The organism is Streptosporangium sp. NPDC000509, assembly GCF_042898365.1.
Taxonomy (GTDB): Bacteria; Actinomycetota; Actinomycetes; order Streptosporangiales; family Streptosporangiaceae; genus Streptosporangium.
Window position 1 is genome coordinate 1 of record NZ_JBIAYX010000034.1, and the last position, 45,294, is coordinate 45,294.

Annotated in this window: 49 protein-coding genes; 42 read left to right on the top strand and 7 right to left on the bottom strand. The window is 69.0% G+C overall.

Annotated elements, in window-relative coordinates; translation table 11 throughout:
- Positions 1-797: 797 nt before the first annotated feature.
- The gene (locus ACFY3D_RS38455) at positions 798-2,948 is read left to right on the top strand and encodes a recombinase family protein (protein ID WP_389989313.1); all 2,151 of its coding nucleotides are present in this window, start codon (positions 798-800) and stop codon (positions 2,946-2,948) included.
- 497 nt (positions 2,949-3,445) lie between these two features.
- On the opposite strand, the gene ACFY3D_RS38460 is transcribed toward ACFY3D_RS38455, so the two are convergent.
- Positions 3,446-3,805: a hypothetical protein gene (locus ACFY3D_RS38460; protein WP_389989315.1), complete on the bottom strand. Its 360-nt coding sequence runs from the start codon at positions 3,803-3,805 to the stop codon at positions 3,446-3,448.
- A gap of 654 nt (positions 3,806-4,459) precedes the next feature.
- Here ACFY3D_RS38460 and ACFY3D_RS38465 point away from each other — a divergent pair.
- The 4 genes from ACFY3D_RS38465 to ACFY3D_RS38480 all read left to right on the top strand — a co-directional run bounded on the left by ACFY3D_RS38465 (position 4,460) and on the right by ACFY3D_RS38480 (position 8,019).
- Positions 4,460-4,726 (top strand): hypothetical protein, encoded by a 267-nt coding sequence (locus ACFY3D_RS38465; protein WP_389989317.1) that lies wholly within the window; start codon positions 4,460-4,462, stop codon positions 4,724-4,726.
- An 816-nt stretch (positions 4,727-5,542) separates the two neighbouring features.
- Positions 5,543-6,037, top strand: coding sequence for a hypothetical protein (locus ACFY3D_RS38470; RefSeq protein WP_389989319.1), 495 nt, complete (start codon positions 5,543-5,545; stop codon positions 6,035-6,037).
- A 266-nt stretch (positions 6,038-6,303) separates the two neighbouring features.
- Positions 6,304-7,464, top strand: a complete 1,161-nt coding sequence (locus ACFY3D_RS38475; protein ID WP_389989321.1) for a pentapeptide repeat-containing protein — start codon at positions 6,304-6,306, stop codon at positions 7,462-7,464.
- A 228-nt stretch (positions 7,465-7,692) separates the two neighbouring features.
- Positions 7,693-8,019 (top strand): hypothetical protein, encoded by a 327-nt coding sequence (locus ACFY3D_RS38480; protein ID WP_389989323.1) that lies wholly within the window; start codon positions 7,693-7,695, stop codon positions 8,017-8,019.
- Positions 8,020-8,181: 162 nt separating this feature from the next.
- On the opposite strand, the gene ACFY3D_RS38485 is transcribed toward ACFY3D_RS38480, so the two are convergent.
- Entirely contained in the window at positions 8,182-8,736 is a 555-nt protein-coding gene (locus tag ACFY3D_RS38485) for a hypothetical protein (RefSeq protein WP_389989325.1), read from the bottom strand.
- A gap of 266 nt (positions 8,737-9,002) precedes the next feature.
- On the opposite strand from ACFY3D_RS38485, the gene ACFY3D_RS38490 reads away from it, so the two are divergent.
- The 3 genes from ACFY3D_RS38490 (at position 9,003) to ACFY3D_RS38500 (ending at position 10,547) form a co-directional block, all read left to right on the top strand.
- Positions 9,003-9,374 (top strand): hypothetical protein, encoded by a 372-nt coding sequence (locus tag ACFY3D_RS38490; RefSeq protein ID WP_389989327.1) that lies wholly within the window; start codon positions 9,003-9,005, stop codon positions 9,372-9,374.
- A 296-nt stretch (positions 9,375-9,670) separates the two neighbouring features.
- Positions 9,671-9,979 carry a hypothetical protein gene (locus tag ACFY3D_RS38495; RefSeq protein ID WP_389989329.1) on the top strand — a complete coding sequence of 103 codons (309 nt, stop codon included), beginning with the start codon at positions 9,671-9,673 and terminating at the stop codon, positions 9,977-9,979.
- A 412-nt stretch (positions 9,980-10,391) separates the two neighbouring features.
- Positions 10,392-10,547, top strand: coding sequence for a hypothetical protein (locus ACFY3D_RS38500; RefSeq protein WP_389989331.1), 156 nt, complete (start codon positions 10,392-10,394; stop codon positions 10,545-10,547).
- Positions 10,548-10,622: 75 nt separating this feature from the next.
- Here ACFY3D_RS38500 and ACFY3D_RS38505 read toward each other — a convergent pair whose 3' ends face one another.
- Entirely contained in the window at positions 10,623-10,829 is a 207-nt protein-coding gene (locus ACFY3D_RS38505) for a hypothetical protein (RefSeq protein WP_389989333.1), read from the bottom strand.
- Positions 10,830-11,615: 786 nt separating this feature from the next.
- Here ACFY3D_RS38505 and ACFY3D_RS38510 point away from each other — a divergent pair.
- Positions 11,616-12,557 carry a ParA family protein gene (locus ACFY3D_RS38510; protein ID WP_389989335.1) on the top strand — a complete coding sequence of 314 codons (942 nt, stop codon included), beginning with the start codon at positions 11,616-11,618 and terminating at the stop codon, positions 12,555-12,557.
- On the top strand, positions 12,554-13,180 hold the full coding sequence (locus ACFY3D_RS38515) for a hypothetical protein (protein ID WP_389989337.1): 627 nt from the start codon (positions 12,554-12,556) through the stop codon (positions 13,178-13,180). Before ACFY3D_RS38510 ends, ACFY3D_RS38515 begins: the two co-directional genes overlap by 4 nt.
- 442 nt (positions 13,181-13,622) lie before the next feature.
- On the opposite strand, the gene ACFY3D_RS38520 is transcribed toward ACFY3D_RS38515, so the two are convergent.
- The gene (locus ACFY3D_RS38520; RefSeq protein WP_389989339.1) at positions 13,623-14,447 is read right to left on the bottom strand and encodes a GntR family transcriptional regulator; all 825 of its coding nucleotides are present in this window, start codon (positions 14,445-14,447) and stop codon (positions 13,623-13,625) included.
- A gap of 206 nt (positions 14,448-14,653) precedes the next feature.
- Here ACFY3D_RS38520 and ACFY3D_RS38525 point away from each other — a divergent pair, with 206 nt between their 5' ends.
- The 21 genes from ACFY3D_RS38525 to ACFY3D_RS38625 all read left to right on the top strand — a co-directional run bounded on the left by ACFY3D_RS38525 (position 14,654) and on the right by ACFY3D_RS38625 (position 30,167).
- Positions 14,654-14,899: a helix-turn-helix domain-containing protein gene (locus tag ACFY3D_RS38525; RefSeq protein ID WP_389989341.1), complete on the top strand. Its 246-nt coding sequence runs from the start codon at positions 14,654-14,656 to the stop codon at positions 14,897-14,899.
- Complete coding sequence (locus tag ACFY3D_RS38530) at positions 14,899-15,459, top strand: hypothetical protein (protein WP_389989343.1); 561 nt, start codon at positions 14,899-14,901, stop codon at positions 15,457-15,459. The genes ACFY3D_RS38525 and ACFY3D_RS38530 overlap by 1 nt, the downstream gene beginning before the upstream one ends.
- A complete protein-coding gene (locus ACFY3D_RS38535) occupies positions 15,459-15,695 on the top strand; it encodes a hypothetical protein (RefSeq protein ID WP_389989345.1) in 237 nt (78 codons plus the stop codon). Before ACFY3D_RS38530 ends, ACFY3D_RS38535 begins: the two co-directional genes overlap by 1 nt.
- Positions 15,695-17,401, top strand: a complete 1,707-nt coding sequence (locus tag ACFY3D_RS38540; RefSeq protein ID WP_389989347.1) for a DUF2637 domain-containing protein — start codon at positions 15,695-15,697, stop codon at positions 17,399-17,401. Before ACFY3D_RS38535 ends, ACFY3D_RS38540 begins: the two co-directional genes overlap by 1 nt.
- Positions 17,398-17,808: an SsgA family sporulation/cell division regulator gene (locus tag ACFY3D_RS38545; protein ID WP_389989349.1), complete on the top strand. Its 411-nt coding sequence runs from the start codon at positions 17,398-17,400 to the stop codon at positions 17,806-17,808. The genes ACFY3D_RS38540 and ACFY3D_RS38545 overlap by 4 nt, the downstream gene beginning before the upstream one ends.
- Complete coding sequence (locus ACFY3D_RS38550) at positions 17,805-18,071, top strand: hypothetical protein (protein WP_389989351.1); 267 nt, start codon at positions 17,805-17,807, stop codon at positions 18,069-18,071. The genes ACFY3D_RS38545 and ACFY3D_RS38550 overlap by 4 nt, the downstream gene beginning before the upstream one ends.
- The gene (locus tag ACFY3D_RS38555; protein WP_389989353.1) at positions 18,071-18,637 is read left to right on the top strand and encodes an ATP-binding protein; all 567 of its coding nucleotides are present in this window, start codon (positions 18,071-18,073) and stop codon (positions 18,635-18,637) included. Before ACFY3D_RS38550 ends, ACFY3D_RS38555 begins: the two co-directional genes overlap by 1 nt.
- Positions 18,634-18,930 carry a hypothetical protein gene (locus tag ACFY3D_RS38560; RefSeq protein WP_389989355.1) on the top strand — a complete coding sequence of 99 codons (297 nt, stop codon included), beginning with the start codon at positions 18,634-18,636 and terminating at the stop codon, positions 18,928-18,930. Before ACFY3D_RS38555 ends, ACFY3D_RS38560 begins: the two co-directional genes overlap by 4 nt.
- On the top strand, positions 18,927-19,298 hold the full coding sequence (locus ACFY3D_RS38565; protein ID WP_389989357.1) for a hypothetical protein: 372 nt from the start codon (positions 18,927-18,929) through the stop codon (positions 19,296-19,298). Before ACFY3D_RS38560 ends, ACFY3D_RS38565 begins: the two co-directional genes overlap by 4 nt.
- 47 nt (positions 19,299-19,345) lie before the next feature.
- Entirely contained in the window at positions 19,346-19,753 is a 408-nt protein-coding gene (locus ACFY3D_RS38570; RefSeq protein WP_389989359.1) for a hypothetical protein, read from the top strand.
- Positions 19,753-21,939 carry a hypothetical protein gene (locus ACFY3D_RS38575; RefSeq protein WP_389989408.1) on the top strand — a complete coding sequence of 729 codons (2,187 nt, stop codon included), beginning with the start codon at positions 19,753-19,755 and terminating at the stop codon, positions 21,937-21,939. Before ACFY3D_RS38570 ends, ACFY3D_RS38575 begins: the two co-directional genes overlap by 1 nt.
- Positions 21,940-22,003: 64 nt before the next feature.
- The gene (locus ACFY3D_RS38580; protein WP_389989361.1) at positions 22,004-22,465 is read left to right on the top strand and encodes a hypothetical protein; all 462 of its coding nucleotides are present in this window, start codon (positions 22,004-22,006) and stop codon (positions 22,463-22,465) included.
- Between the two features lie 361 nt (positions 22,466-22,826).
- Positions 22,827-25,247, top strand: a complete 2,421-nt coding sequence (locus ACFY3D_RS38585; protein ID WP_389989363.1) for a DNA translocase FtsK — start codon at positions 22,827-22,829, stop codon at positions 25,245-25,247.
- Between the two features lie 43 nt (positions 25,248-25,290).
- On the top strand, positions 25,291-26,412 hold the full coding sequence (locus tag ACFY3D_RS38590; protein WP_389989365.1) for a hypothetical protein: 1,122 nt from the start codon (positions 25,291-25,293) through the stop codon (positions 26,410-26,412).
- 50 nt (positions 26,413-26,462) lie between these two features.
- Positions 26,463-26,735, top strand: coding sequence for a hypothetical protein (locus tag ACFY3D_RS38595; RefSeq protein ID WP_389989367.1), 273 nt, complete (start codon positions 26,463-26,465; stop codon positions 26,733-26,735).
- Between the two features lie 101 nt (positions 26,736-26,836).
- Entirely contained in the window at positions 26,837-27,592 is a 756-nt protein-coding gene (locus ACFY3D_RS38600) for a M48 family metalloprotease (RefSeq protein ID WP_389989369.1), read from the top strand.
- The gene (locus tag ACFY3D_RS38605; protein WP_389989371.1) at positions 27,589-27,750 is read left to right on the top strand and encodes a hypothetical protein; all 162 of its coding nucleotides are present in this window, start codon (positions 27,589-27,591) and stop codon (positions 27,748-27,750) included. The genes ACFY3D_RS38600 and ACFY3D_RS38605 overlap by 4 nt, the downstream gene beginning before the upstream one ends.
- Positions 27,751-27,757: 7 nt before the next feature.
- A complete protein-coding gene (locus tag ACFY3D_RS38610) occupies positions 27,758-27,928 on the top strand; it encodes a hypothetical protein (RefSeq protein ID WP_389989373.1) in 171 nt (56 codons plus the stop codon).
- 157 nt (positions 27,929-28,085) lie between these two features.
- Complete coding sequence (locus tag ACFY3D_RS38615; protein WP_389989375.1) at positions 28,086-29,252, top strand: Pycsar system effector family protein; 1,167 nt, start codon at positions 28,086-28,088, stop codon at positions 29,250-29,252.
- A gap of 76 nt (positions 29,253-29,328) precedes the next feature.
- Entirely contained in the window at positions 29,329-29,778 is a 450-nt protein-coding gene (locus tag ACFY3D_RS38620) for a hypothetical protein (RefSeq protein ID WP_389989377.1), read from the top strand.
- The gene (locus ACFY3D_RS38625) at positions 29,778-30,167 is read left to right on the top strand and encodes an RRQRL motif-containing zinc-binding protein (RefSeq protein WP_389989379.1); all 390 of its coding nucleotides are present in this window, start codon (positions 29,778-29,780) and stop codon (positions 30,165-30,167) included. The genes ACFY3D_RS38620 and ACFY3D_RS38625 overlap by 1 nt, the downstream gene beginning before the upstream one ends.
- Here the strand turns inward: ACFY3D_RS38625 and ACFY3D_RS38630 are convergent.
- Complete coding sequence (locus tag ACFY3D_RS38630) at positions 30,157-30,294, bottom strand: hypothetical protein (RefSeq protein WP_389989381.1); 138 nt, start codon at positions 30,292-30,294, stop codon at positions 30,157-30,159. The genes ACFY3D_RS38625 and ACFY3D_RS38630 overlap by 11 nt on opposite strands.
- 15 nt (positions 30,295-30,309) lie before the next feature.
- Here ACFY3D_RS38630 and ACFY3D_RS38635 point away from each other — a divergent pair, with 15 nt between their 5' ends.
- The 9 genes from ACFY3D_RS38635 to ACFY3D_RS38675 all read left to right on the top strand — a co-directional run bounded on the left by ACFY3D_RS38635 (position 30,310) and on the right by ACFY3D_RS38675 (position 40,073).
- Entirely contained in the window at positions 30,310-30,879 is a 570-nt protein-coding gene (locus tag ACFY3D_RS38635) for a hypothetical protein (RefSeq protein WP_389989383.1), read from the top strand.
- A 731-nt stretch (positions 30,880-31,610) separates the two neighbouring features.
- On the top strand, positions 31,611-32,996 hold the full coding sequence (locus ACFY3D_RS38640; protein WP_389989385.1) for a hypothetical protein: 1,386 nt from the start codon (positions 31,611-31,613) through the stop codon (positions 32,994-32,996).
- Positions 32,997-33,153: 157 nt separating this feature from the next.
- Positions 33,154-33,939, top strand: coding sequence for a hypothetical protein (locus ACFY3D_RS38645; RefSeq protein WP_389989387.1), 786 nt, complete (start codon positions 33,154-33,156; stop codon positions 33,937-33,939).
- A 76-nt stretch (positions 33,940-34,015) separates the two neighbouring features.
- The gene (locus tag ACFY3D_RS38650) at positions 34,016-34,945 is read left to right on the top strand and encodes a hypothetical protein (protein WP_389989389.1); all 930 of its coding nucleotides are present in this window, start codon (positions 34,016-34,018) and stop codon (positions 34,943-34,945) included.
- A gap of 357 nt (positions 34,946-35,302) precedes the next feature.
- Entirely contained in the window at positions 35,303-35,542 is a 240-nt protein-coding gene (locus ACFY3D_RS38655) for a hypothetical protein (RefSeq protein WP_389989391.1), read from the top strand.
- 574 nt (positions 35,543-36,116) lie between these two features.
- Positions 36,117-36,626: a DUF4145 domain-containing protein gene (locus ACFY3D_RS38660; protein WP_389989392.1), complete on the top strand. Its 510-nt coding sequence runs from the start codon at positions 36,117-36,119 to the stop codon at positions 36,624-36,626.
- 344 nt (positions 36,627-36,970) lie between these two features.
- The gene (locus ACFY3D_RS38665) at positions 36,971-37,501 is read left to right on the top strand and encodes a plasmid mobilization protein (protein ID WP_389989394.1); all 531 of its coding nucleotides are present in this window, start codon (positions 36,971-36,973) and stop codon (positions 37,499-37,501) included.
- Entirely contained in the window at positions 37,498-39,318 is a 1,821-nt protein-coding gene (locus ACFY3D_RS38670; protein ID WP_389989396.1) for a relaxase/mobilization nuclease domain-containing protein, read from the top strand. The genes ACFY3D_RS38665 and ACFY3D_RS38670 overlap by 4 nt, the downstream gene beginning before the upstream one ends.
- Before the next feature lie 224 nt (positions 39,319-39,542).
- The gene (locus ACFY3D_RS38675) at positions 39,543-40,073 is read left to right on the top strand and encodes a hypothetical protein (protein ID WP_389989398.1); all 531 of its coding nucleotides are present in this window, start codon (positions 39,543-39,545) and stop codon (positions 40,071-40,073) included.
- A gap of 199 nt (positions 40,074-40,272) precedes the next feature.
- On the opposite strand, the gene ACFY3D_RS38680 is transcribed toward ACFY3D_RS38675, so the two are convergent.
- The gene (locus ACFY3D_RS38680; RefSeq protein WP_389989400.1) at positions 40,273-41,598 is read right to left on the bottom strand and encodes a hypothetical protein; all 1,326 of its coding nucleotides are present in this window, start codon (positions 41,596-41,598) and stop codon (positions 40,273-40,275) included.
- A gap of 265 nt (positions 41,599-41,863) precedes the next feature.
- Positions 41,864-42,787, bottom strand: coding sequence for a hypothetical protein (locus ACFY3D_RS38685; RefSeq protein WP_389989402.1), 924 nt, complete (start codon positions 42,785-42,787; stop codon positions 41,864-41,866).
- 963 nt (positions 42,788-43,750) lie between these two features.
- On the opposite strand from ACFY3D_RS38685, the gene ACFY3D_RS38690 reads away from it, so the two are divergent.
- Positions 43,751-43,996 carry a hypothetical protein gene (locus ACFY3D_RS38690; protein WP_389989404.1) on the top strand — a complete coding sequence of 82 codons (246 nt, stop codon included), beginning with the start codon at positions 43,751-43,753 and terminating at the stop codon, positions 43,994-43,996.
- Positions 43,987-44,817 carry a hypothetical protein gene (locus tag ACFY3D_RS38695; protein ID WP_389989406.1) on the top strand — a complete coding sequence of 277 codons (831 nt, stop codon included), beginning with the start codon at positions 43,987-43,989 and terminating at the stop codon, positions 44,815-44,817. Before ACFY3D_RS38690 ends, ACFY3D_RS38695 begins: the two co-directional genes overlap by 10 nt.
- The last annotated feature ends 477 nt before the right edge of the window (positions 44,818-45,294 follow it).

Sequence of the window (45,294 nt, forward strand, 5' to 3'; positions counted from 1 at the left end):
GTGGCTCTGGCCGCTACGGCCGCACATGGCCTGGTTCTCACCGACCCTGGGTGCAGCCCTCCGCAATCCTGACGATAACGACGGCGGTCCCCGTACGGGGACCGCCGTCGTTTGCACTACTGGAGCCTTACGCCGTTGTCACAAGCGCGGAGCCCAGGGGAGAGCGCTCATATCCACCCCGTACGCGACAGCTACCACGATCACGATCGTGACGACGATCGTCCGCACGTGACGACCCCACTCACCAGGGATCCGTACGGACCACTCGAAGCACTCACCGACAGCCACATGGCCTCCTACAACCTCGAAACGACAGAACAGATTGCCGCCAGGCCCAGAGGAAAATTGCGGTAGCTCTCACCGCTGGCTACGCTGAAGGTTGCTTTAAACCCGGTCAGCGTCCAGCCCAAACTCTGGGCCTGGCGCGATCTCGAAAAATCAGGCTCGGTCCGTTCGCGCGGACCGGGCCTTTCGAGTTCTCAGGAAGCATACCGACGTCTCCCCACAGTCAGAGAGCGTCGAAGCCCACTTCTGGGCTCCCTGACGCTCCCTGACGCGCCCTGACTCACTGTGACTCACGAAAACTCACGGAAACTCGCTGAAACTCCTCAGGATGCCCCCCAGGATTTCCCACAAAAAAATTCCGGCCACCCCACCCTCCGGTCGAGACCAGACGCAAGCCCCACCCTCCGTAGCCGTGTCCGGCGTGTTCATCTAACAGTCGTTCCTCTGAGCCCACTACCGGCCTCCGCGAGATCCCGGCATGCCCGAGGTAGTCCCGAAACTGTCCCGTATCGGTGATCGACGCCAATACCGTGGCGCCCGTCGTCGTCACGAAAGGCCGGTTCGCTGTGGGCACCATTCACCAGATCAAGGTCACCTTGCGGGAGGTCTCTCCGCCGGTGTGGCGGCGCGTTCACGTGCCGTCGACGGCGACCTTGGTCGAGCTGCATGAGGTGATCCAGGTCGCGATGGGCTGGGAGCAACACCACCTGCACGTGTTCTCCGATGGAGATCGGCAGTACGGCGACAACGCCCGCGATGAGACGGCGGTGACGCTGGCCGCTCTCATCCCGAAGGCGGGTGACTGGCTCGGTTACCGCTACGACTTCGGCGACTGCTGGGATCACGACGTCGAGGTGGAGAAGGTCCACCGGGCCGGGGCGAAGACGACCTACCCGCGCTGCAGCGCCGGCGGCCGTGCTTGTCCCCCCGAAGACAGCGGCGGACCCGAGGGCTACGCCGAGCACCTGCGGGCGCTACGGCATCGCAAGGGCTGGAAGTACAAGATGGCCAAGCACCTCTTCGGCACCACCCGGTGGGACCCGGCCCGCTGGGATCGCGCCGAGGTCAACACCGCTCTGTCCGGTCTGGCCAAGCTGTGGGCCAAGCAAGCCGCCGCCAAGGCCAAGCAGGAGGCGAAGAAGCAGGCGGAGGCGTCGGCGGCCGCCGTGGTGATCGAGGCCTCCCCCACTCCCCCTTCCCCGCTAAATGACCGTCCCGGAAACGATCGTTTCCGGGACGGCGACACGAGCATGGTCGCCGAGACGCATTCGCCCAGGAACGAGCGTCCCGAAACTCGTCCCGAAACAGTAAGTCCAGGGATTGAGTTACGGGACGGTTTTCGGGACGATGGGAGGGTGAACGCCCCCACCGAAGCGGCCGCCGTGCCGTCGAACGCGATCCGCATCGGCTACGCCCGCGTCTCCACCCGCGCCCAAGACCACCTGTCCCAGATGGAGGCGCTGAGCGCCGCGCACTGCCGCGAGGTCGTCGAGGAGACCGCCAGCACCCGCACCGAGCGGCCCAAGCTGACCGCGACCGTGGCGCGGATGCACGCCGGCGACACCCTGGTCATCTACAAGCCCGACCGGGTCGCCCGCAGCGTGAAGGAGCTGCTGGTCTTCTTGGAAGACGAGCTCGCCCCGCGCGGCATCAACCTAGAGATCCTGTCGGGCATCTGCGCGGGCCTGCACCGGCCGAGCGGCCAATCCATGGCGGACAAGTTGTTGTTCATGGTCGCGGCGATGGCCGCGGAGATGGAACGCGAGATGATCCGAGAGCGCACCCTGGACGGCCTAGCCGCGGCCACCGCCCAGGGGCGCAAGGGTGGCCGGCCCCCCGCCCTGGACGACGACACCCTGGCCATCGCCCGCGCCCGCCGCCAGCGCGGCGAATCCATCACCGCGATCGCCAAGCACCTCGGGGTGGGCCGCTCCACGCTGTACCGGGCCCTGGAAGGCGACGAGCGCACCACAGCCGGTCCAGCACCGGCCGAACCCCCTGTCGCCACCGAACCCATACCGGCCACCGAGCAGGAGGCACCAGCAAAGTCGCGCCGTCCGCGATCGGCCCGACCGGCAACCAAGCCCGTCACCGAGGCCGTCAAGTCCACCGAGGTCACTGAGCCGACGCCGTGGAAGCACTACGGGGATCCGGCCGCACGCCGCCGCTGGTACACCGACGACGAGCTCGCCGCCGTCCAGCTCCTGGCCACCGGCGACGTCGACGGCTCGCAGTGGGTCATCGTCGCCGGCGACATCCTCGGCACCGTCCGGCCGAATCTGTCGGCTCGTGGCACCCGGTCGGGATGGCAGGCCCGCCACCGCGGCGGCACTCCCGCCTACCACCTGAGCGGCAAAGGCCGCGGCAGCCACCCGGCTACCCGCGACAAGGCGGTCGCCGAGTTGGTGGCCGACGTTCGGCACCGATGGACCGAACAGCAACGGCGGGGACGCGACGAACGAGAAGACACGCATGCGGAGAACACCGACGACGACCAGCCCTACATCGACGCGATGCTCGTGGCCCTGTGGACCGGCCTGAACCGCAACATCCCGGTCCGAGACGCGATGCTGAAGGAGATGGACCCGACCACCCGCGAAGACATCTGGCACGAGGTCGCCGAGGCCCGCGAGCGCATCGCCCAGCGCGCCCGCAAGGGGTAGGCCCCGGGGCTGTTGCTACCGCCCCGAGGGCCGCGACTCCAGTACTCCGTCTGACCGGAAGCTGATCAAGTAGACCTCCACGGCAGGCCCTTGCCCTGACAAAAGGGCAGGGGCCTTCACGGCCTTTGGGAATTGGTGCAGAACGTGCGGGGCGAGTCGGGCCGATGAGCGCGGAGGGCGCGCCGGGTCTGTACGAGGCGCTGCCACGATCGCTGCCGCAGCGCGATCGACTTACGCTGACGGCTCCAACCTTCGGGTGCGCTCCTCGGGCATCGTGCACGCCGTCGTGATGAACTGCTGGCTGGGCGCAGCGGAGTGACAAGCGCCTCAAGGCCGAGGTGTGAAGCGTCGCCACGAAGCTTCAACCGTTAGGCGTAGGGAGATCTAAGCACCCCCCTGATCATCCAGAGGGGGTCAGCCTGGGCCTGGCTTCCGGATCCTCAGGGGAGTGCTCAATCTGCATCCGCGCCTGGAGGGAGACGCGGATATACCGTCGGCTACGACTCGCAGGGCAGCCGGGTGGTGCGGTTAATCCACCACAGGCATCCGCCTGCGGTCAACAGAATGGCCATCAAGCCAACGGTGGCGATGAGCCACCCGGGAGCGGAGGCCAGCCACAGGAGGCCGCCCATCGTGCTGCCCGTCATGAGTGCCGTTGCGGTGACGATCATGAACGTCAGCGCCATCCCTGGCGCCGTGTGGGTCCTCGTTTCCGTGTCGATCTTGAAGCGGATGAGTTTGACCAGCTCGATCTCAACGTTGATCTTTTGGTGGTCGAGTAGGACGTCCGCCCTGGCAGAGGGCGCGCCTTCCTCCTCGGTGAGATCGGTGTCGCTGGCGACGTCGGACTTCCGCACTTGTCGGTGCCATTCTGCTAAGCCCCCGAAGGGGCGGGGCGAGCGGTCACACGAGAACCGGAACCCGCGGCTTGGGGCCCCTGGTTCCCGTTGGCCCATCGCTGAGCCATTCGGTGAGCGTAGCAGGACGATCACGGCCTTGCCAGACGAAGGTCATCTGATTGCCGTACATCGTCAAGCGAACGTATGCGTTTACGCAGCTTAGTGCATACAATGAGCAGCTCAACAGTTGACGTTAGTCATTCAAAAGCTTACTGTTGACTGCATGCGTTCGGTAGTCTGCGCTGACGCCTCAAGAAAATGATCATTCGTTGAACACACCCCAAGGAGGGTCGACCGTGATTCGAACACATGTCTTGAGTTCGCTCTGACCGCCAGTGGATCAATGCGTGCTGGCCGCCGTGAGAGAAGAACGCCAGATGCTTCTCTTCTCTCTGCCGGGCTCTAACCCCTCCTCATAGACCTTGCTAGCCCGGTCCTGCGCCGCCGCGCCCACACCCCGATCTTCGACATCTTCACTCGAAGAGCGGGTCAGTCTGCTTCCCGGATCCACCTGTGCTGGATGTTTGCTGCCACAAGCACCCAGCAACTTAGCCATGCGTGTCGGATCTCCCCTCCGAACCTGGCCGCTGACCACGAGGGATTGAATTACGAATGTCCAAGAATGTCGGACCTGCTATCGAGAAGGATCAGAAAGCCACTCCAAGCCGCAGCACACTGGAGCGGGTGACCGTAAACCTCACTCCCAGGTCATCCCGCGCCTTGGAAGAAGCTGTCGAGATCACCGGGGACACCAAGACCGACACCATCAACCGGGCGCTCCAGGTTTACAGCTACCTTGAGCGTGTCCTGCAGAACGGCGGAAACATCTACGTCCAAGAGGCCGGGCAAACCGACCAAGAACGACTGAGGTTCTTTTAGGACCGCGATGCCGTCACCCCAAGATGACAAACATGCCGTGAGGTCCTACTCGCCCGAAGCCGGGGCGTCAGCAGCTAGCTGCTGACGCCCCGGCTTCGGTTTTGGCCCTGCTCTTTGCCCGCTTGAGCACGGAGGAACCATTCGCCGCTGGCCCACTTCCTGTACTTAAGGAGCGGCCCTGAAGAACACCGATGATTGGGCACTCTCGCGGCCATGTGAGGACGGCTTGAGCCGCAACACGACCATGCGTGACGGAGTGGTGGCGGAGATGACCCGGCCGCCCCCGAGGACGTCTGGCACCAGGGCGCCGAAGCTCGCGGACGCATCACCAAGCGAAGCTGGTCTGGCGGCCACTCAAGGGCTCGGTTTCGAGCATGATGACCAGCCGGAACGCCCTACGATCGCCATGCGGTGGCTGGCGTCGGAACACGGCTGGGGGCGATCGGCGCCGCAGGACCTCCTTCGTCGGCCCCACGGCATCGAGCACGACCTCCCGGAGCCCGAGACACGGAGCCGGGCCACGCCGACGAACCATAGGACCCCACCCGGTGCGGGAATCAGCCCCCAGACGACGAATCCGGCTGCCTGGATTTTTCGTGGCCGTCTACCAGGATCTCAGTGACCGCCGACCGGGGTTTTCTGATGACCGCTAACACCGGGACAAGACGGTCGCCGAGCTGGCAGCCGACATTCGGCATCAATGAGCCGAACAGCGCCGGCGATGACGCGACGGCTGAATCGCACCGGCGGACGATGACCACCCAAGATGTGCATTCATACCTCCGCACACCGTGAGCCAGACGCACGATGGGCAGCATGACCATCGACGACAACCGAAACGCAGCCCTGGAATTAGCTGGGCAAGCACATGAGGTGGGACGTATTTCCGGCCGCGAACCTTGGCGCGAGGTGTTGCAGTGGATCAGCGGCAGGCGGCTTGGTCGGCGCCGCGGCTGGCCAGTCGTACCCCGGTTGGACACCCCGTGGCAGGACACCGTTTCACCCGAGAGGGACGGCTGGCGGATGCGCGCGGCCAACTTGAACGGCAACTCTGTCTTCGCCGTCGATTACCGGATCTGCTCCCGGTGCCACCTGGGCTGGGTTGAGCACCCCTACACCGAACCGCCGTATGAGCGATGCGGGCTGGCCAGTGCCGGCCTGGCCGCGTTGCGCGCTGAACATCCCGATCTGGCCTGGCACACCCTGGGCGGGCACTTCCGCGAATCACGGCCGTTTTGGGCCGCCGTCGGCGCCGACGTGCCCGGCGGCTACCAACAGCGTGCGTTATGTCCCCACGTGACAGCTGGGTGAGCTGGTGAGACGGCCAAGAGCCTGATCCGCAGCTCTAGGAATTCTCGAAGTGCCGTAGATCGCCATCCCGATTCTGGGGCACCGTTCGCGCTACGCCGCCGATGGGTGCCTGTCGCTGCGTCTTGCGGGAATCGTGGAGTAAAAAGTCCCGTCACGGTCCTCAGGCATGGGTGAGCGGCAGGTAATGCCACTGCGGACGATCACGATTGGCCATCGCTGACGGCCATCACCCTGTGAAGGCCACGCGGACCGATCAACCTGAAGACATGAGGAAGTGGCCAGGTTTTTCCCGGTTCGTGCTCGGGCTGCTGGGCGTGCTCCTGGTCGCAGGGTTGGCGTGGGTGCTGGGTCCGGGCGCGGCGTGGGTGCTGGAGCACTTCGACGGGGTGCGCGGCCTGGCCGGCAAGGACCTGGCCGCCGCGCTGGACGCGGTGCGCGGGCGGGCGCTGACGATCGCAACTGGGCTGATCGCGCTGGTGGCGGTGTACTACACCGCGCGCAACGCTGCCACCGCCCGCCGTACCTTTGAGCTGAGCGCACAAGGTCACCGTCTGAGCGAGCAGGGCCACGTTACCGAGCGCTACACCAAGGCCATCGAGCAGTTGGGTTCCGACAAGCTCGATATCCGCCTAGGCGGTATCTACGCCTTGGAGCGCGTCGCCCGGGACTCGGCGCGAGACCACCCCACGGTCATGGAGGTCTTGGCGGCCTACATCCGTGAACATTCCCGAGACGACGACATCGATCAGACCGAGAACGACAAGACAACTTGGCCGGAAAAAAGATTACGCACGGATCTTCAGGCCGTTATCACCGTGATCGGCCGACGTACCGTTGCCTATGACCTGGAGGAGGCACGATTCGAACTCGCCTACGTGAACCTCGCTCGCGCGCACCTCATCAATGCGAACCTCGCTGGTGCGTTCCTCAGCGGCGTGGACTTTACTGGCGCGTTTCTCAGCAATGTGAACTTCGCCGACATGAGCCTCATTCGCGCGAACCTCTCCGATGTGCTCCTCACCCGCTCGGACCTCACTGATGTGGATCTCACTGGCGCGAACCTCACTGACGCGAATCTCGCCGACACGAACCTCGCTGGCACGAACCTCACCAAAGCGCTCCTTCAGCGCGCGGGCCTCACCAACGTGGACCTCACCGGCGCGAACCTCACCGACGCGAACCTCATGGACGCTGATCTCACTGGCGCGAACCTCACCAACACGCTCTTCCAACGCGCGGACCTCACCGGCGTGGACCTCACTGGCGCGAACCTCGAAGGCACATGCTTCGACGGCGCAGACCTCGACGGCGTAATAGGTTTGCCCGAGCATCGGCCGGTGCCCAGCATGTCACTCCCCTCAATCTTCGATATGGTCCCGCCGGTGAAGGGAGAGGCCACAGAGGTCGAAGGGGATAAGGCAAGGTGAAATGCCCTTTTCGTAGGGGCGCTAATTAACTCACGGGAAGCCAACCCGCCGCTTCGGGACCGCCGATCAACTGTGACGGGACTTTTCGTTCCGTGGTTTTCTCATCCTCGCCACCGTGATGGTGGGCCCGTAGAGCGCTTAGGTTGGCCCCATGGGTGAGGACGGGCTGCAGGCCGCAGGCGGGGGCACCGAGGAGTCGCCGGCTTCCGTCCTCGGTGGAGCGGGTCGATGAGCGCGGAGGGCGCGCCGGGTCTGTACGAGGCACTGGCCACGATCGCCGCCGCAGCACGGGCCGCCTACGCCGACGGCTCCAACCTTCGGGTGCGCTCCTCAGGCATCGTGCACGCCGTCGTGATGACCCGCTGGCTGGGCGGGGAACGCATGCCAGGCCCGGCGTGCATGGTCGGGGTCAGCGGCTGGGACCCGGGCGCGGCCCACCCGGACCGCGGCGCGGTCACCTGCCGCCGCTGCCTGAAGCTGACCACGCAGGAGCCCGTCGACGAGCAACTGGAGCTGTTCGCCGTCGCCGACCCCGAGCCCGGCCCCGGCGACTGATCGCGGGCCGGGACTGCCAAGCGACACGGGAGTGTCAGTAGATGCGTCATGAGAGTGTCAGTGCGCGAGTGTTCGGCTCGAAGCGCTGGCCCGCTGGCAGGAGGACCGGGACGCGGCCGCCCGCCGCAGGTGATCGCGGCGGGCGGCCGGGCGCCTCCCCTCCTACAGCCTCTGGGAGCGGTTGTGCCAGGCCAGGGAATCAACGCACCATTTGACGTTCTGCCTGGCGAGAAGATGCTCCAGAACGGTCTTTCCGCCATCGATGACCACACCGAGATCCCGCTCGGTGAAGCCGTTTTCGGTGAACTCCTTGAGCCGGTGGATCTGCAGCGGGTGAACCCCAGCCTGCTCCCACCACCATTTCGCCTTGTCGACGTTGTGGTGGACGAATACCGCCCACAGGGCGACCACTTCTCGCCGGTCAAGGTCGGTGGTATTCCAGTCGACCCATTGGTCGATGTAATGCTCCAGCCGCATGATCGCCCTGCGGCGGTCTGTATCCCCTTGCCGCCGCTGGGCGGGGCGGGGCCGTAGCAGCGCCTCGCGTTCAGGGCGGTTGAACCCCAGCGCCCTGAGGTCTTCGGTGCGATCGACCCCCGAGCGCGCTGGCCCCCGCCGGGCCTGCGCGGGAGAAGCGGCGGAGTCTTTTCGCATCCGCGGCACTTGCCCGCCGAGAAACCACTCCATCAGCGCCGGATCGACATCCCCCAGATTCACATCATCCCTTCCGTTGTCGCTTTCGGCATTTCGATCGTCTCATGCACAGGCGACAAAAAGCCCAGGCCGAATACGCCCTGGACTTCTCCGGGGGTTTCCCCAATTGCCGAAAGCCGCCGCCTCGGCGTGATATGCCATGCGGTCGGTGATCCTGCGGTGGATCTGGGGACGGCCCGGCCCCGAGGGAGGCTGGCGCCTGCAGCTGCCCGGCGCCCCCGAGGACCAGGCGCTGCGCCCACCCCGGCGAGGCCTGAACCCTGAACAGGTTGGCGTCTGGATGGACCAGACGCTGGCCGCGCACGGCGCTGGCAACGCGCCGAGACAACCTCCTGGCCACCAGCCACGCTGCCGCGCTTCGTGACCACCATGGCGGTCGTCCCGGCGCGTTCGTCGACGAAGACCAAGAGCACATCGAAGAAGTGACCCGGTTGCCAAAAGAGTTCATGGGGCAACCTTTCGGCGATCCCCCGATCAGAGGAGATGCCATGGGCACCGCCCAGTTCGAGCACCACCGCCTCGGGAGCAGCGCACTGTCAGCCCTGGACAACAACCCCGAGACAGCACAGGTGCTCGCCATTCTTGCGCTCGCCGCAGCGGTCAACCGGTTGGCCGAGGCGCAGGAGGAGGCCAACGCCTGAGTCGCATAACGACGCTGGCGCGCTGTTGGGTGGTGCGGGCCGGGCTGCGGCTCTTCGGCCGGTCCCGGCCCGCATCACCCGGACAACTTGAACGATCACTCTGTCTTCGCCGTTGGGCGAGCCGGTGAGACGGCCAAGAGGCCGATGGGTGCCTGTTGCTGCGTCTTGCGGGAATCTTGGACGTAAAGAAAGCTCTCCCTCGATCTTGCTTGCTTCGGGAAGTCGCAGATCGCAATCCAGCCAAGGCCTCGCGGGACAGATGTCATCATCGGTGAACACGACATGCGAGGGGGATCATGGACGGCGCGCAGGAACTAGCCAATGTGATGCGTGATCGGTTCCTGTACCCGGGTGAGCGCTCTGTCCGAAGTCGGCCAGGTACCCGGAAGATACGCGTCACCATCGACCTGGAGGAACCTGACTACCGCATGCTCAAGGACCTCACCGACCGTCTGTCGACGATGTCCGATAATTTCGTTCTTTCTCATTCTGCTGTCTGGCGGGAAATGCTCCGCGTCACCGCCGAGAACTCTGTTCTCCATGCCGCGCTGGCCACACGGCTATGCCCCCCCATCCCTGAGGATTCACTAGCGGCCGACACCTAGGACGGACTGGTTGCCGGGACGGCCCATCCTTAGACGCCGCGCCTCGTGACCACCGTGGCGGTTATCCCGGCACCACAGCCGCAATCCAAGATGTCAGGGCTCAGGACCCGTGCGACAGATCCGGCTTGGTACCGCTGCTCGACCACGCTCAACTCCGCCAGCACTCGGCGAAGTGTCACACACCTCCTGAGCACGATCTGTCATGCAGGTCATGAGACCCGACACCTCTTAAGCGGGTCCGGATGAGAACTTTCTCTCCGTCTTCAAGGGCGCCCGCCACGGCGGGCGCCTTCTGCGTCACCGAACGCGTCGACGGTTACGTCGCGGCGGCCGCCGAGTGTCGGTGGACGACGGAACCCGCCCCGAGAGCGGCTGCCGACAGAGGCCGGGCGATCGGGGTACGCCCAAGGACATGACCAAACACACTCCGTGGGACAAGGAAGCTGCCGCCCGAGTCCAGTCGGCCGCGGCAAGGCACCCCGACAGCCCCAGCGCCCGCGACGGCCTGGACCGAGAAGCCCAGTCGCAGGCAGACAAGAACGAGGACCAGGAGGACGACGACCGCTGAGGTCTGCCGGGCGGCCGCGGGCCGGGCTGCGGCTCTTCGGCCGGTCCCGGCCCGCACCACCCAGCAGACCTCCGCTCAGTTCAGGTCGGCCGCGCTGATCACAGTGAGCTGCTCGTCGTCGCCGGCCACGGTCAGCACCGGCATCTGCCCGCCCTCGTCACCCAGCTGCAGCCGGTACCGGCCCGGGGCGACCGGCTGGCCGTCGACCAGGAAGCGCTCGTCGTCGGTGTAAGCGATCGTGTCGGACACGACCAGCACGGGCAGGTTCTCCTCATCAGGCATGCCCCGACGATGGCCTACGCGCAGGTCTCTTGTCCGGTGCTTGAGCACACCCCAGCTCCCCGGGCCCAAACCGGCCGCGAGGATCACCAGCGGGCCGGTAGTCCGTTGAGGGCTGGATCCTGCTCACCCAGGCGATAGCAGAGCCTGCCCCGCCGTCACCTGGTCGCCGCCGAGGTGGCTCTATACCGTCCGGGAATGGGCAAAAGCCGGGTCCGGTCCCACATACGCACGCTGTCCAGCGGCAGGCGAATCCGTGTGCGTGGCCACTCCCGCAGAACCGCGGCGAAAGCAGTCGGAATCAGTGCCGCCGTCGTGCTGACCATCGTCATCGTCGTGGCCACCTTCTCCACCCGCTCATCGACGGGCGACCCAGCCGAGGGGCCAAGGCCGGGTGTCCCCGCCGAATCGAGTACGGCTCCTCCGAACCCGATGACCGAGCCTCCGCCTCCAGACCCGACCTGACCCATCTGATTTTGCAGGTGATTTCGGACTCCCCGGCTGGTCATCCGGAACGAGTACGTGGACGCAAAAATTGGCGAAACCCCAGGTCAACGACCGATAGACCGATAGATGAACCGATAGATAGGGCGATGGATAGAGGAGGCGCTGAAGCTATAGAGACATGAATGGAATGAGAAGTTGATGGAGCAATCAATGGTTGCCGCGCTACGTGGCTGATCAGAAGGGGAGTAGGACACGGCGCGGGCACGATCGCGGGGAGAGAAGCGCCTGCGCTACATCGGCCGTGCGAGACTCCTGGCGACCGTAAGAAGGAGCAGAGCCACAATGACCGACAGCACCCTCCAGCAGGGACATCTCGCGCTTGCGCGCACCATCGCCATAGCCAACGACAAAGGCGGTGTGGGCAAAACCAGCGTGACCGCGAACCTGGGCGCGCTTTTCGCGGCAGCTGGCTACCGCGTCCTCATGGTTGACATGAACCGCCAGGCGAACCTTTCCGACGATCTCGGCTACCGCCATCACCAGATCGACGACCAGGGCGCTGGGCTCCTCATGTCCCTTATGACCGGCACTGTCCTACAGGCTGTCCCCGTCCCCGACCGCCCCAACCTGTTCGTCGTCCCTGGAGGGACCAGGCTCGGTGACCTGACGGGCGTCATGGTCGGCCGCATCGGTCAGCAAGGCCAGCAGGCCATGCTCGCCCTCGCCAACGTCCTGGCCCCCATCGCCGCGGACTTCGACATCGTCCTGATCGACACGCCGCCGGAAAACACGCTGCTGGTGGACCTCGCTCTGGCCTGCGCTCGTCGTCTGCTCATGCCCACCAAATCCGACGCCGGTGGTCTTATCGGCATGCAGCTCCTGGCTGAACGGTTCGCCGTCGCTCGCGAGATCAACCCGGAACTCTCCTTGCTAGGCGTTGTGCTGTTCGGCACGACCCGCGGAGCCAGTGCCATCCACCGTGGCGTACGCAGCGCCGTTCAGCAGGCGTTCGGCACTGATGGGTCTCCGGTGCTGGCCGCCACCATCGGCCACTCCGAGCGCATCGCGACCGTCAGCCGGGCCCGAGGCCGCGTCGCACACGAACTGGAGAGCGACGCCGCCGACCAGCCCGCCTGGTGGGAGGCCTTGCGCGCCGGTACCTCCACCGAGGACGGGCCGCGCGCGTTGCGAATCCCGTCTACTGCCTCCACTGTCGCCGAGGACTACCGGAAGCTGGCTGCTGAGGTGCTCGATCTGCTCGCTGCAGCTGAGGCCACGGCATGAGCGATCCATCCCTTGGTCAGCCTGGAGCACTTGGCGAGATCTTCGGGAAGCCGGCCACCAACCTGCTGGGCGACAAGCTGAAGCCCCACCCAGCCGTTTCGAGCCAGTCGCAGCCCGCTCCCCCCGCTGTGACATCAGCAGCTGACCGGCAGCGGTCTCAGCCTCCACCAGCGGCCCCCGAGACCGTCATCTCGGAACGGCTCCCGCCAGCGCAGGTTGTTGCCTCAGATGAGGACACCTTCCCGGCGAACGTCTACCTCCTGCCTGCCGCCATCACCGCAGCGGCCAAGCGCCGCCGGGACACGGGTGCCGACAACGCAAGGATCGTGTTTGACGCTGTCGACGCGATGCGTGACCGGCTTGCTGATCTCGTTGCTGCTCGTCAGACCGGGCCAGGCCGGGCGGAGGGCAGCCTGTTTCCCACGCGTAGGGGAGAGTCGAGCCAGGCCACCGCGACGCGCACTGGTCGCCGACGACTTTGGTCGTTTCAGGCCACCGAGGCCGAGCTGAAAGTGATCGATGACCTTTGGGAGCAGGCAGGGGCTCGATCTCGTAGCGAACTGCTCTCGTGCGTGCTGGAGGAGTACCTGACGCCTCCCCGTCGCCGAGGTAAAGCGAGATGATCGTCATCCTCTGAATACAGCGGGGCCCGCCCAGTGATGATGGGCGGGCCCCGTGTCTGTGGGGTGGCGTTTCAGTTGTAAGAGGAGACCTGCCCTCACCTGCAGAACCAGTTGCAGCGCGCATCCGTACAGCAGGTCTCAACGCCCTCCGATGAAGGCGCGGCTTGGCCCTCCTGCGGCGCGGCCGGCTCTTCGCTCTCTACGGGCGACTCGCGCTCGGTAGGGGGAGCCAGCACGCCGACCGTACCCATCGTCGGCCAAGTGATCTCCTGGGGTGTTGCCATCGATCCATCCCCTTCGGGGCGACTCGTCTCGGATCGGGTCAGCGTAACGAGACTTGACTTCTGGCGCTGGGGTTTCGTCGCTCACCGTGGCGGGTGCAGGCGAGCAACGAAAGAGCGGCCCGCCCGAGTCCCCCCGGACGGACCGCTCTTTCGCGTTCTCATGCCTCTGTAGCGGAGTCAGCGCGGCCACCAGGAGGTGAGAGGACCTCGTAGGCGGCGGTGTGGTCACGCTGGAGCTCCTGGAAGATCTCGATCCGGTCAGATGGGATCACCATCACGGTCACTTCTATGGGCGTTCCAATGCTGGCCGAGACGCTGACCTTGCAGATCTCCATCACTGGGAAGAGGGGATCGACGCCAAGCAGCTCCGCCTCCTCAATGGTCGGCGTACGGGCTCGAGTGAGCTCATACCAAGACAGCGGGCCGTGTCCCGCCGCCTCGATGGCATCCAGGTAGCCGCCCGGCACTCCCCGCTCTCGTACCGCAGGCGCGGCTTGGACCACCTCGGGGACGATCCAGGAGTCCGAAAGGTTGAAGGGAGGCTCGCCCGGCAGGCTCATCATGCGGCGCCGCCGGAAAACTGGCGTGCCCGGTACGAGGCCGAGGATCTCCGCCGCCCGTTCCGTGATGGGCGCATCCTCGTAGATGGGTGGGAAATGCGGCTGCCAGTCAGGATCGTCCGGCCTGGTGGCCGAGAAGGAGTAGCCGCTGGTGCGGCGGCGGTGCACATGGGTGCCCCGGGTGATCCTGCGGCGCTCTGGGTGCGGGTCGCGGACGTAGCTCCCTGAGCCGGGCTTTTTGATCAGTAGGCCCTGAGCGGCGAGCAGCGTGAGTGCCCGATTTGCGGTGTTCGTGGTGACGCCGTAGCGGCGGGCCAGCTCAGTGCTGGCAGGTACTCGCCACCCTGGGCGGAGGCGACCTGAGGTGATTTCGTCCTTCAGATCGTCCGCAATGCGCTGGTAAGGGGCGCGTTCTTCGGTCATAGGGACATGTTACGTCAAAACTCCTTAGGTAGTTTTCCCTTGCCTTCCTTGACGTTCGCGACGTCCGCGCTTAACGTCAAACTACCTAAGGCGAACTTGATTAAGTCGTTTCTCTCGTTCACCCAATGTCCGGTTCGCCTCAGCAGAGCGGCCCCGGTGTTCCCGCACCAGGGCCGCAAGAGTCGCCACTTGGAAGGAACCGACTCATGTCCATCATCGCTGATCTCGCCATGCCCGGCGACCGGCTGCTGACCTCCAAGGAGGTCGCGGCAGTGTTCCGGGTTGACCCCAAGACGGTCGTGGGCTGGGCCCACGCTGGCGCGTTGACCGCAGTCCGAACCCCGGGCGGAAAGTTGCTGCGCTTCTGGGAGTCGGCCGTGTACACCGCCCTGCGTGACGGCATCGTGGCGCAGGCCGACGACGCCGCTGAGGCTGAGGCGGTGAGTGTCTGATGACGACTACCGCCTACCGCTCCCGCTACCCGCTGCTGGCCGCGTCGGCCGGCGAGCGGCCGCTGGCCGACGTCGAGCTCACCGTGACCTTGGAGGTTCCGACCTTCCACGGCCACACCGAGTTGACCGTGCGGCCCGGCGTCGTCGACGACGCCGCGATCGAGCTCTACGGCTACGGCGAGTGCGCCGTGCTGGCCCGCGCGATGCACCTGCGCACCGGCTGGCCGCTGGCCCTGGTGGAGACCGTCGAGCGGATCTACCGCTGGGCGCACGTCGGTGTGCTGACCCCGGCCGGGCACCTGTTGGACATTCACGGCAATCGCAGCCTGCAGCAGGTACAGGCCGACTTCAAGCGCGAGCACGGCCTGCGGGTCACGACCTGCCCGCTGCCCACGCTGAACCTGCTGTTCGACGTCATCGGCGAGCGCGAGGAGACCCGGCGCGGCTGGATCGATGGCAGCGCCATCGCCCCGCTCACCGCCGAGCTGGCCGGGGTGTTCGCCGACCTGCTCATCGCCCAGGCCCAGGCGGACGAGATCTCCGAGGCGGTGAGCTGCTGATGGAGCTCTTCGTCGTGCTGACGCTCGTCAAGCTCACCGAATCGGGGACGATGCGCAACACCCTCTACCGGACGGTCACGGCCGCGCCGGGCAGCACCCGGGCGGGCATGTTCGTCTGGGCGATGAAGCAGGCCCCTGAGCACATGCAGGGCGCCACCGTGGAGTTCTTCTCCGTCGAGCCCAACCTCCTGACCACCCTCGCCTGCGCTTCGACCTCCGGGGCGGTGAGCTCCTGATGGCCTCCTACTACGACCGCCGCGCTGAGCGCACCGTCGCCGAGGCCGATGCCGAGCGGTCTCGCGCCGAGGCCGAGGCGATGCGGGCGCGGACCGCGATCGAGGTGGAGCGCGAGCGCCACCAGCGGGAGCGCGAGGTCCGCGCCACCGAGCGCCAGGACCGCGCCGAGCAGGACCGCGCCAAGGCCGAACGGATTCGCTCCAAGGCCGCCGATCGCGCCGAGCGGCGCAGGCAGTCCAAGGCCGACCGCGCCGCGCGCTACGCCGCCGCCCGCCGCGGCGCCGGCGCCTTGGCCGCCGCGGTGGCCGAGCGCTCCCCGGTCATCGTGGGCGCCATCGCGATGGGCGCGCCGATCGCGATCGCCTGGCGAGGCCAGATGGAGTTCGCCACCAACGTCATGAACCTGGGCTTCATGGCGCCCGCGCTGCCGATCGCCCTGGAGGGCGGGGTGTGGTACCTGGCGTTCCTGGTGCACCGCGCCATCCAGGCGAGGCTGCCGATCGGCCGCTACCGGGCCGCGACCTGGATGCTGGCGGGCATCGCGGCCGGGATGAACCTGTGGCACGGCATCCACGCCAACGGCGACGACGGCCTGCAGGTCGGGGTGATCCTCGCGCTGGCCTCCCTGCTGGGCATCGCCTTGTGGGAGCTGACCGCGTCGCTGACCCAGCAGACCACCGCCCGGCGCAGCGCGGCCGAGATCCGCCGGGCGACCTGGCGGCGGATCCGCTACCCGCGCTTGTCGTGGGCGGCCGCCAGCATCCGGGCCTCGCGCGGCGCGGACTGCTCGATCGAGGACGCGTGGACGGCGGCGTGGGCCGACCGCTACGGCGTCGGCCCCGGCGCCTCTCGCCGGGACCGCAAGCTCGCCCGCTCGATCGTGAAGTACGAGCGCAAAGCTGACCGGGCCGCCGCCAAGAGTGGCCAGCTCGTCATCGTCGACGGGGCGATCGTCCGCCCGGGAGCTCTCACCTCGAAGCAGTCGGAGGCGGATGCCGAGGCGGGCAAGGAGGCGATGGCCGCACTGCGGGTCTTCACCGAGCGCCGTGAGGATGTCGCCAAGTCGATCGCGTTCCCCGCGTTCGGCGCTTCTTCCTCGATCGAGGCGGCCCCGCGTCCGGCGATCGAGTCCGGTACGGACTCAGCCCGTACGGGGAGCGCGCCCCGGCCCCGTACGGAGCTCGCCCGTACGGAGTCCGTACGGACCAAGTCCGCCCGTACGGAATCGCCTCGCACCGCGCCCGTACGGACCGCCCCGGCACGGGGTGACTCGCTTCGTACGGTGCCGCCGCTGACGCCGGTCGACCGGGAGGAGGCCGTCGCCGAGATCCGTCAGGAGATCGCGGACGCCGCCGCGCGCGGTGAGGTGTGGACGCCGGACTACGCGGTGCTGGAGGAGCGCTACGACAGGCGCCGCAGCTGGTGTGAGAAGGCCGTACGGGAGGCCCGTACGGGTCTGCGTACGGAAGAAGAGGAGCAGGCGCGTACGGACGCGGAGGAGACCCGTACACCGCCCGCCCGTACGGAACCGCAGGAGTCCGGTACGGACAGCCGCGCCGACGGCGAGGGCGCCGAGCAGGAGGTCGCCGACATCCTGCGTCGCCTCCGTACGGACGGCGACGACGAACACCCCGTACGGGCGACGCAGACCCGTACGGACAGCACCGGTGACAGCGACCAGGCCCGTACGGAGGTGTCGGCATGAAGCCCCAAGTGATCTACGACGTGCGTCTGTGGCCCGCCGACAGCCCCAAGACCCCGCTGGAGGCGATGCTGACCTACAGCGCCGCGGACCCGCACGCGGTGCACCTGATGTTCCTGCAGGGCCGCACGGTCACCTCCGAGTACGTCTTCGGCCGCGACCTGCTCGCCGAGGGTGTGCGCGCCCCGGCCGGGGAGGGCGACGTGCTGGTGGCGCCGCACGAGGAGCTCGACGACCTCTACCTGGCCATCACCTTGACCCCCGCGAGCGGCTACCCGTTCCTGCTGTACGTGGTGCGCGAGCTTGTCGTCGACTTCCTCAACGAGGTCTACCGGCAGGTTCCGCACGGCCGTGAGCGGGTCGACGTCGAGGGCGCGATCGCCACGATCCTGGGCGAGGTGACGTCATGAAGACGCTGACCAGGCAGAACACGCTGACGCGTCAGGAGCTGGCGCTGCTCGTCGCCGAGCACGCCGAGCTGCTGGCCGCGGCTCGCGCCACGGTGGCGGCCGCGCAGCTGGGCGAGATCGACCCGCTGGTGCACCTTCGTCACGCGCTGGCCGCGCACGGGCAGCTGCCGCCGCCCGGGGCGCGCCCGGTGGTGCTGCTCGCCGCGTGCTCCGCCCCCGCCCTGCCGCCGCTGCCGGTCGTGACCTGCGGGGAGGTGGCGTGATGGCCGTCATCGTCACCCTTGCCCACGAGCGCGCCTGGCCCGGCGCTCCCGAGCGCGTCGCCGACGTGCGCGCCTGGACGCTGAGCTGCCTGCCGCCGGGGTGTCCGCGCGCCGACGACGTCGCGCTGGTGGTGTCGGAGCTGGCCGCCAACGCCGTCCTGCACAGCGCGTCCGGCACCGTGGGCGGCCGGTTCACGCTGCGCGCCGAGGTCGAGCCCGGCTCGACCAGCGAGGCGGGCGCGGTCGCGCTGACCTGCACCGACCAGGGCCCGGCGCTGGTGCCGGCAGCCCGCGGCGAGGGCGAGTACCAGCGCGGCCTGACCTTGGTGCGCGAGCTCGCCGACGCCTACGAGGTGACCATCACCGAGGGGTGCCGCGCGGCGTGGTGCCGCCTGGACTGGCCCGTCGTCACCGGCACCTCGCAGGGCCCGCACATGACCGCACAGCAGGTCAGCGGCCCCGCACACCCCCCGCACAAGATCACCGCACAGGGTGCGCACACCGCCGCACACGCCCCGCGCAACCCCGGCGCGCAGCCGCGCCGGAGCGAGGAGGGCGGCCGGTGAGTGCCTTCGTGACCTGGTGTGCGGCGGCGTTCGCGCCGGGCTGGCCCGAGCGGGCCGCGCACGGCGTCGCGGTCGCGCTGCTGGCCGCCGCCGCGCTGCTGGTCGCGTTCGCGCTGGCCGAGGAGACCAGCTTGCGCGGCCGGGCCCGCGCGGTGGCCCGCTCCTGGGCGCGGTCGGCGGCCGAGACCACCACGGTGCAGGTCCTGGCCGACGGCACGCTGATCGCCCAGACCACCACCGAGCAGACCGCCCGCCACCTACTCAGCGCCGTGATCCACGAGGAGGACCTGTGAGCAACCGCAGTGAAGACCTGGGCACCCAGATGGTGCGTTTCGAGACCGCCGAGATCATCACTTCACACGAGGCGTTCGAGAACCACCTGTACACCGTCCAGCAGATGGCCCGCACCCTGGCGCTGATGGTGGTCCAGGACGGCGAGATCGCCGCGACCTGGCTGCGCCACCACAAGCCCAAGAAGGGCAAGCGGGTGCCGCTGCTGGAGCGGGTGGGCCTGTCGCGGCGCACTAAGGCCCACAGCCGCAACGCCGCCGATGCGCTGCTGGAGGTCGTCTCCAGCCTGCAGAAGATGGCTGGCGTCCACGCCGAGTACATCGGGGCCGAGAAGGCGGCCGCTCCCATCCGCGACGACACCAAGAAGTAACACCACCACCGCTGACCAGCACTATCACCAGGCATGTGAGGTAGCCGATGTCCAAGCAGATCGACCTCGTGGAGGCCGCGAACGCCTTCTGCGACAGCGACCTGGTCCGCTCCCACCAGACCTACCGCGACTACCAGGAAAACCTCCGCGCGATGCTGCTGAGCATCTCGCTGACCATGAGCGAGGACTCCCGCCAGGCCGCGGCCTGGCTGCGCCACCGCACCGCCCCCGACGGGCGCCGGGTGGGCTGGCTGCAGCGCGTCTTCCTGGCCGGGCGGCTGCGCGGACACGGCAACAACGCCGCCGAGGCCTTCTTGGAGGCGGCCAAGGCGATCGTGCGGATGTCGGCGGTGCACGCCGAGTACATGCTCGCCGAGCAGCAGGCCAACAAGCAGGCCGGATCCGGTACCACCAGCCAGCGGCAGGGCCGCTACGAGACGAAGGACGGTGCGTGATGGCACGCAAAAGCAAGATCAAGGCCGCCGCGCAGGTGGTCCCGGTGGAAACCGCCGAGGCCTCCGGGCGCTTGGGCGGCGGCTGGGGGCTGGTGCACGGCCTGCCGCTGGCCGCCCCCGGCATCGGGTGCGCGATCTTCGCGATCCTCATCGTGCTCGCTCATGCCAAGTGGGGCGGTGACCCGGTGTGGACGCCGCTGCTGAGCATCCTGTTCCTGGCCATCGGCGCCCTGGTGACGTTCTTCGGTCACATGGCGGCCGGGCCGCGGCTGCTGCTGCGCATCCTGATGGTCGTCACCGGCTCGCTGGCCACCGGCTCTCTGGTGCTGGGCCTGGTGGTCGGCATGGCCGCGATCTGGCCCGCCTACACCCTGTGCTCGCTGATCGTGTGGGTGCTGTGGGTCATCTGGCGCGGCACCAAGTACGCCGGCGCCACCCCGGCCACCGACGGCGCGGGCAACCCGCTGATGGAGGCCATCAAGCAGGCCCGCGTGCAGTTCGCCACCCCCACGATCGACGAGCGCGGCGTGGTGCGCGCCAAGGTCGAGACGCTGCCCGGCGGCACCTTGGAGGGCGCCCGCGCCCTGATGCCGATGATTTCGGCCGAGAGCCGGGCGGTGCCCGGCAGCACCAACCTGGCCGTCGACCTGGACGAAGACGGCCGCGGCACGATCGAGATCGCCACCCGCGACAACCTCAAGCACGGCGTGGCCTGGCCGGGCCTGGCGGGGCTGCAGCTGGGCTCGCTGCCCTGCGACCCGTTCGCGATCGGCGAGTACCAGACCGGCGTATGTGAGGTGCAGATCGTCGGCGACTACAGCCGCGACAAGCGCGCCCCCGACATCAAGCACCTCAAGATCGGCGGCGTGACCGGCTCTGGTAAGAGCACCGGTGGCCGGGTCTTCCTGGGCTCGCAGATGGTCAAGCGCCGCCTGAACATCATCGGCATCGACCTGAGCAAGGGCCTGCAGACCTTCGGGGTGTTCGCCCCCGGCCTGACCTGGATGATCACCAACGAGGAAGAGGCGCGGCTGTTCCTGCACCGCCTCAAGCACGTCATCAAGGGCCGCACCACCCAGCTGGCCGACGAGAACCTGATGCGCTGGTCACTGGACTCCCGCCTGAACATGCTGGAGATCTGGGTGGAGGAGTCCAAGGAGTTCCGCCGCTTCCAGACCCTGTACTCCGACCTGGTCGCCGACGCCCGCTCGGCTGGCATCTTCTTCGTCAGCAGCACCCAGCACTGGAACTACCGCAGTGCCTCCACCGATACCCGCTCCAACCACGGCGCGGCCATCATGTTCGGCGTCGAGTCCCACGACGAGGCCGAGCAGATCCTCCCCAAGGAGGCATTGGCCGCTCTGGGCAAGAACTTGCAGTACTGGGGATCGAGCAAGCCCGGCTACTGCTACGCGACCGGCATGAGCATCCCGACCAACCAGTGGGGCTCGATGCTGCGCATCTACGAGCCCACCACCGAGCAGCTGGCCGAGGTCGTCGCGGCCGGGGTCGCCTACCGCGACCCGATGGACCCCGTCACCGAGCAGCTGTTCGGAGAGCTGTTCGCCAACCGCACCCGCTACCCGCTGAACGGTCCGAGCGGCCCTGAGAGCGCCAATCCGGCCTTCCGGGGTGCGGTAACCCTCACGGGTGCCACGTCCACCCACAGCGCTCCTGCGGCGCCTGCGGTCCCGGCGTCGACCCGGCGGCCCGCCACCGCGGTCGGGGACGAGGAGCAGGAGATGGCCGCGATGGCCGAAGAGGAGATCGCCGAGGATCGTGAGGCGATGCGCCAGGCGCTGCGTGACTCGCGCCGCTACCACCTGGGCGAGGACGCCCGGCCCGAGGACCTGGCCGACGTCGACGCCGAGGAGGTCATCAGCGGCGTCATCGTCACCCCCGGCAGCGACGACGAGGGCACCGAAGAGGCCGAGGTGCAGGCGCCGCTGTCGCCGGAGGAGGCCCAGCGCGTCTGGGACGAGGCACTGGACGGCTGGTATCGCGAGGGGCGCACCCATCTGCGCACCGCTGACCTAGTCGAGCTGCTCGGCAAGGTGCGCCGGGACCGGCGCTTCCTGTATCGCCAGCGCGACCGCTGGACCGATCTGGGGTGCATCGCAGCCCGGCCCGACGCCGACGGCTGGGACCTGGTCGCCTCTCCGCTGCAGAGCACCGGCCGCCGGTAGCCGGTCACGCCACCCATCAGATCACCACCCACAGCAACCACAAGATCATCAAAAGGAGGCCGAGATGGCTGACGAGACGACCGGCGAGATGAGCGAGCAGGACAACACCTTCGAGCGCGAGGCGATGCGCCAGGCGCTCGCCGAGGCCCGGCGCCGCGAGCTGGGCGAGGACGCCCGGCCCGGGGACCTGGCCGACGTCGACGCCACCGACGTCATCAGCGGCGTCGCCGTGACGCCCGACGACTTCGACCTCGAGGACGACGAGGAGGAGGAGCAGGTGCCGCCGTCGGAGGAGCAGGCCAGGCGGATCTGGGATGAGGCGCTGCAGGGCTGGCGCCGCGAGGGCCGCAACCGGGTCCGCACCACCGACCTGGTCGACCTGCTGCTCAGCGTGCAGCGTCCCCGTCGCTTCCTCTACACCCAGGTCGAGCGCTGGCAGCAAGAGGGCCACCTGGCCGCCCGCCCCGACGCCGACGGCTGGGACCTGATCGCCGCCACGGCGCCCGGCGCGCCTGACTCGCCGTGAGGTGGGCCGGGCGCCTGATGCGCGTGCACGCTGCGCGAGCGCCCGGCCCGCCTCAAGCAAAGTCACCGACAGCGAGCACCCGGTGTGCGGTGTGCGGCGGGCCGCTTTCTCTATAGGGCCGACCGGGGTGTGCGGCCCCCCGCACATGCCTCCGCACATGCCCCGCACACCCGTCCGCACAGGGTCCGCACACCCCCGCACATCAACGCAGAGTAACCACGCACACGGTTCCGAGCCACGCACATCCCCCGCACAAGCGCTCAACGTAAACGCGCAGTCACCAAAAGTAGCCGCACATGGGGCGCACATCCCCAACGCAGTCACCCACCGTCACCACCACCCCGTATGGAGAAGAGGGACCATGGCCACCCGAGCCCGCAGATCGACCTCCCGGCGAGGCCCCACCGCCGCCCGCCGCACCGTCCGCAGCGTGCGCAGCAGCCCGCTGCTGGGCCTGGCCGGGGCCGCCGCGATCCTGGCCTGGATGAAGCTGGCGCGCGGCGCGGGCAAGAGCGTTCGCGCGCTGAACCCCGGCCGGGCCGACCTGGACGCCGCCTATCAGCGCGACGGCCTGGGCCTGGCCAGCGCGATCGCCACCGTGGTGCTCGCGCTGCCCGCCTGGAACCTCGCCGGCGGCCTCGTCGTCGACCTCATCGAGATCGCCGCCCGCGCCCTGATCGGCTCCCTCGTCCTCGCCGCCCCGCTCGCCACCGCGGCGCTGGCCTGGCGGCTGCTGCGTGGCGGCGATTCAGAACTCGCCCTGGTGCGGCTGATGCTGGGCTCGGTGGCGACCACCGCAGGCGTCGCGGGCATCGTCCACCTGGCCCACGGCGCGCCGGGCGCCGACGTGATGGCCGCGGGTGGAGCGATCGGCTACGCCGTCGCCTCCCCCTTGGCGCTGCTGCTGCCCGCCCCGCTGAGCATCGCGCTGCTGGTCGTGCTCGCGGCCTGGGGGCTGTTGGTGGCCACCCAGACCCCGGTGCGCCAGCTGCCTGCCCGCCTGGTCGGCCTGCGCACCCGCCGCCACGGTGGCGATCGGGGCCCGCAGTCCGACAACCCCCGCTACGCCACCCGCGACGCCGCCGCCCACCCCGGCCGCGCCGACAGCGCCGACAGCGCCGACAGCGCCGACATCGTGGACGGCGAGGACGTCGCCCAGGATGACGCGGTCAACGCGGTCGCGCCGCGCCGCCTGGTCGAGGTCGACCCCGACCTGATCGGCGAGCGCGGCCCCTATGACACCCCCGTGCTGGGCGCTGAGATCAGCGCACCGGCTGCTGCCGGCGACGTCGCCGAGCAGGCCATCCTCCAGGCCGCGACCACCGTCTCGGGCGCACTGCCCAGCTTGGACCTGCTGCGCCCGGGCAGCGCGCCGCGCGCCTCCACCAAGGCCAACGAGACCACGGTCGCCGCGATCGACACGGTGCTGGCCGACTTCAACATCAAGGCCTCGGTGACCGGCTTCACCCGCGGCCCGACAGTCACCCGCTACGAGGTCGAGGTGGCCCCCGGCGTCAAGGTCGAGAAGGTCACCAGCCTGACCAAGAACATCGCCTACGCCGTCAAGTCCGCCGACGTGCGCCTGCTGAGCCCGATCCCCGGCAAGTCGGCGATCGGCGTGGAGATCCCCAACACCGACAAAGACCTCGTCTCCCTGGGCGACATCCTGCGCAGCGCGGCCGCCCGCGCCGAGCGCCACCCCCTGGTCGTCGGCCTGGGCAAGGACGTCGAGGGCAAGACGATCCTGGCCAACCTCGCCAAGATGCCGCACCTGCTCATCGCGGGCGCCACCGGCGCGGGCAAGAGCGTGTGCATCAACACCCTGATCTCCTCGGTGCTGATGCGCGCCACCCCCGACGAGGTCCGCATGGTGCTCATCGACCCCAAGCGGGTCGAGCTCAGCATCTACGAGGGCATCCCGCACCTGATCACCCCGATCATCACCAACCCCAAGAAGGCCGCCGAGGCCCTGGAGTGGGTGGTGGGGGAGATGGATCGGCGCTACGACGACCTGGCCGCCAGCGGCTTCCGCCACGTCGACGACTACAACCGGGCCGTGCGCGCGGGCAAGGTCCCCGCCGCTCGCGGGAAGGAGCCGCGCCAGCCCTACCCCTACCTGCTGGTCATCGTCGACGAGCTCGCCGACCTGATGATGGTCGCCCCGCGCGACGTCGAGGACTCCGTCGTGCGCATCACTCAGCTGGCCCGCGCCGCGGGCATCCACCTGGTGCTGGCCACCCAGCGCCCCAGCGTCGACGTGGTCACCGGCCTGATCAAGGCCAACGTGCCCTCCCGGCTCGCGTTCGCCACCTCCTCGCTGGCCGACTCGCGGGTCATCTTGGACCAGCCGGGCGCCGAAAAACTCATCGGCCAGGGCGACGCTTTGTTCGCGCCGATGGGCTCGACCGCCCCGGCCCGGCTGCAGGCCGCGTTCGTCTCCGAGAAGGAGATCGCCGCGATCGTGGCGCACTGCCGCAAGCACGCCGCGGCCGACCAGATCGCCGACCTCATCACCCCGGCGCCGATCGCGGGCGACGACCTCGACCTGCTGATCCAGGCCGCCGAGCTCATCGTGACGACCCAGTTCGGCTCCGCCTCGATGCTGCAGCGCAAGCTGCGCGTCGACGCCGCCACGGCAGGCCACCTGATGGACCTGCTGGAGGCCCGCAACATCGTGGGCTCCGCCGACGGCGGCAAGGCCCGCGAAGTCCACATCACCCTCAGCGAGCTGGACGAACTGCTGGCCGAGCTGCGCACCGTCACGCCGTCGACGCGTCGCTGACCCTCACGCCATCCATCACCCGACCGATCCGAAGGAACCCGAAATGATCGACTCCACTCCTGCTGTTCCTGCCGTCTCGCGCAGCGACCGCACCCGCTACTGGTACGACCGTCTCGGCGGCATCTTCTCCGACCTGGGCGACCTGCACATTTTCCACGGCCACGACGACCAGTTCGGCGACGAGATCGCCGAGCTGGGCAGCACGGTCTCGGAGCTGTACTACGAGATCGAGGAGGGCAAGCTCGCTGAGGCGGAGGCGGAGAAGCAGGCCACCGACCTCACCAGGCGCCTCGACGCTCTCACCGCGCGGATCTACACCGACGGCCGTCTCTTCACCGCCACTGACGCCGAAGCCGCCCTCGTACTGGACGTGACCCTGGCCGCCTACGACGACGCCACCCCGCTCACCCTCGACGACCTGGGCCACGTGCTGGCCATCACCGGCTACAACACGCGCTGGCTGATGCGCGCCCTGACCGAGCGGACCGAGGAGGGCCTGCTGGCCGTCGACGCCGTCGCCGGCACCTGGCAGGTTCTCGACCCCGAGGGCCTGCGGACCCGCGACCAGAGCGACACCCCCACCGAGCACGAACAGCAGCCCGCGAACATGTCGGATGAGCAGGCGCTGAACCTGGCGCTGGCCCTGTGGGCCGACGGTAAGCCGTTCAGCCCCGCCGACCTGGACGGGGTGCTGGCCTTCACCGGCAACACCTGGACCTGGCTGCTGGTCCGCCTGGGCGAGCGGGTGGTGGGCGGCCTGCTGGGCTACGACACCGCCACCGGATACCGGGTGATCGACCCCGACGCTCTCAAGGCCCTCGTGCTGGGAACCCAGCCGACCATCTCCGCGCCCGTGGAGCTGGGGCCCGCGCCGCGCGACCAGGCCGTGCGAGACGGCGACCCCATCGAGCACTCCGCCCCAGCGCCGGTTCACCCGATGGTGGCCGCCGCCAGCGCCCGCCCCTGCCCGGCCTGCGGCGGTCCCACCCAGATCCGCCAGGCCGCACGAGCCCGGACCGCCTTCGGGCTGGCCATGCTCGCGCTGGTGGTCGCCGCGCTCACCGCCGCCCCGGCCGCGCTCACGATCGCGCTGATCGTGGTGCTCGCCGCCACCGGCATCCGCTTCATCCGGCTGGCCCCGGCGCCCTGCCGGCACCGGCTCTGACCTTCCCCAGCCCTCTGATTCACCACCATCACCGAAAGGAACCACCCGCCATGAAATCCCTGAAGAAGCTGCGTCCCGCCGTCATCGTGCTGGTCTTGGCGACCGCGTTCAGCGTGGCCGCCAAGTGCGACGGCGCCAGCACGGCGTGCGCCGCCACCGCGGCCATCGTCGCGGTCACCCCGCCCGAGCCCATCGAGGACGGCTCCTACCGCGACGGTTCCCACGAGGAGGGCGAGGCGCCGCCGGAGCCGGTCGAGGACGGCAGCTACACCGACGGCTCCGAGGACGAGAACGACGCCCAGGACGACGCGTCGGGCTGCTGATACCGGGACGGGCGCGCACCACCGTGGCCAATCCGCCAAGACAACCCACGCCGGGCGCGCCCGCTCACCCCACTAATCCACTCAGAGAGGTACCTCCCATCATGACGCACACCACCCCGCCCACACCGGGCTCTCGGCGTACGTTCATCCCGTTCGACGTCGCGGCCGTGCGCACCACCTACATCACCTCCCAGACCGCCAAGCCCGCACCGTCCGCGCCGACCACCTCCGCTGCCGGCACCACGTCGACCAGCCCGGCCGCCCCGGCTGGCCTGGTCGAGCTGGTGGCCACGCTGCGCACCGCCGCTCACCTGCCCGGCGTGCTCGTCATCGTCGACAGTGACAGCGGCACCGGCGCCGAGGCCACCTCGATGGTGTGCCTGCCCGTCGCGCAGATCCGGCTCGGCGCCGACCTGCTGGACGAGCACAACAGCATGCGGCTGCAGGGGGCGCTGGCCCACGAGATCGCCCACCACACCCTGGGCCACCTGAGCGGGCCGAACCTCTGGCGGCGCCTCGCGGCCGGGTGCGGGATCGGCGCGCTGCTCGCCTTGGCCGCGCACCTGCCCGCCTGGCTCGCCGTCGCCCTGGCCGTCGTCGCCGCGGTCAACCACCTGCTGGCCACCCAGGCCATCCGGCTGCAGGAGCACGACGCCGACCTCTACGCCGCGCGCCTGCTGGAGCAGGTCGGCCGCGACGGAACGGCGATCGTGGCCGCGACGCTGGCCGCGCTGCCCACCCCGAGCCTGTGGGAGCGCACCGTCGGCCGACTCACCGCCAGCCACCCCACCCCCACCGCCCGGCTCCGCGTCCTGGCCAGCGGCAGGGTGGCGTCCTGGTTCGGAGGCGTCCGATGAGCGGCGAGCTGACCGAGACGATCGTCTGCGGCTGCTGCGGAGGCATGACCACGGTCGATGCCCGCTCGGCGTCGGCGCAGTACGCCTACGGCGAGGACGCGGCCGCCCGCGCCGTCCGCCACCAGCTCGTCACCGCCGCCAACGGCGGATCACGGTGACGAACCGGTGGCGCCGTCCCTGGCCGAACTCGCCGCGCCGTGCCAGCGGTGCGCACACCAGCGCGCCGTGCACACCGGCGGCGCCAAGCCCGACGGCTGGGCCCTCTATGACCGCATCTGGGCGAACGCGAGCGGCTGGTGCCGCCACCCCGGCTGCGACTGCCCCGCCCGCACCTGACCCCGTCACCCCCGTCAACTCCACGTTCTCCCGCGCGGCCATCGGCTCAGCGCGGGACGAGCGCCTCCCGGGTGGTCCATCCGCCAAGACCGGCCACACCAGGGGCGCTCGAACCTCCCACCCCAACCAGCACGACCGGAACGGAAGCGAACCCATCATGCACCTGCACACCCACCCTGTCAGCGCCACCCCGGCGGCCGTCTCCCCCACCGCCCCGCGCTGCGGCAACCGCCGCGTCGGTGTTCTCCTCGAGGACGAGGACGGCTGCCTGCTGATGCTCCGGAGCGCGGCCGGTCTCACCGGCCTCACCGGGCACGGTGACGAGCACTCCGAGCCCGCCGAGGCCGCCCACGCCCTCGTGGCCGACACCCTCGGACTGACCTTGACCGGCCTGGAGCTGGTGGTCGCGACCTGGCGCGGCGACCGGTGCGAGCGCCTGTCCAAGGTCAGCGGAATCATCGGCCACACCTGGTACCTGTACCGGGCCCAGGTGAGCACCGATGCCCTCGCTGAGGCGCTCAGCGCCGAGCAGCTGCGCGACGCCCACCGCTACACCGGCGAGCAGCTGCAGCTGCTGGCGATGCACACCGCCCTGTACGCGGCCGATCGTCTCACCGACGCCGAGTTCCTTGACCGGCAGGGAATCGCGCCGGTCTGGGTCGACTGGCTGGTGGAGGCGGGCCTGGTCAAGATGGGTGAGCCCGAGCGGGCCGCGATCGACTGGGCCGGTATCCGCACCAGCGCGCCGGCTCCGATGATGGCCTGGCAGCAGGCCTACCCCGACCAGGCGTGGCACCGCGCCCCCGCCCCGCTCCCGGTCACCTCTCGGCAGGTTCCGGCCCGCCTGCAGCGGCTGGAGGAGGCGGGCGCGGCCGACCTGGTCGCCGAGGCCGATGCCGCCCGTATGGAGCTGGCCCGCACCGACACCAAGGCCGGTCTGCTGCTCGGGTTCGCCGGGACCGCGTTCAGCGTGCTGGCCGCCCTCGGCGTGCTGGCCTCCGGGCTGCTGCCCGCGGGCCGGGTCGGGCTCGGGATCGCGGTGGCGCTGCTGGCGGCCGCGTCCGCGGTCGCGCTCACCGTCATCCGCCCCTCCCTGCCCCACCCCGCCACCGGCACCGGCACCGGGTTCATCGCCCATGCCCGGGTTGGCGACGCCGAGGAACTGCTGGCCTGTCTGGCTGAGGACCCGGAGATGCGCCGCGCCCAGGACGTGGTGCGGCTGTCGCAGATCGCGGCCGCGAAGTATCGGCGGCTGCGCGTGGCCACCGACCTGATGCTGCTCGCCCTGGCCGTCGTCATCGTCAGCCTGCCCAGCCTGCTGTAGCCGCCCGCCCGGTCGCCGCCCTCCTCTCCACCGGGGGGCGGCGACCGGGCCCTGAGACGAGAGATGAGGACCTTCGATGACGACCGACCAGCACGACCACGCTCCCGCTCGCGGCTGCTGCGCCGAACACACCGCGTTCCGCCAGCGCGCGACGACCGCGCTGAACCTGGCGATCGCCGACGACATGGACGGCGCCCGCGCCGCCGTGCAGGACCTGCAGACCCACCACGGGCCCGGCGCGCTCACCGCCGCCTTGTTGACCTGGGTGGACATCATGGTCACCCGCACCCCCGGCACCGACCACAGCACCTGGGCCAACCCCGAAGCCGCCGCCGAGGCCGCAGAGGCCTCCGACCCGGCCACCTCCTGGGCGATCCAGGTGACCATCGCCCGCCTGGCCCGCGACCGCTCCACCTTCGAGGCGCTGCGCGCCGCCGTGCAGGGCTCCCACCTGGTCGAGACGTACGTGATGGGCCTGCTCGCCCTGATCGCCACCCACCTGGCTGACGAGACGAGAAACGTCTGATGGGGCGCCGTCGCCCGCGCAGGGTGTTCTACGACCCGAGCGGCACCAAGTTCGGCGGCCTGCCCACCTACCCGTGGAAGTTCGCCCCCGACGGGCTGGCCACCCGCCGGCAACTGCGCGCGGCCGGGCTGCGGCCCGGCGGCCAGGCGCCGTGCGCACAGGTGATGTGGCGCTCGCGCCGCGTCTCGGGCGGCATCGCGGTGGCCTACCTGTACGAGGTCGCCGCAGCCAAGCCGCGCCGCACCCCGTCGACGGCACAGCTGCAGGCCCTGGACAAGGCCATGCGCGCCCGCCGCGTCTGCCCCGACTGCGGGGTGGAGCAGCCCTACTGCATCCCCACCCGCTACGGCGCCTGCCTGCCCTGCCACGGCTGGGGCCTCACCGCATGACCACCCCGATGACCCTGACCTGCGGCACGTGCGGAACCGACATGGAGGCCGCCGACGGCGCGACGAGCGTCACCTGCACCGGCTGCCACTTGACCGCCCAGCTCCGGTGACCGGCACTTTTGCGCACGAAAGGACACTCGCGATGACCACCCCACCCCAGACCACCCAGATCGCCGAGACCACCGCGATCGCCGCCCTGCGCCATCACCTCAGCGCCGCGTCCGCGGGTGAGCTGATGCAGCTGGCCCGCACCTGCCCCGACAGCGCCGTCCAGGCCGCCGCCGACCGGGTCGGCGCCGCGATCGAGCGCCTGCGCGCTCGCTTGGCCGAGACGACCTCGGCCGCCTACCGCGACGCCGAACAGGCCACCGAGCTCCCTTCGGCGACCGAGACCACCGCGAGCGCCCCGGCCGCTCCGGAGCCCGAGACGAAGACCACCCCGGCCCCCAGCAGGCGCCGCCGTACGGCCACGCACCCGGCCCCGGCCGCGCCCCGCACCCCGCGCCGCATCGCCCAACCCGCCACCCCCATCCGGCGGCCCCTGGGCAACCAGTCCGGCCTGAGCGCCCAGCTCGGCGACCGCGCCATGCTCACCAGTCCTGTCCACCCGCCCACCGCACAGGAGGCCGCCGACGTCCGCGGCTGGTGTGAGCGGATGGCCCGCGACGCCGACGAGGCCGCCATATTCATCGACATGCTCGGCGTGGCCTGACCCATGACAATCAGCACCCCGCCGTCCCTGCCCGCCGACACCGTCGCGGGCGGGGACGGTGTCATGCGCCGCCTGGCGCCGGTGGGCGAGGCCGCACCGCTCCCTCGACGGGGTGCGGCCCCGCCCGCCGACGGCTCCGGTATCCCGCTCGCATCTTGTGTCCAGGGTGAGGCTTTCGGCGTGTTGAGCCGCTATACGCCCCTATCACTCCGGTTTGTGGCACTCTGCTCCTCAAGCTTTTCTGACAAAGATCTTTTTTTCTTGACAAGGGGGAAGTCAGGAGATGCAACCGGGGTGGCGAGACCGCAAGCAGACAAGATCACGCAGCGCCGCACGCCCGGTCTGGGCGCGGTTGGGCGCGAATGCGAACACAGACTGCGACACGCCGCGACGCCCCGGAGCGGGAGCGTCAGCGAGCAGGCCGAGATCGTGGAAGGATGCGGGACTGACTATCCGGCTTCAAACCCCAGCAGGAGTCACTTAGGCAAAAAGAAAACGCCCCCAGAGGGGGCGCTTCTCAGCAGAGAACTTCATAGATCACGACGACTCGGGCCTCAGCTCCAGGTTTGGCCGCCAGGAGAGCTGTGGGGCTTCGTCGTGCCTAGGTACGTCAGGAGAAGACGATAGCAGTCTCTTCGGCGGTGAGTCTCGCGCGCCCTGGCAACACGCCGGGATGTTCTCTCACCGATGCCCGACTTCGTCGCGCGGCCGCAGCTCACGAGCGCCGCGCCTTGTACGCCCACTACGAGGGCGCCGACCAGCTGCCCCGGGTGCCGACCGCCTTGTGGTGGCGCCTGGTGACGGTGCTGCAGGCCCGTGGTGAGCGTCTCCATCCGAGCGCGGCGCGGATGGCCACGCACCTGACCCACCACGCGGACGCGGCCGGCTGCCTGAGCGACATCCCGGCGGTGCTGGAGTCCTACGCCGTCCATCACTCCTTCGCCTCCCGGGCCAGCGGCAAGCGGGTCGGCTGGACCGACCTGATGCGGCTGCGCGAGATCGGGCTGGTACGCCAGGTGTGCGGGGCCGCGCCCGGCCGCCAGGCCCGCTACGTGCTGTCGATGGACCTGGCCGCGCTGCCCGACGACCTTCCCGCGGACCTGAAGGCAGAGCTGCTTCGCCACATCGACAACCCGATCGCCGCCGCCAAGGGCCAGCAGACCCGCGCCTCCATCGACGCGAACCTGTCCGAGTGCGAGATGGTCCGCGAAGGCTCCGCCACCCGCCCCCGGGCGATCACGACGGCTGCTGGTTGTGGACGACTTCACACGTCTCCCTATACGCGAGAGGGGCTTTCCCCCTCCCACCCGGCACGGCAGTCACAGCCGTCTCGGCGGCCTCGCCAGTTGCCGTTCCGGGGCAAAGATCGCATCGAGGAGAGGGCCCACGCCGTCGAGTTCGTGCTGTCGCTGCAACCGAGGTGGGCCCGGCAACGCGACGGGCAGATTCTCACCGACAGGGAAGTGGCCGAGGTGTCATATCTGGCGGTGCTGCTGTTGCGGCACATGCCCGAGTCCGAGGCCGCTGAGCTGTTGTGTGAGCAGGTGTCCAGCGCCACCGATCTGGCCGGGGTGCTGCGCTGGCGTATCGGCCGCGTGCTGGGCCGTGCCCGGCGCGCCGCCCGCAACCTGGCCAATCTCGCCACTGTGCTCGACGAGGACGGCTCAGCGCACGCGGCCTGGCTGGCCGCCAACGCCGAGCGCAACGCGGCCAACGCCCCGCGCCGGGCCGCGCTGGTCGACCAAGCCCGCCGCCGCGCCCAGGAGCTCCGCGACCGCGGACATCACGACGGACCTGCCCGCCGACGCCCCTCGGAGGCGAGCCGCCCAGAACGCCGTGAGGCGCCTGTGGTGACGGGTGGGACTCCAGAGGTCCTGGGCGCCCAGATCGCCGCTCAGGGGCCCGCTCAGCCGCCGTCGCCCATGCTGGCCGAGCCGGAGGAGATCTTCCGGCGCGAGGTCCTGGATCGCCATGCCCTGCCCGTCTCGGCGCCGACGCGCTGGGCCAGCGAACCCGAGCCCGAGCACCTGCCCGACATCGACTTCGCCGCCGAGCGCGCCCGGCTGGTTGAGCTGATGGCCGCTCGACAACGCCGCGAGGAGACCCCGACCCCATGACCACCCCCACCCTCATTCCCGGTGCGGACCGGGCGGCGCGTTTCGTCGCGGCGGCCGCGCCCCGAGCTTGCTCGACGAAACCCGCGCCGGTTTCGTCTCCCGCTGCGGCGCAGGCCTTCGCGCGACGCAACTCCCGCCCTACCCCCGGCGGTGCGCGGTGAGCGCGGCCGTGCCGGGCCAGGCCTGCCCGGTGTGCGCAACACCGATCACGGCGGCGCGGACCGGTCGACCGGCCCGCTACTGCGGGACGCCGTGCCGTCAGGCCGCGCACCGAGCCAAGCGCCGCGCCGAGACCGCCCTGCAGCAGGCCGCATGGCAGCGCCACCAGCTGACGCGCACCATCGAGCACCTGGCCGCGGTGGCCGCCGAACTGGTGGAGGCCGAGCACCGCCTGGCCGACGTCGACCAGGACGCCGCAGATCCAGTGACCGGGTGGGAGGCACAGCTGGCCGAACTGGCCACCCGCCTATCCCGGCTGGCCACCAGCGCGGCCGGCACCGCCCGGGGCCACGCGGCCACCGCCGCGGACTACCGCCAGGCCGCACGCCTGGCCGGACGGGTCCAGCAGCACGACCAGGACGTCCCAGACGTCCGGCAAGACGTCCCCGCGGACGTCCGCGACGTCCCGGACGTCCGCGAGGACGTCCCCGCTAAGGAAGACGTCCCCGTCGGGCGGCAGTGGGGCGAGACCGATGTGTGCCTGGCGCGCGTCGATGGCCGCTGGCATCTGTACGGTCCCGACGGCGACCTGCACGTCCCAGAGTTCGGGCTGTTCGGCGAAGGCATCGCGGCCCGCGACCAGGCCGGTGCTCAGGAAGCGGCGGCCGCCGTCGTCACCGCGCTGACCGGCCGGGCGGTGACCGGCTGGGATCGCGACGCCTGGAGCCGCTCGATCTATGGGGAGTCGACCTGGTACGCCTGCCTGAAAGATAACGCTAAGTAAATGATCTGCCACTAATTGTCAGTGCTGTTCGCTACCTTCCCTCCGATGTGACAAGTCCGCAGGACAGGAGGGGCACGTGGAGTTGAAAACCGCCACGGACGAGCTGTCGCCGCTCGCCGAGCGCGCCGTCGACTTGGCAGGCGATCGGGGAGTGAGGATGGTGCCGGTCGTGCCGATCGCACGACAGGGCGCCTACGTCTACCTGGAGCCTGAGGACATGGACCTGGAGGACTTCCTCGACCTGGTCGTGGCCGCGCAGCAAAAACTCGCCTATATCGAACCCTCGCCGTTCGACATCGACGACGTCGTCGAGCTGGCCGAGGACGACGCCCTGGGCGAGGAACTCGATCCGGTGCTGCGCAGCCAACGGGCCAAGCTGCGCCAGAGCGCAGCCCGGTTCAACGGCTGGCCGATCAGCCTGGAGGTGGCGTTCATGTACCAGGGTGTTGTGCACCGCTGGGTCGCCGACGCCTCCTGGTACGAGCAGCTGCGCACCGAAGTGGCCGCCGTCGTGCCGCCCGAGGACGAAGACGACCTCGAACCGCAGCTGTCAGAGGCGGAACGGGTGACCATCGTCGAGCGGCTGACCCAGGAACTGCTGGCGAAAGCGGAGTTTCGCGGCGGCACCGAGACCGGCCGCCGGCGGGTGGCACGGATCCATCTCGCCTCCCCCGAGTGTGATGCGGGCCCCTTCGACGAGCTTCCCAACTCCATCGCCTACGAGGCGATCCGCCAAGCCCTGGACCAGGCGGCGATTGCCGAACAGCGCCACTACGCCGACGTCGAACAGCGCATCCCGGAGCTGGCCCAGCAGGTCGCCGCCGACCCCTCCTACCGGGCCGCGCGCACTGCCGCGGCCCGTAAACACCGGCTCCGCGATCACCTCATCGCCCACGCCGACGGCTACCCGCCACCCACCCGCGTCCTTGACCTCCTGCTCGACGCTCTCACAACAAGCCGCGCGAGCGGGCCGGTCGGGCCGATGCTCCCCTTCGCCTCCGACTGACCGCGATCTCCTTCGAAAGCACTCCTCTTATAAATCTACGCAGTAAAGGAGCCGGGGCCGCACACCTCGCGGCCCCGGCTCCGCCATGTGCACCGCGAATGTTCTCGGCGCGGGTTTCCGTCGGTACGGCGAATTTTCTGGAGACCGGCCGCTGTCCGATGCATGCCTCTTTACGTCATAAATCCGTTTCGCTGGGATGACGTACCTCGCCCCTACCCCGCGCGTTCTGGGTTTCCTCGTCGGGTCCAACTTGACAGCGGCGGAGTGAGATGAATGTTCCACCCCCTGCTCAAGCTCATGGGGGTGCGTAAAGATGAGGCCCTCGCACCGACTATCGCCAGGAGGTCTGATCGAATCATGGACAAGATGATCAGGAGTGTGTTGTGGTCGCGGGTGAGCCTGGCTCTCGTGGCGATGTGTGCCGTGATCGCGGTGTACCTACTGGTCCTAATTCATCAGAACTGGGGCGGAGGGGCACTGGTCCTCTCCCTACTGCTGCTCAAGGCCGTGGCGGCAGGCCTTGCCCTTCTCCATGTCCGAGACCGTCTTCAGGAGCTGAAAGCGAAGGAGGCAGAAGGCGGGGGCACGACCTCGTAAAGGTGAATGAGGGCGTGTGATTCGTCGCCCACCGTGGCGGGCGCCAGCGAGCGACGAAACCACCGGGCGCATCGCAACGGCCGCGCCGACTCAGCACGCAGTCAGGGGATGAGAGCGGACTCCCCGAAAGGTCACCGGAACACTGACCACGATGACCAGGCCCCATGAGGACGACCAGGCCCCCCGAGCGGAACATGCGGCGGCCGGGGTGATCTAGGTTCTGGGAAGTGGCCTTCCCGCTACCTAAATGGCTCTGAACTGCGGAAACAGTGGCGCACAATAAGGGAAGTCAACGTGCGTTGCAGGCTTCTGAAAACCGATGCCTGGGCGGCCACTTCGTGCGATCTACTTACTGGGTATGAACACCCTCCTGCTCGCGTCCTATGGCGTCACAGACCCCCGTCAGTACGCGCACTTAAACAGAGCAAAGCGGAAAGTGATCTGTGCTCACTGTGGCCTTGGAACCACTCAGACGAGCCACAGCGTTCGTAGGATCGCGCCGAGGTACGACAACAGCCTGAGCGACTCTGAGGGCATCTTCGAGAAGACATGGAGTTGCGACTACTGCGACCAGGTGACCATCGAACTGCTTACCTGCGGGTCGACTTCCGGCCCTGCCGCCACCAGACAGATCAAGGAGATCGTGCAGGTCTGGCCCGCGCGCACCATCAGGGAGCTCCCGTCAGAGGTGCCTGAGCCGATCCGTGACCGGTTCCAGGAAGGTTCGCGGTGTGAGGGCGCGGCCGCGTATCGAGGTGCGGCCGCGATGTATCGGGCGGCGGTGGAGGAGCTGTGCAAGGAACGCGGCGCCACCAGTTACAAGCTGTACGACAAGATCGAGGAGCTGCGGGGACAGCTTGACGACGACCTGATCGTTGATCTGCACGAAGCGCGCATGCTGGGCAACGACAGCGTGCACGACGGGCTGACCTACTCGCCGGAGGAAGTCACCAACGTCGCCGAGCTGATCGTGGAGATGATGCAGACGCTTTATATCCAACCGGCGACGAAGGCGGCGATGCGTGAGGCTCGCAGGCAGCGCCGGGAGGCATACAAGAATGGTGAGAGTCCTGCGGATTCCTGAATCCCGGCGCGATCGGGACCGCCTCGCCCCGGCCGGGAGTGTGGCCGACGCTTGCCGCCGGTCAAGTCCGCTCCCTCGCTGGCGCTCGGTCGGCGGACTGGACAGTCGGCCGCGCGCCGACCAGAAGGGCTTCGGGGGGCAGGCCGGGGAGCGGGGGGAAACGGGAAACCCGCCCCCCGTCGACCGGGAGCCTCGCGTGTGAGCGGGGCCGGTTTTCTGGTTCAGCAAGATATGTGATCCGGCGCCGGATCACTTTGCGGGCTTTCGCCCGGTTAATCTCCTCTCCTATCGTCTGGGAGGAGATGTCCCGCCGGGGGGCGGGTCGCTCCGCTGGGGGAGGCCGGGTGGCGGCAGGAGACGATCGGGGCCAGGACGAGAGCGCGGGCGGTCAGTCGGCAGCGCAGCCGCCGGTGCGCCAGCGACGCGAGCAGGGCGGGCGGCCGCACAAGCACTCGGTGCGGATGTCGGACGCCGAGCAGGCCGTCGTCAAGGCGCGGGCCGGGCAGGCGGGGGTGAGCGTGCCGCGGTTCCTGGTGGAGGCGGGCTTGGCCGGGGACGCGGCGAGTGCGAGTCAGCTGCGTGCGAACGCCGCCGAGTTGCTGGCCGCGCGGCGTCTGGTGGCGGCCGTGGGGGTCAACCTCAACCAGCTGGCCAAGGTGGCCAACGCCAGCGGCGAGGTGCCGGCAGCGTTGGAGGCGACGATGCACGCGACGCTGCGTTTCCTCGCACGGCTGGACGCGGCGACCGCGCTCTACGGCGAGTTCGGCCTGCCGTACGGCCGCCGTTCCGCACTCGAGGATGACGCCGATCCCGGCCTGGACGTCGAGGTCGACGTCGACCAGGACCACGGCCGCGACGGGGGCTGGGGCTGGTGAACAACTTCATTTCTGCTCAGCGCGGCAGCAGCCCCGCCGGACTGGTGCGTTACCTGTTCGGTCCCGGCTCCAGCGGTGAGCACACCGATCAGCGCATCATCGCCGCGGACGTGACGCTCGGGCTGGCCGAGGGGACGCGGCTGGATCACGTCGCCGACGCTGATGCCATCTACGCGCTGGGCCGTGACATGGATTCGCACCGCGTCCTGCTCGGGGTCACGCCGCCGAACGGGTGGGTGTGGCATTGCGCAATCTCCCTGCCGCCCGGCGAGGAGCTGGCCGATGCGCAGTGGGCCGAGGTCGCCCGTACGGCGGTGGCCAGGATGGGGTTCGACGCGGCGGACGACCGGGCGCCGTGCCGGTGGATCGCGGTTCACCACGGCCGCTCGGTCGGCGGCAACGAGCACATCCACCTCATGGTGAACCTGGTGCGCGAGGACGGCGAGGTCGCCGCCACCTGGAACGACCGGCGCACCATGAGCCGGGTGTGCGCCGACATGGAGCGCCGCTTCGACCTGACGGTCGTGGAGGGCCGGGCCGGGCACGGCATGCCCGGCTACTCCAAGGCCGAACACCAGAAGATGCGCGTCGGCGCCCCCTCCGAACGCCAGCGCCTGGCCCGCCTGGTGCGTGCGGCCGCCGCCAGATCGGCGAGCGAGGCGGAGTTCGTGCGCCGGGCCAAGACTTCCGGGGCGTTGGTCCGGGCCCGCTTCGCCAGCGGCGGCCGCGACCGCGTCGTCGGCTACTCGGCCGCGCTGCGCCTGGCCGAGGGGCAGGAGCCGGTGTGGTTCGGCGGAGGCAAGCTCGCCGCGGACCTGACCCTGCCCCGGCTGCGCCAGCAGTGGGACACCGGCGTCGACGTCGACGAGCACCAGGCGCTCGCCGAGTGGCGCCGCTCCCCCGAGGTCGTCGGCCCGGCCGGTCCCGGCGAGCGGGCCGCCCCCGATGCGGGCGAGTGGAAGCGCGCCGCGCAGATGGTCGACGCCGTGCGCGAGCGGCTGCAGCACACCCCGCCCGGTGACGTCGTGGCCTGGCGCAGCGGGTGCCGGGGCGCGGCCGCGATGGTGGCCGCGCTCGCCGAGCGCATCGAGACGCCGAGCGCGGGCGGGCCGGGGCCGATCGCGGCGCTGGCCGACCGCCTTGCGTGGTCGGCTCAGGCTCCCCGCAGTGAGGAGCGCGGCCGCCCTGCGGGCTGGGGCGAGGTGCGGGCTGTTGCCCGGATCATCGGTCACGCCGCCCGTAAGGGTCCGGCGACCGTGACGTGGATGGTGGTGGGTGCCGCGCTGCTGGGGCTGGTGGCCGCCATCGCCGCGTGGCACGAGCAGCACCGCCAGATGCGCCAGGCCGCTGCCCTCGCCGAGCACGCCAAGACCCTGGCCCACGATCTGCACCGGCGCCGTGTCGCCGCGGCCCCGGCCTGGACCGAGCGCCGCTACGGCGCCTTCCACGATGGCCACCTGGCGCAGCTGGCCGCCGCGGCCGCCGGCACCGTGGCCCGGCTCAGTGCTCCGGTCGACACCTCACGGCCCGCCGCTCCCCGCCCGGCCGCCGGGGACGTCGACCCGGAGGCGCGTCGCGCCATGGGCGCGGCCGCGCTGGCCTTCCCGGGCCGCCGGACCCCGGCCACCATCGAGGAGGCGCGCCGACACCTGTCGGCCATCACCCAGGAGATCGACCTGCGCGCCGCGATGCCCGCCGAGCGGGCCGCCCAGGAGCACACCGAACGCGTCCAGCGCGCCCAGGCCCAAGCCCAGCGATCCGCCCCGCCAAGGCCTCACCGCGGCCCCTCGCGCGGGCGGGGCGGCCGAGGCCGATAACCGCCAGAGCAGGCAGGCCAGCACAAAGGAACAAGCAGTCAGCACCACACAGCAGAGATCACCAAAACAGGAAAGCGACACAGACAGCAAGATCACAAAGCACAAGATCAGAGAAGCAAAGAGATGGATCAGACAGTTCAGAACGAACTGTCATACGAGACAGTGCTAAGGCATCGAACACCTTTGGTGCCGATACGTCCGGGACGAAAAGAGGGGGAGAAGGGATGTCCGCCGAGCCCGCCCCGTTACCGAGCCCAGCGCTTCGCAGGCGCCTGGGGATGCGCGTCCACGAGCGCTTGGAGGGCCGCTCGTGCGGCTGGTGCGGCGTTCACGTGCCCTACTCCGGGCGCGGCCGCCCGCCCTCCTACTGCTCCAAGTCGTGCCGCAACCGCGCCTGGGAGGTGCGCAGCGCCGAGGCCCGGCTGCAGCGCGACATCGCCGCCGGCACCGTGCGCACCGGGCCGGTGCGCGAGGTGATCCGCGAGACCGTCGTGGAGACCCGCGTCGTCCCCGCGCCCCGCGAGCCCGATGAGCCGGGCGAGGGATCGGCCGTCCCGGCGACGGCGCAGCAGTGGCTGGCGCAGCTGGCCGCGCTCACCGCCCAGCTGCGCGAGGGCGAGCTGGGCCGCCAGCACTGGTATCACGCCAGGCTCTACAACGCGATGATCGGCGCCCTGGTCGACCTCGGCGAGGCCTACCCGGGCGGCCGGGACTACCTGGAACGCGACGCGGGCCGACGGCGGGGCAAAGGCTGAGACCGGGGCTCGCGTTACGTCCCGGACGCAACAGGTCCGGCCCTCTGCGGTCGCGGCAGCAAGATATGCGATCAAGGCACCTGATCGACCCTTCGGCCTCCAGGGAGGTCCGGCCGGATCGGGTCGGTTTGGCGAATCGCCGGGAGAGCGTGCCCTCGAATCCGATTCTCCCCGAGGCCTGTATGACCAAGTAGAAACGCTATTGAGAGTGCTGGATGTCGATAGGAAGCAGGACACCGGCTGGCAAGGGAGTCGGCAGCATCGGTGAATGTGACCAATCGCCTACCGTGCGGAAGTCGACCGTGTCTCCAGAGAACTTCGCGCCGCGGAAGTCGACCATGCCTCCGGAGAACTTCGCGCCGCCGAAGTCGACCGTGCCTCCGGAGAACTTCGCGGCGCGGAAGTCGACCGTGTCTCCGGAGAACTCCGCGCCGAAGAAGGAGACCGTGTCTCCGGAGAACTCCGCGCCGAAGAAGTCGACCATGCCTCCGGAGAACTTCGCGCCGCGGAAGTTGACCGTGCCTCCGGAGAACTTCGCGGCGCGGAAGTCGACCGTGTCTCCGGAGAACTCCGCGGCGAAGAAGGAGACCATGCCTCCGGAGAACTCCGCGCCGCGGAAGTCGACCATGCCTCCGGAGAACTTCGCGGCGCGGAAGTTGACCGTGTCTCCGGAGAACTCCGCGCCGATGAAGGGGATCCTGCCTCCGGAGAACTCCGCGGCGATGAAGGAGATCCTGCCTCCGGAGAACTTCGCGCCGCGGAAGGAGACCGTGCCTCCGGAGAACTTCGCGCCGCCGAAGTCGCCGCCGTCGAAGACGACTCCGGTGAAGTCGAAGTCGTGGCCTTGCCAGGATGTGGTGGCCCCCTCGCGGAGGTGGGCGGTGATGACGCGGATGATGGTGTGGCGGACCTCGCGCAGACTCGCGAAGGCTAAGCGTTCGGCTGGGTCGCCGTCGTCGCCGGGGTCGGGGGCGTAGGGCATGCGCAGGTAGGCGCACAGAACGTCGATCATCGTCTGGCGCCACTCCCGGGTGGGCGCGTCGTCGGCCAGGCCGGCGAGGGCGTGCACACCGGCGAGGCGTACGGCGGGGGAGTCGTGGCCCAGGTGGTTGGCGGCGGTGGTGAAGCGCTCGTTGAACAGCTTGGTGGCCTCGCGCTGGTGGGCTTCGTCAGCGCGCAGTTCGGCGGCCTGCTGGCGGTGCTCGGCGGCTTCGGTGACTTTCTGCTTGCGGTAGGCGACGACCAGGGCGATGACGCCGCCGATTCCGGCGACCACCGCGAAGGAGAGCTTCAGCAGGTCCAGCAGACGGGGCAGCGAGAGGCCCTGCTGTCCGATGGGGGTGAGCGCGGGGAAGCCGAGGAGCCGCAGAGCGCCGACGAACAGGCCGGCGCTGAGCAGGATCGAGCCCGCCAGGGCGAGGGCGAGGGTCGGCCCGATCCGGGCGAGCCGCAGGCCTTGGCCGGGGGCGGCTTTCCTAGGGCTTTTGCCTGACAGGAGGGGAGTCGGTTCGTCTGGGTTGACCACGCGATAAACAGTGAAGGAGGTAACGCGGGTTATCAGCCGCTTCGCACAGAAGGTTCCTCGGGAGTCATCGGCCAGTGCGGCGGGGGTTCCGGGGGTGTGTGATGCGCGGCGGGTCGACGCCGGGTCCGACCTGGTCGACGTGGCCTGCAGGGCCGGATGAACGTTGCCGGATCCGGCCGTTTATTCCGTAACGGCCCTCCACCTCGGGTCCGCAGAGGCTAGCCCTTCCCGATGTCCTTGGTCTGCTTCCAAAACCACGTAGTGCCTACGTGGTTTTCGAGCGTGCCGGGCGCGGAGTGGGGTCGACCAGGTCGAAGATGGGGTCGCGGGAGCTGCGGACAGGTTGGGGCAGGCGGCGGGCCGGTGCGTCGAGCTGGTCGGGCTTGAGGGTGTAGACGTTGCGGATGCGTTCGAGGTCGAAGTCGTCGGGGTTGATGGATTGGCGGCCGGTGGTGACGAGTCCGAGTTCGGTGAGGTCCTTGATGCCGGCGGCGCGGGTGTCTTGGCTGAGTCCGTAGTGTGCCTTGAACGCCGAGGGGCTGATCCAGACCGGTTGGGGGGCGGTGCCGGTGAGGGCGTTCTGGTCGAGCAGGATCAGGTACATGGCCAGGCCGGGGCCGGTCATGAGCTGGATGTAGCCGTTGGTCCAGAGGGTCGCCGGGATCTGGGCGTAGTAGTGGGGCTTGGCTTTTTCGGGGTCGTTGCTGAGGGCCTTGGCCGCGGCGCCGGGCGCGATGTAGGGCTCGCCGTTGCCGGTCTCGTTTAAGACGGTCACCTTGTTGGCGTGGCCCGGCCGGGCCTGGGTGGTGATGAACCGGTGCTCTTCCAGCCAGGTCTGGGCCTCGTTGATGCGCCGGGCGCCGGCGGTCTCGGGCTGGTCGAGATCGAGCAGGCGGGCCCAGACCTGGGCGGGGTAAGCCAGCGCGACGCCGTGATCCTTGGTCTGCATCCACAGATAGGTGAGCAGGAGCTTGAGGCGGACCTGGCCGCCCCGTCCGCCGCCGCGCAGGCTGCGGGCCAGGGAGGGAAGCGGGGCCCGCGAGTCGAACGTGGAGCGCGAGATGAAGCCCAGGCGGATCTGCGCGCGCTTGCGGGCGATCCTGGCGGCCTTCTTCGCGGCGTCCAGCGCCAGCGCCGAGGCGACCTCAGGCCGCTGCGCGGGAACTCGTGGGGCTTGCGCCGGGGCCATGTCCGTTCCCATCAGTCATGATAAGTAAGAGGAAGTATTACTAGGTTACATAGTCATGGTCGCAGGAGCATCCCTGAATCAGGTGCAAGCGTAGGGGTTTCACGGGCCACAATCCGGCCTATGACGGTACGAGCGTAGGGGTGACACCGCTCACCTCACAAAAGTGCTTGGGACAGGCGTTCGTCCGTGGGGTAAAGTTCCAGTCAGCTCCTCACCACGAACGTCCTAGATCTCCGGGTTGTGCCCCCCGGGGGACGGCCGGCGGGGCGTGGAGTCAGAGAAGTCCTGGCCCCTTTAGGGGCCGCTGTCGGGTCGTCCTCCGAGGAAGAGGCTTCACCGTAGAGCGGCTCGGAACGGGATCCTCAGCCGGTTGTGCCCCCGGTGCCGGACCGACAGGACACCTCGCCCGAAGGCCGCCGTCACATCGACGGCGGCCTTCCGTGTACCACCTGATCGACACGAACCCGATCCTCGACAACTCCATAAACGAACGAGAGGGCCCGAGCGCAAGCTCGGGCCCTCTCGGAGGGCGAGGTCCACTCCACTGGCCTCACCAGGTGCGCTCTGCTGCCCATCCCTGTCACAAGATCAAGCCGCGAGAACTACGCGCTAAGTACCTGTACGCGATGAACGACATTAGACACAGGATTCGCGGAAGATAGCGAACGTAGTTTTCACCGATTGACGGCCGTGAACAATTTTTTACAGCGTTTTACACCGCTTGGCTTTTATGAACAATCTTGGACGGCAGACCGTTTCCCGGATTGATTCGCCTGAGTCTGCCGGGGTTTCGGGGGCCGGTAGTGACGTGGCGACAGTGCGTTCGATACGGCATGATGTCCTGTACCGGCTTTTTCCTCCGCTTGGGCTCCACCCTAACGGAGAGCGGTAAGTCCCATCCCTGTCACGCCCGGGGGTATCTCCCTATCCCCGGGCTCTACATCAAGTCGAAAAGGATTACTCGTGAGTAATTCGCGGCGAGACGATCTCGCCATGCGCGGCGGAGAGCCCGACCCTCCCCCGAATCAAGCTTTTCAGTTCGGCATGCTGTCGATCCTCACCACCACGTTCGTCGGACTGGTCGGCCACGGCTACCACCCGCGCGACGCTCTGGTGACGGCGATCATCGTCTGCGCGGGCGGCGCCGAGATCATCCGGCGTTTTCCCGGTGGCGGGAACGGCGAGCGGGGAGGCCCGCGATGGGCATAACGCACCCCGATCCCGCTGTCTCACCCCACGACCTGTCTGATGATCAACTTCTGCATCCGGCGGTCCTCAGCAGGCTCCCCTACCCGTTCCTGCGCACCAAGAGAAACGAGCTTGCCCACAAACGGGAAGATCTGCGCGTCGGTCTCGTTATGAAGCTTGCCGTCGCCGCCAGCCGAGCCAAGCACCCGCTGCCCGTACTGGCGGAGATCATGGGGCTGAGTGAGCGGGCGCTTGGAGCGCTGATCACGCTGTCGGATCGAGAACTCAACCCGGCCATGATCATGTCGTTTTTCGCTGTCTCCGAAGCCGGTGACCCTCAGGAAACGCGGGAGTTTTCCGTCCAGCTCGAAGCCTTCCTGAAGGCTGAGCGTGCGCATGAGGTTATTGTGCGCGAGCGGATGCGCCGAGACAGGGAAAACCGTGAAAACGAGCGCGTGAGCGAAGAGAAGATCGCCGCTGAGCGTGAGCGAAGGGCGATCGAGCGAAAGCTCGCCATGACCGTGAGGACGGTGATCGCCGATGCCCCTGGACATGACTGCATGCCGAATCCCCTGGATGCACGCAGTCAGGAGGAGTTCGTCGACACGATGAGGCGGTACCGGATCTGGGCCGGAAATCCGAGCTTCCGCGAGATGGCTCGCCGGTGCGGTCAGCGATTCTCGCACGCAACCTTCCGGAACATCCTGGAGGCACGAACCGTCCCCCAGAGGCTCGACATGGTCGAGACCTTCGTCGTGGTTCTGGGCGGAACCCCGGATGACAAGATCCGCTGGGCCACCGCGTGGCGCCACTTCACCGTCCCTCGGGCAGCAGGGGCTTAGAACACTGCTTCGCCTCACCGGAAGTTAGTCAAGCAAGGTGAAGGGCCCCGCGACGTCTTGCGCCGCGGGGCCCTTCACCTTGCTGAAGCGGCCCCTGAGGCCGCCAGGACTTCCATTTTCCAGGCCAGACGGGGTCTCCTTTGGAGAAGTGTCGATTCGTCAGGGCCGCCGCAGCTCTCACGTGTAAGCCATTGACCTGCATATTCTCGCTCGTTTGGGACGGGTGGTGCGGGTCGCTGGCGTTCGCGGGCCGGGCTCCGGCTCTTCAGCCGGCGCTGTTCCCCGTCGCCGACCCCGAGCCGAGCCGTCGACTCGAGGGTCATGGTGATTGATTGCGGGATGACGGCGCCTGGTTAACGTCGCCGCATCAGTAGTAGCTGACGTGGCTCTGGCCGCTACGGCCGCACATGGCCTGGTTCTCACCGACCCTGGGTGCAGCCCTCCGCAATCCTGACGATAACGACGGCGGTCCCCGTA

Bases quoted from the DNA above. Each gene is read 5' to 3' on its own strand.
- ACFY3D_RS38515 (WP_389989337.1), top strand. From the start codon at position 12,554: ATGAGCGATCCATCCCTTGGTCAGCCTGGAGCACTTGGCGAGATCTTC.
- ACFY3D_RS38510 (WP_389989335.1), top strand. From the start codon at position 11,616: ATGACCGACAGCACCCTCCAGCAGGGACATCTCGCGCTTGCGCGCACC.
- ACFY3D_RS38695 (WP_389989406.1), top strand. From the start codon at position 43,987: ATGGGCATAACGCACCCCGATCCCGCTGTCTCACCCCACGACCTGTCT.
- ACFY3D_RS38615 (WP_389989375.1), top strand. From the start codon at position 28,086: ATGCACCTGCACACCCACCCTGTCAGCGCCACCCCGGCGGCCGTCTCC.
- ACFY3D_RS38555 (WP_389989353.1), top strand. From the start codon at position 18,071: ATGGCCGTCATCGTCACCCTTGCCCACGAGCGCGCCTGGCCCGGCGCT.
- ACFY3D_RS38520 (WP_389989339.1), bottom strand. From the start codon at position 14,447: ATGACCGAAGAACGCGCCCCTTACCAGCGCATTGCGGACGATCTGAAG.
- ACFY3D_RS38500 (WP_389989331.1), top strand. From the start codon at position 10,392: ATGACCAAACACACTCCGTGGGACAAGGAAGCTGCCGCCCGAGTCCAG.
- ACFY3D_RS38675 (WP_389989398.1), top strand. From the start codon at position 39,543: ATGTCCGCCGAGCCCGCCCCGTTACCGAGCCCAGCGCTTCGCAGGCGC.
- ACFY3D_RS38575 (WP_389989408.1), top strand. From the start codon at position 19,753: ATGGCACGCAAAAGCAAGATCAAGGCCGCCGCGCAGGTGGTCCCGGTG.
- ACFY3D_RS38605 (WP_389989371.1), top strand. From the start codon at position 27,589: ATGAGCGGCGAGCTGACCGAGACGATCGTCTGCGGCTGCTGCGGAGGC.
- ACFY3D_RS38470 (WP_389989319.1), top strand. From the start codon at position 5,543: ATGACCATCGACGACAACCGAAACGCAGCCCTGGAATTAGCTGGGCAA.
- ACFY3D_RS38465 (WP_389989317.1), top strand. From the start codon at position 4,460: ATGTCCAAGAATGTCGGACCTGCTATCGAGAAGGATCAGAAAGCCACT.
- ACFY3D_RS38635 (WP_389989383.1), top strand. From the start codon at position 30,310: ATGACCACCCCACCCCAGACCACCCAGATCGCCGAGACCACCGCGATC.
- ACFY3D_RS38540 (WP_389989347.1), top strand. From the start codon at position 15,695: ATGGCCTCCTACTACGACCGCCGCGCTGAGCGCACCGTCGCCGAGGCC.
- ACFY3D_RS38655 (WP_389989391.1), top strand. From the start codon at position 35,303: ATGGACAAGATGATCAGGAGTGTGTTGTGGTCGCGGGTGAGCCTGGCT.
- ACFY3D_RS38525 (WP_389989341.1), top strand. From the start codon at position 14,654: ATGTCCATCATCGCTGATCTCGCCATGCCCGGCGACCGGCTGCTGACC.
- ACFY3D_RS38545 (WP_389989349.1), top strand. From the start codon at position 17,398: ATGAAGCCCCAAGTGATCTACGACGTGCGTCTGTGGCCCGCCGACAGC.
- ACFY3D_RS38625 (WP_389989379.1), top strand. From the start codon at position 29,778: ATGGGGCGCCGTCGCCCGCGCAGGGTGTTCTACGACCCGAGCGGCACC.
- ACFY3D_RS38685 (WP_389989402.1), bottom strand. From the start codon at position 42,787: ATGGCCCCGGCGCAAGCCCCACGAGTTCCCGCGCAGCGGCCTGAGGTC.
- ACFY3D_RS38475 (WP_389989321.1), top strand. From the start codon at position 6,304: ATGAGGAAGTGGCCAGGTTTTTCCCGGTTCGTGCTCGGGCTGCTGGGC.
- ACFY3D_RS38480 (WP_389989323.1), top strand. From the start codon at position 7,693: ATGAGCGCGGAGGGCGCGCCGGGTCTGTACGAGGCACTGGCCACGATC.
- ACFY3D_RS38580 (WP_389989361.1), top strand. From the start codon at position 22,004: ATGGCTGACGAGACGACCGGCGAGATGAGCGAGCAGGACAACACCTTC.
- ACFY3D_RS38495 (WP_389989329.1), top strand. From the start codon at position 9,671: ATGGACGGCGCGCAGGAACTAGCCAATGTGATGCGTGATCGGTTCCTG.
- ACFY3D_RS38505 (WP_389989333.1), bottom strand. From the start codon at position 10,829: ATGCCTGATGAGGAGAACCTGCCCGTGCTGGTCGTGTCCGACACGATC.
- ACFY3D_RS38600 (WP_389989369.1), top strand. From the start codon at position 26,837: ATGACGCACACCACCCCGCCCACACCGGGCTCTCGGCGTACGTTCATC.
- ACFY3D_RS38620 (WP_389989377.1), top strand. From the start codon at position 29,329: ATGACGACCGACCAGCACGACCACGCTCCCGCTCGCGGCTGCTGCGCC.
- ACFY3D_RS38595 (WP_389989367.1), top strand. From the start codon at position 26,463: ATGAAATCCCTGAAGAAGCTGCGTCCCGCCGTCATCGTGCTGGTCTTG.
- ACFY3D_RS38590 (WP_389989365.1), top strand. From the start codon at position 25,291: ATGATCGACTCCACTCCTGCTGTTCCTGCCGTCTCGCGCAGCGACCGC.
- ACFY3D_RS38585 (WP_389989363.1), top strand. From the start codon at position 22,827: ATGGCCACCCGAGCCCGCAGATCGACCTCCCGGCGAGGCCCCACCGCC.
- ACFY3D_RS38570 (WP_389989359.1), top strand. From the start codon at position 19,346: ATGTCCAAGCAGATCGACCTCGTGGAGGCCGCGAACGCCTTCTGCGAC.
- ACFY3D_RS38530 (WP_389989343.1), top strand. From the start codon at position 14,899: ATGACGACTACCGCCTACCGCTCCCGCTACCCGCTGCTGGCCGCGTCG.
- ACFY3D_RS38550 (WP_389989351.1), top strand. From the start codon at position 17,805: ATGAAGACGCTGACCAGGCAGAACACGCTGACGCGTCAGGAGCTGGCG.
- ACFY3D_RS38535 (WP_389989345.1), top strand. From the start codon at position 15,459: ATGGAGCTCTTCGTCGTGCTGACGCTCGTCAAGCTCACCGAATCGGGG.